50 protein-coding genes and 1 riboswitch (2 of these 51 only partly in view) are annotated in these 56,798 nt (G+C 74.0%); of the genes, 27 read left to right on the forward strand and 23 right to left on the reverse strand.

All coding sequences use genetic code 11. The features are described 5' to 3' along the window. On the reverse strand, positions 1-328 hold the 5' portion of the coding sequence (locus CLV34_RS06155) for an STAS domain-containing protein (protein WP_245859042.1). It extends 98 nt beyond the left edge of the window; the window shows 328 of its 426 coding nt (coding positions 1-328); the start codon lies at positions 326-328; its stop codon lies off the left edge, out of view. A gap of 99 nt (positions 329-427) precedes the next feature. Here CLV34_RS06155 and CLV34_RS06160 point away from each other — a divergent pair, with 99 nt between their 5' ends. Together CLV34_RS06160 and CLV34_RS06165 are read left to right on the forward strand one after the other, a co-directional pair. Continuing rightward, positions 428-2,650, forward strand: a complete 2,223-nt coding sequence (locus tag CLV34_RS06160) for an ATP-binding SpoIIE family protein phosphatase (RefSeq protein ID WP_100349411.1) — start codon at positions 428-430, stop codon at positions 2,648-2,650. Positions 2,651-2,759: 109 nt separating this feature from the next. Further along, positions 2,760-3,998: an acyl-CoA dehydrogenase family protein gene (locus CLV34_RS06165; protein WP_100349412.1), complete on the forward strand. Its 1,239-nt coding sequence runs from the start codon at positions 2,760-2,762 to the stop codon at positions 3,996-3,998. On the opposite strand, the gene CLV34_RS06170 is transcribed toward CLV34_RS06165, so the two are convergent. Together CLV34_RS06170 and CLV34_RS06175 are read right to left on the reverse strand one after the other, a co-directional pair. Next, positions 3,980-4,504, reverse strand: coding sequence for an NUDIX hydrolase (locus CLV34_RS06170; RefSeq protein ID WP_100349413.1), 525 nt, complete (start codon positions 4,502-4,504; stop codon positions 3,980-3,982). The genes CLV34_RS06165 and CLV34_RS06170 overlap by 19 nt on opposite strands. Before the next feature lie 51 nt (positions 4,505-4,555). Continuing rightward, the gene (locus CLV34_RS06175) at positions 4,556-4,906 is read right to left on the reverse strand and encodes an STAS domain-containing protein (RefSeq protein ID WP_100349414.1); all 351 of its coding nucleotides are present in this window, start codon (positions 4,904-4,906) and stop codon (positions 4,556-4,558) included. 108 nt (positions 4,907-5,014) lie between these two features. Between CLV34_RS06175 and CLV34_RS06180 the strand changes: the two genes are divergently transcribed. From CLV34_RS06180 to CLV34_RS06200, 5 genes are all read left to right on the forward strand, one after another. Continuing rightward, on the forward strand, positions 5,015-5,443 hold the full coding sequence (locus CLV34_RS06180; RefSeq protein ID WP_100349415.1) for a DUF3151 domain-containing protein: 429 nt from the start codon (positions 5,015-5,017) through the stop codon (positions 5,441-5,443). Positions 5,444-5,544: 101 nt separating this feature from the next. Then, on the forward strand, positions 5,545-6,831 hold the full coding sequence (locus tag CLV34_RS06185) for an adenylosuccinate synthase (protein ID WP_100349416.1): 1,287 nt from the start codon (positions 5,545-5,547) through the stop codon (positions 6,829-6,831). A gap of 17 nt (positions 6,832-6,848) precedes the next feature. Next, the gene (locus CLV34_RS06190) at positions 6,849-8,174 is read left to right on the forward strand and encodes a GNAT family N-acetyltransferase (protein WP_245859044.1); all 1,326 of its coding nucleotides are present in this window, start codon (positions 6,849-6,851) and stop codon (positions 8,172-8,174) included. Between the two features lie 39 nt (positions 8,175-8,213). After that, entirely contained in the window at positions 8,214-9,530 is a 1,317-nt protein-coding gene (gene purD / locus CLV34_RS06195) for a phosphoribosylamine--glycine ligase (RefSeq protein ID WP_100349417.1), read from the forward strand. A 116-nt stretch (positions 9,531-9,646) separates the two neighbouring features. Further along, on the forward strand, positions 9,647-9,943 hold the full coding sequence (locus CLV34_RS06200) for a PLDc N-terminal domain-containing protein (RefSeq protein ID WP_100349418.1): 297 nt from the start codon (positions 9,647-9,649) through the stop codon (positions 9,941-9,943). 119 nt (positions 9,944-10,062) lie between these two features. Here the strand turns inward: CLV34_RS06200 and CLV34_RS06205 are convergent, their stop codons facing one another. Further along, positions 10,063-11,184, reverse strand: coding sequence for a tyrosine-protein phosphatase (locus CLV34_RS06205; RefSeq protein ID WP_100349863.1), 1,122 nt, complete (start codon positions 11,182-11,184; stop codon positions 10,063-10,065). A 150-nt stretch (positions 11,185-11,334) separates the two neighbouring features. Between CLV34_RS06205 and CLV34_RS06210 the strand changes: the two genes are divergently transcribed. Then, positions 11,335-12,285 (forward strand): phosphoribosylaminoimidazolesuccinocarboxamide synthase, encoded by a 951-nt coding sequence (locus CLV34_RS06210; RefSeq protein ID WP_245859046.1) that lies wholly within the window; start codon positions 11,335-11,337, stop codon positions 12,283-12,285. Between the two features lie 83 nt (positions 12,286-12,368). Here CLV34_RS06210 and CLV34_RS06215 read toward each other — a convergent pair whose 3' ends face one another. Further along, positions 12,369-14,975, reverse strand: a complete 2,607-nt coding sequence (locus CLV34_RS06215) for an adenylyl cyclase (RefSeq protein ID WP_211289367.1) — start codon at positions 14,973-14,975, stop codon at positions 12,369-12,371. 331 nt (positions 14,976-15,306) lie between these two features. Here CLV34_RS06215 and purS point away from each other — a divergent pair, with 331 nt between their 5' ends. The 5 genes from purS to CLV34_RS06240 are packed head-to-tail and all read left to right on the forward strand — an operon-like array spanning position 15,307 to position 18,176. Continuing rightward, a complete protein-coding gene (purS, locus tag CLV34_RS06220; protein WP_100349420.1) occupies positions 15,307-15,597 on the forward strand; it encodes a phosphoribosylformylglycinamidine synthase subunit PurS in 291 nt (96 codons plus the stop codon). After that, positions 15,597-16,310 carry a phosphoribosylformylglycinamidine synthase subunit PurQ gene (purQ, locus tag CLV34_RS06225; RefSeq protein WP_100349421.1) on the forward strand — a complete coding sequence of 238 codons (714 nt, stop codon included), beginning with the start codon at positions 15,597-15,599 and terminating at the stop codon, positions 16,308-16,310. Before purS ends, purQ begins: the two co-directional genes overlap by 1 nt. 27 nt (positions 16,311-16,337) lie before the next feature. Beyond that, a complete protein-coding gene (locus tag CLV34_RS06230) occupies positions 16,338-17,144 on the forward strand; it encodes an aminoglycoside 3'-phosphotransferase (protein WP_100349422.1) in 807 nt (268 codons plus the stop codon). A gap of 26 nt (positions 17,145-17,170) precedes the next feature. Next, positions 17,171-17,791 (forward strand): hypothetical protein, encoded by a 621-nt coding sequence (locus CLV34_RS06235; protein ID WP_100349423.1) that lies wholly within the window; start codon positions 17,171-17,173, stop codon positions 17,789-17,791. Positions 17,792-17,807: 16 nt separating this feature from the next. Continuing rightward, positions 17,808-18,176 carry a DUF4333 domain-containing protein gene (locus CLV34_RS06240; RefSeq protein WP_100349424.1) on the forward strand — a complete coding sequence of 123 codons (369 nt, stop codon included), beginning with the start codon at positions 17,808-17,810 and terminating at the stop codon, positions 18,174-18,176. On the opposite strand, the gene CLV34_RS06245 is transcribed toward CLV34_RS06240, so the two are convergent. The 3 genes from CLV34_RS06245 to CLV34_RS06255 all read right to left on the reverse strand — a co-directional run bounded on the left by CLV34_RS06245 (position 18,154) and on the right by CLV34_RS06255 (position 20,573). After that, the gene (locus CLV34_RS06245) at positions 18,154-18,846 is read right to left on the reverse strand and encodes a DUF1345 domain-containing protein (protein WP_100349425.1); all 693 of its coding nucleotides are present in this window, start codon (positions 18,844-18,846) and stop codon (positions 18,154-18,156) included. The genes CLV34_RS06240 and CLV34_RS06245 overlap by 23 nt on opposite strands. Positions 18,847-19,141: 295 nt before the next feature. Beyond that, positions 19,142-19,972, reverse strand: coding sequence for an MBL fold metallo-hydrolase (locus tag CLV34_RS06250; RefSeq protein ID WP_245859048.1), 831 nt, complete (start codon positions 19,970-19,972; stop codon positions 19,142-19,144). 97 nt (positions 19,973-20,069) lie between these two features. Next, on the reverse strand, positions 20,070-20,573 hold the full coding sequence (locus tag CLV34_RS06255) for a hypothetical protein (RefSeq protein ID WP_100349426.1): 504 nt from the start codon (positions 20,571-20,573) through the stop codon (positions 20,070-20,072). A gap of 206 nt (positions 20,574-20,779) precedes the next feature. On the opposite strand from CLV34_RS06255, the gene CLV34_RS06260 reads away from it, so the two are divergent. Continuing rightward, positions 20,780-21,505: a response regulator gene (locus CLV34_RS06260; protein WP_245859050.1), complete on the forward strand. Its 726-nt coding sequence runs from the start codon at positions 20,780-20,782 to the stop codon at positions 21,503-21,505. Continuing rightward, positions 21,492-23,351, forward strand: coding sequence for a sensor histidine kinase (locus CLV34_RS06265; protein WP_100349427.1), 1,860 nt, complete (start codon positions 21,492-21,494; stop codon positions 23,349-23,351). The genes CLV34_RS06260 and CLV34_RS06265 overlap by 14 nt, the downstream gene beginning before the upstream one ends. 15 nt (positions 23,352-23,366) lie before the next feature. Here the strand turns inward: CLV34_RS06265 and CLV34_RS06270 are convergent, their stop codons facing one another. From CLV34_RS06270 to CLV34_RS06280, 3 genes are all read right to left on the reverse strand, one after another. Continuing rightward, complete coding sequence (locus CLV34_RS06270) at positions 23,367-24,650, reverse strand: O-succinylhomoserine sulfhydrylase (protein WP_425436188.1); 1,284 nt, start codon at positions 24,648-24,650, stop codon at positions 23,367-23,369. Further along, positions 24,647-25,132 (reverse strand): rhodanese-like domain-containing protein, encoded by a 486-nt coding sequence (locus CLV34_RS06275; protein ID WP_100349867.1) that lies wholly within the window; start codon positions 25,130-25,132, stop codon positions 24,647-24,649. Before CLV34_RS06275 ends, CLV34_RS06270 begins: the two co-directional genes overlap by 4 nt. Positions 25,133-25,387: 255 nt before the next feature. Beyond that, a complete protein-coding gene (locus CLV34_RS06280) occupies positions 25,388-27,742 on the reverse strand; it encodes a glycosyl hydrolase family 18 protein (RefSeq protein WP_100349428.1) in 2,355 nt (784 codons plus the stop codon). Between the two features lie 271 nt (positions 27,743-28,013). Beyond that, positions 28,014-28,150: riboswitch (SAM riboswitch) on the forward strand. A gap of 36 nt (positions 28,151-28,186) precedes the next feature. On the opposite strand from CLV34_RS06280, the gene CLV34_RS06285 reads away from it, so the two are divergent. Further along, positions 28,187-29,623 carry an aminotransferase class V-fold PLP-dependent enzyme gene (locus tag CLV34_RS06285; RefSeq protein WP_100349429.1) on the forward strand — a complete coding sequence of 479 codons (1,437 nt, stop codon included), beginning with the start codon at positions 28,187-28,189 and terminating at the stop codon, positions 29,621-29,623. A gap of 22 nt (positions 29,624-29,645) precedes the next feature. Here the strand turns inward: CLV34_RS06285 and CLV34_RS06290 are convergent, their stop codons facing one another. Further along, positions 29,646-32,468 (reverse strand): hypothetical protein, encoded by a 2,823-nt coding sequence (locus tag CLV34_RS06290; protein ID WP_100349430.1) that lies wholly within the window; start codon positions 32,466-32,468, stop codon positions 29,646-29,648. 174 nt (positions 32,469-32,642) lie between these two features. Here CLV34_RS06290 and CLV34_RS06295 point away from each other — a divergent pair, with 174 nt between their 5' ends. The 3 genes from CLV34_RS06295 to CLV34_RS06305 all read left to right on the forward strand — a co-directional run bounded on the left by CLV34_RS06295 (position 32,643) and on the right by CLV34_RS06305 (position 35,530). Beyond that, positions 32,643-33,242 carry a GNAT family N-acetyltransferase gene (locus CLV34_RS06295; protein ID WP_100349431.1) on the forward strand — a complete coding sequence of 200 codons (600 nt, stop codon included), beginning with the start codon at positions 32,643-32,645 and terminating at the stop codon, positions 33,240-33,242. A 121-nt stretch (positions 33,243-33,363) separates the two neighbouring features. Then, positions 33,364-34,953 (forward strand): glycosyltransferase family 39 protein, encoded by a 1,590-nt coding sequence (locus CLV34_RS06300; protein ID WP_157803732.1) that lies wholly within the window; start codon positions 33,364-33,366, stop codon positions 34,951-34,953. Between the two features lie 10 nt (positions 34,954-34,963). Continuing rightward, positions 34,964-35,530, forward strand: a complete 567-nt coding sequence (locus CLV34_RS06305; protein ID WP_100349433.1) for a DUF1990 family protein — start codon at positions 34,964-34,966, stop codon at positions 35,528-35,530. An 18-nt stretch (positions 35,531-35,548) separates the two neighbouring features. On the opposite strand, the gene CLV34_RS06310 is transcribed toward CLV34_RS06305, so the two are convergent. Beyond that, complete coding sequence (locus tag CLV34_RS06310; protein ID WP_100349434.1) at positions 35,549-36,145, reverse strand: pentapeptide repeat-containing protein; 597 nt, start codon at positions 36,143-36,145, stop codon at positions 35,549-35,551. 65 nt (positions 36,146-36,210) lie between these two features. On the opposite strand from CLV34_RS06310, the gene CLV34_RS06315 reads away from it, so the two are divergent. Continuing rightward, positions 36,211-36,693, forward strand: coding sequence for a GNAT family N-acetyltransferase (locus CLV34_RS06315; protein ID WP_245859052.1), 483 nt, complete (start codon positions 36,211-36,213; stop codon positions 36,691-36,693). A gap of 7 nt (positions 36,694-36,700) precedes the next feature. Here the strand turns inward: CLV34_RS06315 and CLV34_RS06320 are convergent, their stop codons facing one another. From CLV34_RS06320 to CLV34_RS06330, 3 genes are read right to left on the reverse strand one after another with little or no spacing between them, the layout of a single operon-like run. Continuing rightward, entirely contained in the window at positions 36,701-37,705 is a 1,005-nt protein-coding gene (locus tag CLV34_RS06320; protein WP_245859053.1) for a MaoC/PaaZ C-terminal domain-containing protein, read from the reverse strand. Further along, entirely contained in the window at positions 37,702-39,090 is a 1,389-nt protein-coding gene (locus tag CLV34_RS06325) for a 3-oxoacyl-ACP reductase (protein WP_100349436.1), read from the reverse strand. Before CLV34_RS06325 ends, CLV34_RS06320 begins: the two co-directional genes overlap by 4 nt. 7 nt (positions 39,091-39,097) lie before the next feature. After that, the gene (locus tag CLV34_RS06330) at positions 39,098-40,474 is read right to left on the reverse strand and encodes an acetyl-CoA C-acetyltransferase (RefSeq protein ID WP_100349437.1); all 1,377 of its coding nucleotides are present in this window, start codon (positions 40,472-40,474) and stop codon (positions 39,098-39,100) included. A gap of 119 nt (positions 40,475-40,593) precedes the next feature. Here CLV34_RS06330 and CLV34_RS06335 point away from each other — a divergent pair, with 119 nt between their 5' ends. Together CLV34_RS06335 and CLV34_RS06340 are read left to right on the forward strand one after the other, a co-directional pair. Further along, positions 40,594-41,406 carry a TetR/AcrR family transcriptional regulator gene (locus CLV34_RS06335; protein WP_245859054.1) on the forward strand — a complete coding sequence of 271 codons (813 nt, stop codon included), beginning with the start codon at positions 40,594-40,596 and terminating at the stop codon, positions 41,404-41,406. Position 41,407: 1 nt separating this feature from the next. After that, positions 41,408-43,543, forward strand: coding sequence for an acyl-CoA dehydrogenase family protein (locus CLV34_RS06340; RefSeq protein ID WP_100349438.1), 2,136 nt, complete (start codon positions 41,408-41,410; stop codon positions 43,541-43,543). Positions 43,544-43,611: 68 nt separating this feature from the next. Here the strand turns inward: CLV34_RS06340 and CLV34_RS06345 are convergent, their stop codons facing one another. Together CLV34_RS06345 and CLV34_RS06350 are read right to left on the reverse strand one after the other, a co-directional pair. Then, positions 43,612-43,959, reverse strand: a complete 348-nt coding sequence (locus CLV34_RS06345) for a UBP-type zinc finger domain-containing protein (RefSeq protein ID WP_100349439.1) — start codon at positions 43,957-43,959, stop codon at positions 43,612-43,614. Continuing rightward, complete coding sequence (locus CLV34_RS06350) at positions 43,956-44,918, reverse strand: EamA family transporter (protein WP_100349870.1); 963 nt, start codon at positions 44,916-44,918, stop codon at positions 43,956-43,958. Before CLV34_RS06350 ends, CLV34_RS06345 begins: the two co-directional genes overlap by 4 nt. Before the next feature lie 139 nt (positions 44,919-45,057). Here CLV34_RS06350 and CLV34_RS06355 point away from each other — a divergent pair, with 139 nt between their 5' ends. After that, entirely contained in the window at positions 45,058-45,999 is a 942-nt protein-coding gene (locus CLV34_RS06355; protein ID WP_100349440.1) for a LysR family transcriptional regulator, read from the forward strand. On the opposite strand, the gene CLV34_RS06360 is transcribed toward CLV34_RS06355, so the two are convergent. Then, positions 45,996-50,075, reverse strand: coding sequence for a S8 family serine peptidase (locus CLV34_RS06360; RefSeq protein ID WP_100349441.1), 4,080 nt, complete (start codon positions 50,073-50,075; stop codon positions 45,996-45,998). The genes CLV34_RS06355 and CLV34_RS06360 overlap by 4 nt on opposite strands. 95 nt (positions 50,076-50,170) lie before the next feature. Here CLV34_RS06360 and CLV34_RS06365 point away from each other — a divergent pair, with 95 nt between their 5' ends. After that, positions 50,171-51,193 (forward strand): helix-turn-helix domain-containing protein, encoded by a 1,023-nt coding sequence (locus CLV34_RS06365; protein ID WP_170044607.1) that lies wholly within the window; start codon positions 50,171-50,173, stop codon positions 51,191-51,193. 92 nt (positions 51,194-51,285) lie between these two features. Here the strand turns inward: CLV34_RS06365 and CLV34_RS16700 are convergent, their stop codons facing one another. Further along, entirely contained in the window at positions 51,286-52,053 is a 768-nt protein-coding gene (locus tag CLV34_RS16700; protein ID WP_245859055.1) for a DUF2599 domain-containing protein, read from the reverse strand. Between the two features lie 61 nt (positions 52,054-52,114). Between CLV34_RS16700 and CLV34_RS06375 the strand changes: the two genes are divergently transcribed. After that, positions 52,115-53,032, forward strand: coding sequence for a sigma-70 family RNA polymerase sigma factor (locus tag CLV34_RS06375; RefSeq protein WP_245859056.1), 918 nt, complete (start codon positions 52,115-52,117; stop codon positions 53,030-53,032). Between the two features lie 38 nt (positions 53,033-53,070). On the opposite strand, the gene CLV34_RS06380 is transcribed toward CLV34_RS06375, so the two are convergent. Genes CLV34_RS06380 through CLV34_RS06390 form a run of 3 tightly spaced genes read right to left on the reverse strand, consistent with a single transcriptional unit; the run spans position 53,071 to position 55,477 of the window. Further along, positions 53,071-53,430 carry a DUF2568 domain-containing protein gene (locus tag CLV34_RS06380; protein ID WP_100349444.1) on the reverse strand — a complete coding sequence of 120 codons (360 nt, stop codon included), beginning with the start codon at positions 53,428-53,430 and terminating at the stop codon, positions 53,071-53,073. Beyond that, entirely contained in the window at positions 53,427-54,185 is a 759-nt protein-coding gene (locus CLV34_RS06385; protein ID WP_100349445.1) for a helix-turn-helix domain-containing protein, read from the reverse strand. Before CLV34_RS06385 ends, CLV34_RS06380 begins: the two co-directional genes overlap by 4 nt. After that, on the reverse strand, positions 54,182-55,477 hold the full coding sequence (locus tag CLV34_RS06390; RefSeq protein ID WP_157803733.1) for a sensor histidine kinase: 1,296 nt from the start codon (positions 55,475-55,477) through the stop codon (positions 54,182-54,184). Before CLV34_RS06390 ends, CLV34_RS06385 begins: the two co-directional genes overlap by 4 nt. Positions 55,478-55,713: 236 nt before the next feature. Between CLV34_RS06390 and CLV34_RS06395 the strand changes: the two genes are divergently transcribed. Both CLV34_RS06395 and purL read left to right on the forward strand, forming a co-directional pair. Beyond that, positions 55,714-56,505, forward strand: a complete 792-nt coding sequence (locus CLV34_RS06395; RefSeq protein WP_100349447.1) for a cutinase family protein — start codon at positions 55,714-55,716, stop codon at positions 56,503-56,505. A 90-nt stretch (positions 56,506-56,595) separates the two neighbouring features. Next, positions 56,596-56,798: the beginning of a phosphoribosylformylglycinamidine synthase subunit PurL gene (gene purL / locus CLV34_RS06400; RefSeq protein ID WP_100349448.1), read on the forward strand. The gene runs 2,200 nt beyond the window's last position; only the first 203 of its 2,403 coding nucleotides appear in the window; the start codon lies at positions 56,596-56,598; its stop codon lies beyond the right edge, outside the window.

Consider the following 56,798-nt stretch of genomic DNA (forward strand, 5'->3'; position numbering starts at 1 on the left):
GGACGGGCGGGTTGGCGCGGGTGGCGAGGTCGGCGAGCAGCGACACCCCGGACGAGTCGATGAACGTCACGTGGTGGGCGTCGACCTCGATGCCCTTGCCGGTCGCCTCGACGGCGCGGAAGGCGCCACGCAGCTCGCGCTCGAGGTCGATGTCGATCTCGCCGGCCAGCACGACGCGGACGCGGGTCGCGCCCTCGATCACGCCGACGGTGCCCTCCTCGCGGGCGGAGCCGGTGACGGCGTCCGCGTGGAGGTCGGCGTGCGGCTGGTCGACGAGGGCGCCTCCGGTGTCGGCGGACGCGTCGGAACGGTGTTTCTGGTCGGGCACGTGCCCAATGTACGGCCCGCGAGGGCATCGGGACAGTACCCTCGCAGGGAGCCGTGCCGTGCTGACCTGCGCGAGCGACCCTCGGGAGGTGTGCCGTTGATGGAGCCGTCGCCTCGTCGCGGGCTGCCGGACGCAGCCTTGCGTACCGCGCTGGAGACGAGCGCCGTCCCGATGTACCTCATGGCGACGCCGGAGCACGGGCTCACGGTCGAGTGGGTGAACGACGCCTTCGTGGCGCACGCGGGGGTGGCGCGCGTCGACCTGCTGGGTCGCCGGGTGAGCGTCCTGCGCGGCCTGATCGACGACCTGCCTGACCTCGAGGCGCTCCGCACGGCGCTGCGCGGCGACCGGAGCTTCGCGGTGACGGTCCGGGACGCGCCCACCGCGGGAGCGGCGGGCTGGGTCCAGCTGAGCTTCAGCCCGATCCGCGGCGACGACGGGGCGATGACGCACTGGTTCTGCGTGCTGAACGCCCTGCCGGAGCGTCCGGAGGAGACGGAGAGCCTCTCGTCGTTGGAGATGAGCCGTCGCCGCATGGCGCGGCTGGACCTGATGACGCAGGTCAGCGGCCTGCTGACGGACCTCGACCACCCGCACGTCCTGCGGGAGATCGCGGACGTCCTGGGGCGTGCGGCGGGCTGTCGGATCTTCTTCTACATGGACGACAAGGGCCTCGCGTACACGGAGAGCGTGGACGTGAACACGCCGCCGAGCTCGCGGCTGGTGCGCGGTCCGCAGACGCGGCCGGTGCCGCTCGTCGCGGGCACCGAGCAGACCTGGGCCCCGGACGTCGTGCAGGCGGTGCTCGACGGGGAGGACGCCGGACCGGTCGACGTGTCGTTGGACGCGCGCTATCCGCCGCGCAGCGCGAGCGCCGTCCTGGTGCGGGACCTGCGGGCGCGGCTCGAGACGGACGGCGTGACGGCACGAGGCATCGTGGTGCACCCGGTGCCGGGTCGGCGTCGCGTGCTGGGGCTGCTCGTCGTGGTGCTGGAGCCGGGTCGAGAATTCACCCCCTCGTTGACGCCCGGGACGACCCTGCGGGCGGTGTCCCGGCGCGCGGGGATGCTCATCGACACGGCGCGTCTGTACGCGCGCGAGCACCGGGTGGCGGAGACGCTGCAGCGGGCGATGCTGCCCGAGCAGGCGGACGTGCACGGTCTGGACGTGTGGACGTACTACGCGCCGAACTCGGACCACGCCCAGGTGGGCGGCGACTGGTACGACGTCCTGCAGCTCACGGAGCACGACGTGGGGCTCGTGGTGGGCGACGTCGTCGGTCACGACGTCGAGGCGGCCGCGACGATGGGGCAGATGCGGTCGGTGGTGCGGTCGTACGCGTTCGAGATGACGGCGCCGGGCGCGGTCCTGGAGCGTGTCGACGAGCTCGTGGCGGGGATGCGGCTGCCGCGCGCGTCGAGCCTCGTGTACGCACGCCTGGAAGCGCGTGACGAGCCGGTCGCCGAGCCCGTCGCGGCGCGGCACGCGGCGCCGGAGGGCGTCGAGGCGCCTCCGGCGACCTCGACACGGACGTGGCGCCTGAGCTACTCGCGGGCGGGTCACCTGCCGCCCGTGCTGGTGCGCGGGGACCGGTCGGTGCTGCTGGACGGCGCGGGCGGGTCCCTCATCGGGTACGGCTCGACGCCGCGTGCGACGGACGAGCTCGAGCTGCAGAGCGGCGACGTCCTCGTGTTCTACACGGACGGCCTGATCGAGCGCCGGGACCGCGACCTGCGCGAGGGGCTCGCGGTGCTGGGCGAGGAGCTCGCGGGCATGGGTCCGTCGGACGCGGCGGGCATCGGTGAGCAGCTCCTGGCCCGGGTGGGGTCGACGCCGGAGGACGACATCGCGGTGGTCGTGGTCCGGGTGCCCGGTGTCGGGGACGACGAGCGGTTGCAGGACGGAGGTCCGCGCAGCCGACGGTGGCTGCTCCCGAACGAGCCGTCGTCGATCGCCCGGGCGCGGCACGTGGTGGTGCGCACGTGCACGGCGTGGGGCGTCCCGGGGGCCGCGGCGGTCGAGCTGGTGGCGTCGGAGCTCGTGGCGAACGCGGTGATGCACGGGTGGGGGCACGTGGCGTTGCGCCTGTTCGACACGGCGGACGGCCTGCGCATCGAGGTCGAGGACGCGAACCCGTCGCCGCCGGTCGCGACGGACGGCCACATCAACCGGGGTGGCGGGTTCGGGATGCAGATCGTGGAGCGGCTCGCAGACTGGGGGTGGCGTCCGACGCGGGTCGGAAAGGTCGTGTGGGCGAAGGTGCACCCGGCGGGTGCGGGTCGGCTGACGCCGGCGGGCGGGACGCCGCGCGCGCAGGTGTGAGGCGCGCCGCGCGGGCCCGATTTACCTGATACCCCGCGTCTTATGAAGTCATGATGGGAGCGTCGGCACCGATGCCGGCGGGCAGTCACCACAGCGACGGAGCGATCTCATGACGACGACCCAGACCCCCGCAGGCACCGTCCCCGGCGGCGTCGGGACGAGCGAGCCGCACTACGAGCTCTCGCAGCCGCTCGACCCGGACCTCGGCGGCGCGTTCGCCGGCGCGACCGCGGACGAGCGCGCGCACCAGGCGCGCATCCGCGCGTTCGTGCAGGACGAGGTGCTCCCCGTGATCGACGGGTACTGGGAGCGCGCCGAGTACCCGCTCGACCTCGTGCGCCGCATGGGAGAGCTCGACCTGCTGCGCGACGGTGTCGACGTCCCCGGGTTCCCCCGCACCAGCCTGTTCGGCGCCGGCCTCGGCGCGATGGAGATGTCGCGCGGCGACGGGTCGATCGCGACCGTCTGCGGCGTCCAGGGCGGCCTCGCGCTCCGCTCGATCATGATGCTCGGCTCCGACGAGCAGAAGGACCGGTGGGGCGAGCCGCTCGCCCGCGGCACCGCGCTCGGCGCGTTCGCCCTCACCGAGCCGACCCACGGGTCGGACTCCGTGTCGCTCGAGACCCGCGCGCGCACCGTCCCCGGCGGCTACCGCATCACGGGCGAGAAGAAGTGGATCGGCAACGGCTCGACCGGCGGCGTCACCGTCGTGTGGGCGCGCGGCGACGACGGGCAGGTGCACGGCTACCTCGTCCCGCAGGACGCCGACGGGTACCGCGCGACCACCATCGAGGGCAAGCTCTCGCTGCGCGCCATCTGGCAGGCGCACATCGTGCTCGACGACGTGTTCGTGCCCGAGGACGCTCTCCTGCCGGGCGCCGAGTCGTTCAAGGACACCTCCCGCGTGCTCGCCGCAACTCGGCTCGGGGTGGCGTGGGCCGCCGTCGGCCAGGCCACCGCGTGCTACGAGTCCGCGGTCGCCTACTCGCAGCAGCGCGTGCAGTTCGGGCGGGTGCTCGCGAAGAGCCAGATGGTCCAGGAGCGGCTCACCCAGATGCTCTCCACGCTCACCCAGATGCAGCTCACCGTCGCGGCCATGACCCGCCTCGACGAGCAGGGCGCCCTCACCGGCCCGCAGGCGTCCCTCGCCAAGTACACGTGCACCCGTGGCGCCCGGCAGATCGCCGCGATCGCACGCGACATGCTCGGCGGCAACGGGATCCTCCTGCGGAACCGCGTCGCGCGGCACTTCGCGGACCTCGAGGCGCTGCACACCTACGAGGGCACCGAGAGCGTCCAGGCGCTCATCGTGGGCCGCGCGATCACGGGCTACTCGGCGTTCGCCTGACCGGCGAGGTGGGTCTCGAGCCGGTCGAGCAGCCCGACCTGCCCCGCGACGAGCAGGTCGCGGGCCTCGCCGAGGCCCACCCAGCGGGTGCGGTCGACCTCGGGGAACTCCTGCGTGCGCCGCGACCGCGGCGGCCACTCGAGCTCGAAGGTGTTCGACGCGGGGTGCCCCGGGTCGGGCAGGTCCCAGCCGTCCGGAACCCGGCGTGCCCACGCGACGACCTCCTTGCCCGACCGCTGCCGGACCGTGCCGAGCGGCACGTCCGGGGCAGCCGTCGGCGGCTCCACGCCCAGCTCCTCCGTGGTCTCCCGGACGGCGGCGTCGTGCTCGTCCTCGGCGCTGCCGTCCGGGAGCGTCCCGAGCTCGCCCTTGGGGATCGACCACGCCCGTGCGTCCTTGCGCGCCCAGAACGGGCCGCCCATGTGCGCTACCAGCACCACGACGCGACCGGGGGCGTCCGCGTCGCCGTCCCGGTAGAGCAGCAGGCCCGCGCTGCGCGCCGTCACGACGCGGTCACGGGTGTCGCGCGCACGGGTGCCGACACGGGGGCCGACCCGTCAGGCGGACGTGCTGGTCGACGGGGCCGACAGGTCCGGGCAGCGGTGCGACGGGTCGATCCGGAACATGTCGAGCGCGCCGCACACCTCCAGGACGAACAGGTCGCGGTCGCTCGCGCCGCGCAGCACGGTCGCGCCGCCGCGCTTGCGGCCCGAGTCGGCGAGCGAGATGAGGAACGCCGCGCCCGTCGAGTCCATGAACGTCACCTTGCACATGTCGATGACGAGGAGCTGTCGGCGCAGGCCGACCACGCGGGCGGCGATCTCGGGGAACTGGTCGCGTTCGGCGAGGTCCAGGTCCCCGGCGATCACGAGGGTCGTCGTCGCCGGCGACGTCGCGATCTCGATCATGTGCCCCACGGTATCGACCCGCGCAAGGCTTCGCTCACGCGGTCACGTACCGACACGGTCACGGTCCGTGGTGCGGCACCCGGCGTGCGAGGGAACGACAATGGCCGCATGAGCACCCACGCGAACCTCCTCGGGCCCGAGCCCGTCCGCCTGCCCGACCACGACGTCGACGTCCGCGCAGCCCTCGCCGCGGGGGACGCGCCGTCCACCGTCGCGGCCGGCCACCCGTCGTCGTCGCTCGCGTGGGCGGTCCTCGCCGAGGTGGCCCTGGCGGGTGAGGGAACCGAGGATGCCGTCCGCGCCTATGCGTTCGCGCGCACCGGCTACCACCGTGGTCTCGACGCGCTGCGCCGCGCCGGCTGGCGCGGCCAGGGCCCGATCCCCGTCGACCACGTGCCCAACCAGGGCTTCCTGCGCGCGCTCGTCGCGCTCGCCGACGCCGCCGGCCGGATCGGCGAGGACGACGAGGCGCAGCGCTGCACGACCTTCGTCGCCGACTCGGACGTCGACGTCGCGGCGGTACGGGCGCTCGTCTGAGGGGGGACGGTAAACTCTCTCTTTGGCGCCCGCCGACCGGGGACGCGTGCGACGCCGAATCCTTTGACCGTTCCCGAACTCTTCCGTGGAAGTGGTGAGCCATGCCTGCCGTGGTGCTGATCGGTGCCCAGTGGGGCGACGAGGGCAAGGGCAAGGCGACGGACCTGCTCGGGTCCCGCGTCGACTACGTCGTGAAGTTCAACGGCGGGAACAACGCCGGCCACACCGTCGTCATCGGCGACGAGAAGTACGCGCTGCACCTGCTGCCGTCGGGCATCCTGTCGCCGGGCGTCGTCCCGGTCATCGCGAACGGCGTGGTCGTCGACATCGACGTGCTGTTCGAGGAGCTCGACGCGCTGGTCGCGCGCGGCGTCGACGTCTCGCGGCTGCTGGTGTCCGGCTCGGCGCACGTCATCGCGGGCTACCACCGCACGGTCGACAAGGTCACCGAGCGTTTCCTCGGCAAGCGCCGCATCGGCACGACCGGCCGCGGCATCGGCCCGGCGTACGCCGACAAGATCAACCGCGTCGGCATCCGCATGTGGGACCTCTTCGACGAGAAGATCCTCGCGGAGAAGGTCGAGGGCGCCCTCGACCAGAAGAACCACCTGCTCGTGAAGGTCTACAACCGTCGTGCGATCACGGTCGACGAGACCGTCGAGGAGCTGCTCACGCACGCCGAGCGCCTCAAGCCGATGGTCACCGACACGTCGCTCGTGCTCAACCGGGCGCTCGACGACGACAAGGTCGTGCTGTTCGAGGGCGGCCAGGCGACGATGCTCGACGTCGACCACGGCACCTACCCGTTCGTCACGTCGTCGAACGCGACCGCGGGCGGCGCGGTCACGGGTGCGGGCATCGGCCCGACGCGCGTGAGCGGCGTCATCGGGGTCGTCAAGGCGTACACGACCCGCGTCGGCGAGGGCCCGTTCCCGACCGAGCTGTTCGACCAGTGGGGCGAGTACCTGCAGAAGACGGGCGGGGAGTTCGGCGTCACCACGGGCCGCGCCCGGCGCTGCGGCTGGTACGACTCGGTCATCACGCGGTACGCCACCCGGATCAACGGCATCACCGACCTCGTGCTCACCAAGCTCGACGTCCTCACCGGCATCGAGAAGATCCCGGTGTGCGTCGCGTACGAGGTCGACGGCGTCCGGTACGACGAGATGCCGACCGACCAGACGGCGTTCCACCACGCGAAGCCCGTGTACGAGGAGCTCGACGGCTGGTGGGAGGACATCTCCGGGGCGCGGACCCTCGACGACCTGCCCGTCAACGCGCAGCGCTACGTCAAGGCGCTCGAGGAGATGTCGGGCACGCGGATCTCCACGATCGGTGTCGGCCCGCAGCGGGACGCCACGATCCAGGTGCACGACCTCATCGGCTGAGAAGGGTGGTTGCCCGGGTGACCGATCTGGCTGCGCGGCAGCACGCCGCTGCCGTCGACGCGGAGTCGGCGGCGCGCCTCGCCGCGCGCGGGCTCGACCTGCGCCTCGTCGACACGGACGCGGAGCGCGACGCCTACTCGCAGGTCGTGGCGCGCGGGTTCCTCGACACCGAGCGGTCGACCGAGCAGCTCGACGCGGTCCGCGAGCGGTCGGCGTACCGCCGGCTCGTCGGGGTGTACGACGTCGCGGCCCCTGTGCCCGACGCTCCCGTCGGGACGATCGCCGGCTGGGTCGCCGAGCTCTCCGTGCCGGGCGGAGCGACCGTCCCGTCGCTGGCCGTGAGCGCCGTGACCGTCGCGCCCACGCACCGCCGTCGTGGCATCGCGCGGGCGCTGGTCGAGGGCGAGCTGAGGACGGCCGCGTCGCTCGGCGTGCCGGTCGCCAGCCTCACCGTCAGCGAGTCGCCGCTCTACGGGCGGTACGGCTTCGCGGCGGCCGCCGCCGTCACGTCGTGGCGCATCGACCCGCAGCGGGCCGGTTGGGTGGCGCCGGACCCCGCGGGCCGCGTCGACTTCGTGCCGCGCGAGCGCTGGCGCGAGCTCGCGCCAGCGCTGCACGAACGGGTCCGCCCGGGGGTCCCGGGCGAGCTCGCCGCACCCGCCGCCCTGTGGGACACCCTCGCCGGCACCCGTCCGGACGCCAAGGACGCGGCGAAGATCCGGGCCGTGCAGCACACGGACGCCGACGGCGTGGTCCGCGGCCTGCTCGTCTACACCGTCGACGAGAACCCGGACGACTACGCGCGCTCGACCGCGACCGTGTCGTACCTGCTCGCCGAGACGCCCGACGCCTACGCGGCGCTGTGGCGGTTCGTGCTCGACCTCGACCTGATCGGCGAGGTCCGCGCGAGCGAGCTGTCCGTCGACGAGCCCCTGCTCTGGATGCTCGCCGACCAGCGTGCCGCGCACGTCGAGGTCGTCGACCACCACTACGTCCGCGTGCTCGACGTGCCGGTGGCCCTGGCCGCGCGGCGCTACGGCGCCCCGGGCGTGCTCGCGCTCGACGTCACCGACCCGCTCGGGATCGCCGCAGGGCACTGGCTCCTCACCGTCGGCGACGACGGGCGCGGAACCGTCGAGGAGCGGTCGTCCGACGACGTCCCGGCCGGGGCCGTCCGGGTCGCGCTGGGGGTCACGGAGCTGTCGGCCGCCTACCTGGGCGGGGTGTCCGTCGCGACGCTCGCCGCCGCGGGCCGGGTGCACACGTCGGGCACAGGCGGCGCGCAGCGTGCCGCGCAGATGCTCGGGTGGCACGACGCGCCGCGGCTCACGTACTGGTACTGAGGGCTCGTTCCGACGCCGACGCGACTAGGATCGGGAGACGTGAAGATCCTCGTCGTCGGGTCCGGTGCTCGCGAGCACGCCATCGTCCACAGTCTCGCGAGGGAGGGCCTGCACGGCCTGCGCCACGACCTCCATGCGGCCCCCGGCAACCCGGGCATCGGCGAGGAGGCCACGCTCCACGCCGTCGACCAGCTCGACCCCGCCGCCGTGACCGCCCTCGCCCAGCGTCTGCACGCCGACCTCGTCGTCGTCGGGCCCGAGGCGCCGCTCGTCGCGGGCGTCGCCGACGCCGTCGCCGAGGCCGGCATCCCCGTCTTCGGCCCCAGCGCGGCCGCCGCGCACCTCGAGGGCTCCAAGGCGTTCGCCAAGGAGGTCATGGCCGCCGCGGACGTCCCGACCGCCATGGCCCGCGTCTGCACCACGGCCGCCGAGGCCGAGGACGCGTTCTCCGCGTTCGGCAAGCCCTACGTCGTCAAGGACGACGGCCTCGCCGCGGGCAAGGGCGTCGTCGTGACCCTCGACCTCGCCGCCGCCCGCGCCCACGCGAAGGCCTGCCTCGCCAAGAAGGGCGGCCGGGTCGTCGTCGAGGAGTTCCTCGACGGCCCCGAGGTGTCGCTGTTCTGCATCAGCGACGGCCGCACCGTCGTCCCGCTCGCCCCCGCCCAGGACTTCAAGCGGGCGTTCGACGACGACCGCGGCCCCAACACGGGCGGCATGGGCGCGTACAGTCCGCTGCCGTGGGCGCCGAAGGGTCTGGTCCAGGAGGTCGTCGAGCGGGTCGCGCAGCCCACCGTCGACGAGATGCGCGACCGCGGCACGCCGTTCGTCGGCGTCCTGTACTGCGGGCTCGCGCTCACGAGCCGCGGCCTGCGGGTCATCGAGTTCAACGCGCGGTTCGGCGACCCCGAGACGCAGTCCGTGCTCGCCCGCCTCGAGACGCCGCTCTCGACGATCATGCTGGCCGCCGCGCAGGGCCGCCTCGCCGAGGTCGGGCGGCTGCGCTGGAGCCCGGAGGCCGCCGTGACCGTCGTCGTCGCCGCCCACGGGTACCCCGGCCAGGTCCGGCAGGGCGACCCGATCGTCGGGACGCACCACGCGCGCGAGGTCCCCGGGGTCCACGTCCTGCACGCCGGCACCGCCGTCGTCGACGGCACCCTCGTCAGCGCGGGCGGGCGCGTGCTGTCCGTCGTCGCCACGGGCGACGACCTGCACGCGGCACGACGCCGCGCCTACGACGGCGTGGACCACATCACCCTGCCCGGGTCCCACTACCGCACCGACATCGCGAAGGCCGCCGCCGGGAGCGACCACGCCACCCACGACCTGCACGACAACTACCCGGCCGAGCGGTTCTGACGCCCCTGCCCGCCGCCACGTGGATCGGTTGCTGCGCGAGGTCGCCGGACGTGTCATGATCTGCCCGTTCCGGGCCGGATGATCTCGGACGTCCGAAGAGAGCGGGGGAGAACGCCATGAGAGCCGGACTTCTGGGGCTTGTGCTGGTCGTCGTGCTGATCGGCCTCCTGGTGGCGTGGGTGATCGCGCTCGTCGAGGCGGCGACGTCGCCGCGCCTGACCAGCAACGAGCGGCTGCTGTGGCTGATCCTCATCGCGCTCGCGTCGTTCGTCGGCACGATCCTGTGGTTCGCGATCGGCCGGAACCAGGGGACTGCCGTGACGCCCGGGTGGCCTGATGCCCCGGCCGGTCGACCCGCTGGACCGCCGCCCGCCGGCACGTTCGGGCCCGCCCGGACGCCGGACGAGCACTGACCCGCCCGCAGGACCGCGGTCCACGCAGGACGCCCCGCCTCCCTGGCCTGGAGATCTGGCCGGGAGACGGGGCGTCCTGCCTGCTGGTGCTCGGGCGGCGCCGCGCCCCGGGCTGAGCGTCAGCCCTGCAGGAGCTCCGCGCGCAGGACGACGCGGTCGAACAGGTTCTGGTCGATGCCCTTGCTGAGGTAGGTGCTCCAGGACCCGTAGGCCGACTGCACCTCGTCGAAGCCGGAGGCCAGGTACTCGGGGCGCACGTCGAGCAGCGGCTTGTAGATCGCGGCGTAGGCCGCCGGCATCTGCGCGAGCGTGGCGGCGTTCGCTGCGGCGCGGTAGTCGTTGCTCAGCAGGTAGTCGGCCTGCACGGTCTCCTGCGGGACGCCGAGGGTGGTCAAGAGGGCCGCCGAACCCCATCCGGTGCGGTCCTTGCCAGCGGTGCAGTGGAACACGATCGCGCCCGGCCGGTACTCGACGAGGTCGAACAGGTCCGCGTACGCGGCCTTGCCGCTCGTCGACGACACCATCGTCTTCTCGGCGTCGACCATGAGCTGGGCGGCTGCGTCCGGGGTCGTCGGGTTGAACGACGTCGTCACCGAGCCGCCCAGGACGTCGTCGACGACGTACTTCGTGCCGGCGGGCACGCGGTCCGGGGCGCTGGCGCGCTCGTCCGCCGTGCGCAGGTCGACGTCCGTGCGGACGCCGAGGCGCTGGAGCTTCGCGAGGTCCGCGTCGGACAGGTTGTTCAGGGCGTCCGCCCGGTACACCTTGCCCATCGCGACCCAGTGGCCGTCCGTCGTCCGGTAGCCGCCGAGGTCGCGGAAGTTGACGGTGCCGTCGAGGCGGACGAGCCGGTCCGCGAGCGTGAGCGGGAGGCCGCGGTCCGGGACGAGGCGGAACCAGCGGCGGTCGGCGGCGGCCTTCACCGTCACCGTGACGCTGCCCGTGCTGCCGCCCTGCGCGACGACGGTGCGCGTGTCGATGCCGAGCTGGTTGGCGCCGGTGTAGATGCGGACCTTCTGCACGCCCGGTGCGTTCCACGTGATCGTGAAGGTGCCGTCGCCGTGGTCGGTGACCTGGGCGGCAGTGAAGGGGATGTCGAACGGGGAGACGGCGGTGCTCGGGGACACGGACGTTGCGGCGGACGTGGTCGCGGCGGTGGCGGCAGGTGCGGTCACGGAGACCGCGAGGGTGCCGGCGACGAGGGCCACGCCGGCGAGCAGGGGGGTGCGGTTGAGCGTCATGCGTCGGACGCTGACCGGTGCGCGCGAACCCGGGGTGAACGACGCATGGCGGGCGACGATTGCCCCGGTGAACATCGCGCCGGGCGCGGCGCGGCGCGTCGATCGCTGGACAGACGCCACCGGGCGGCAGGGGTCTGGAACACTGGGCGCGTGACCCAGAGCATCGACTCCACGCCCGTGCTGCCTGGATGGCGCCACCTCTACTCCGGCAAGGTCCGCGACCTCTACGAGCCCGACCTCCCGGCGCTCGGCGGCGTCCACCCGCTCGGTGACGTCGTGCTCGTCGTCGTGAGCGACCGCATCTCCGCCTACGACCACGTGCTCTCCAGCGAGATCCCCGACAAGGGCGTCGTCCTCACCCAGCTCAGCCTGTGGTGGTTCGACCAGCTCGCGCACGTCGTGCCGAACCACGTCGTGTCGACGCAGGCGTCCGCCGAGCCCGGCGACGGGCTCGTGCCCGACGTGGTCGCCGGGCGGGCCATGATCTGCCGCCGCCTCGACATGTTCCCCGTCGAGTGCATCGCCCGCGGCTATCTCACCGGCTCCGGGCTCGCGGACTACCGGGCGTCCGGGGCGGTCGCCGGGATCGCGCTGCCCGACGGCCTGGTCGACGGGTCGCGGCTGCCCGAGCCGATCTTCACGCCGTCCACCAAGGCCGAGCTCGGCGAGCACGACGAGACCGTGTCGTACGAGCAGGTCGCCGCAACGGTCGGTGACGACACCGCGGGCCGCCTGCGCGACCTGACGCTCGCTGTCTACGCCCGCGCCGAGGCGGTGGCGCGCGAGCGCGGCGTGATCCTCGCCGACACCAAGCTCGAGTTCGGCGTCGACCCCGTGACCGGCGTGACCACCCTCGGCGACGAGGTCCTCACGCCTGACTCGTCCAGGTTCTGGCCGGTCGACCTGTGGGAGCCCGGTCGCGCGCAGCCCAGCTTCGACAAGCAGTACGTCCGCGACTGGCTCACGTCCGACGCGTCCGGGTGGGACCGTCGCAGCGGCGACGCACCGCCGCCGCTGCCCGACGACGTCGTCGAGCGCACGCGCGACCGGTACCTCGAGGCGTACGAACGTCTGACGGGCTCCCCGCTCGAGCTCCGCTGACCCGCCCCCAGCGAGCCCCCGGCGCCGAGGGCACCGGGGGCTCGTGCCGGCCGTGGAGGCCGGGCCGTTCTGCAGGTCGGACGTCAGCTCACGACGACGCCGTTCGCGACGGTGATCTTCTCCGTCACGGTCGTCTTGTCGCCGTCCTTGTCGGTCGCCGTCGCGAGCAGCGTGTGGACGCCGTCGCTCAGGGTCGTGGTGTCGAGCTGGTACGTCTGGACGCCCGCGGTGGGCTGGTAGACGTACTGCAGGCCGGCCGAGTCGATCCGCAGGTTGTAGGCCTGCGGGTTGAGGCTGTCGAGCTTGACCTTCACGGCGGTCCTCCCGCTGACGGTGGCACCGTCGGCGGGCGTCTTGAAGGTGAGCTCGGGCGCGTTCTTGATCGTGAACGTCACGGTCTTCTCGACGCCCTTGCCGTTCGTGCCGATCGCGTCGACCTTGAGCCCGTACGTGCCGTCGGCGAGCGTCGTGGTGTCGACGACGAGCTTCGGGTGCGTGCCGGTGTTGGTGGACCCGGGGGCCTTGGTGTTGTCGGTCACCCAGGTGTGCCCCGCGCCCTTGTTGAGCTCGATGTACGTGTAGGACACGTCGGACGCGTCGTCGTCGAGGACGACCTTGAACGCGACCTTGCCGGACACGGTGTCGCCGTCCGCGACGGACACGGACGAGATCGTGGGCGGCAGCGGACCCGGGTAGGTCTCCAGGTAGGTGGTCGAGTCCTCGTTCGACCCGGCGACCGACGCCTTGCCCGCGTCGTTGACGACGTGGTTGATGCCGCCGACACCGTTGAGGAACCGCGACACGGCGTGCGTGAACGTGACGTCCTTGGTGACGGGGGCGGTGATGGCGGACTCCAGACGGATGTCGGAGCCGTCGTTGCGCGTCGTGTCGAAGAACGAGTAGACGCCCAGACCGGACGCGCTGTGGTGCTTCACGTCGGGCGCGACGGCGTACGCGGCGTACCCCTTGCGGTCGCCGTCCATCCACGCGGACTGCGTCGGCGGGTCGTACGGGATCTCCGACTGGAAGAACACCGTGGTGCCGGACTCACCGTTCCAGACGACCTGCTGCTTCTGGTAGTGCTCGACGAACAGGCCGGTCGCGGTGACGTGCGCGCCGTTGACGACGAGCCCGTGGTCCGCCGTGTTCTGGTCCCACCCGACTCCGGCGCCGTGGTCGGCACGCCACGACCAGATGTCGTCGAGGAGCGTGTACGGGGTGTTGACCTGGATGGCGGTCTCGACCTTGCCGGCGTGCGCGCCGCCCACGCGGACGAACACGTCGGACAGCGTGGTGGGGTCGGTCGCGTCGCCCTTGGTGGTGCCGGCGGTGCCGACCTGCACGAGGACGTCGGACTTCACGGCGCCGGCGTCGACGGTGATGCCGGCGATCTTGATGCCCTTGACGTCACCGGTGACGATCGCGGCGGTCCCGTTGGTGGGGGAGAGCGTCGCCATGCCGAGGCCGAGGACGACCTGGTTGGCCTTCGGGACGGTGAGCGCCGCCTCGAGCGAGTAGACGCCCGGCGTCAGGACGAGGTTCTTGCCCTTCTTGAGCTGCGCGTTGATCGCCGCGGCCGTGTCGCCCGGGTGGGCGATGGAGAAGGACGACAGGGGGAGCGAGGTCCCGGAGTCGTCGCCGCCGGCCCACGACACGCCCGACGAGCCCGTGCGGGCGTCGGGCACGAAGACCGCGTACCCGTGGTTCGCGTCCCAGGTGACGAACGGCGCGTCACGGCTCACGGGCACCTTGTCGACGACCGTGTACGCGGGCGTCGGGTAGGTGAGCTGGTCGGCGGTGACCTTGCCGGACGGCGTGGTGTAGGTCGCGTCGGCGTTCACGCCGGCGAGGACCTGGTTCCACACGGAGCCGTCCCACGTCTGCAGCTGGCTGTCCTGCGTGTACCACTGCTGCTGCGAGCCGGACGTGACGGTGCCGGACACGCGGGAGTCGGAGAGGTAGCCGCCCGATGCGAACCCGCCGAAGCGCGGGAACACGGACAGGCTGCCGGTGATGTCCATGCGACGCAGCGGCGCCGCCTGCGACACGGCCCAGCGGAGCTGGTGCGCGTCGGCGACGCCCTCGGGCGACAGGATGCCGTCCGGGTTGCTGTCGGACGGGTAGCAGACGCCCTTGACGCCGGTGTCGCCGGCGACGGGCTGCTGGATCGGGTTGATCTTCATGTTCGACATCGAGCGCCAGAAGACGGTGAGCGAGCTGTCGCCCCCGTCCCAGTTGTCCCACGGGCAGTGGGTCTGCGGGGGGACGCCCTCGGCGTGGACGGCACCGTTGATGGTGACGTCGTCCGGGTTCGCGCCGAGGCCGGAGACGGTCTCGTAGTAGCCGACCTGGCCGTTGACGACGCCCGTGGCCGTCGCGGGGTTGTCCTGCCCCGCCGCGGACCCGTAGGTGCCGGGCTTGAAGAAGAACGCGTGCCGGTCGGTGCCGAACTCGGAGTAGTTCTGTGCGCTCGCGAGAGCGGCGTTGATGTCGTCGACCGACATGCTCGGGTCGAAGACGGTGACGTTCGGACCGAACGGGTTGTCCCCGGTCGCGGCGGACGCCGACGGGGCCGCGATGATCGCGCCCGCGAGGCCGGTGGCGACGAGCGCGCCGGCGGCGAGCCCTGACGTGGCGCGCAGTGCGCCGTTCCGGGACCGCGTACGGGCCCGGCGGTGTGCGGATGTCACTTCTCGTGTTCTCCCTTGAACGCGAGCACCGACCCCGTCCCGCGGCTCCGCTGCCGGTGGGGGAGGCTCGATGGTTGTGCACAGCACGGGTGCGTCTCCAGGCGGAGCCACGCGCTGCGGGCGTCACGCTACGTGACGCAGGTCACCCGCGCCAAGCGGCGCCGGGCCGGTCCACCGGGTGAAACCGTGCTCGCGATCGGGCCTCGGGCTGCGGCCGAGGACGCGCGCCGACGCCCGCGCGACGCCGGTAGACTGCTCCCGGACCCCCGCCCCGCGCCGCGCCTGCCAGCACCTGCCGGCCGCGCCCGGCGCATCCTTCGAAGGAGCCCCCGTGGGACGCGTAGTCGTCGACGTCATGCCCAAGCCCGAGATCCTCGACCCGCAGGGGAAGGCCGTCGCCGGCGCCCTGCCGCGGCTCGGGTTCGACGGGTTCGTGTCCGTCCGTCAGGGCAAGCGGTTCGAGCTCGAGGTCGAGGGCGACGTGACGCCCGAGGTCCTCGCGGCCGCGCAGCGTGCCGCCGAGACGGTGCTCTCGAACCCGGTGATCGAGGACGTCGTGCGCGTCGCGGCGATCGAGGCCGACGCGATCGCCGGCACGATCGTCGACGGGACCCACGCCTGATGAGCGCGCTCGGTGCCGCCCGCGTCGGCGTCGTCACGTTCCCCGGCACGCTCGACGACCGGGACGCGGCCCGTGCGGTGCGCCTGGCGGGCGGTGAGGCCGTGTCCCTGTGGCACGGCGACGCCGACCTGCACGGTGTCGACGCCGTGGTGCTGCCCGGCGGGTTCTCCTACGGCGACTACCTGCGCGCCGGGGCGATCAGCCGGTTCGCGCCCGTCATGGAGCAGGTCGTCGACGCCGCCCACGGCGGGATGCCCGTGCTGGGCATCTGCAACGGCTTCCAGGTCCTCACCGAGGTGCACCTGCTGCCCGGTTCGATGATCAAGAACGACCACCTGCACTTCGTGTGCCGCGAGCAGACCCTCGTGGTCGAGAACGCGTCGACCGCGTGGACGAACCAGTACGCGCAGGGTCAGAAGATCGTCGTGCCGCTGAAGAACCAGGACGGCCAGTACGTCGCCGACGAGCACACGCTCGACGAGCTCGAGGGCGAGGGCCGCGTCGCGTTCCGCTACGACGGCTGGAACCCGAACGGGTCGCGTCGCGGCATCGCGGGCGTCACGAACGCACGCGGCAACGTGGTCGGCCTCATGCCGCACCCGGAGCACGCGGTCGAGGCCGGGTTCGGCCCCGAGTCGGCGGAGGGCCACAAGGCCGGCACGGACGGCCTCGGGTTCTTCACGTCGGTGCTCGCGAGCCTCGTCTCCGCCTGACGCACGACTGCCGACGGTCGGGCTGACGTGTCGCGCACACCGCTCGCCGCCGTCCCGCACGGTCCGGTCGTGGTCCCGGAGGCGGTGCGGCGCGTCGCCGGGGGCTCGGCCGGTCACGAAGGCACCGCGGCGGCCGTCGAACCGGTCCCCGTGTGGCGCAACGAGGCCGGCGGCCTGACGTTCCGGCTCGGGCCCGAGTCGGGCGCGAGCACGCGGTACGTGAAGTGGGCGCCCGTCGGCGCGGCGGACCTCGACCTGGCGGCCGAGGCCGTCCGGCTCAGGTGGGCGTCGCCGTTCACTCCCGTCCCGCCGGTGCTGGACGCGGGCGAGGACGCCGACGGCTCGTGGCTCGTGACCGCGGCCGTGCCGGGCGCCAGCGCGGTCGACCCCGTCTGGCTCGACCGTCCGCGGGACGCCGTCCGCGCGATCGGCGAGGGCCTCCGCGCCCTGCACGACGCCCTCCCGGTGGACGGCTGCCCGTTCGGCTGGGGCGTGGACGAGCGACTCGCCCGGTCGGTCGCCGACGGCGTGCACACGGACGCCGAGCGCGCGGCCGCCCTGCGCGCCCGGGCGCCGGACGTCGACCGGCTCGTCGTCTGCCACGGCGACGCTTGCGCCCCCAACACCCTGCTCACCGACGACGGGCGCTGGTCCGCGCACGTCGACCTCGGCCGCCTCGGCGTCGCGGACCGCTGGGCCGACCTCGCCGTCGCGACCTGGAGCACGCAGTGGAACTACGGTCCCGGCTGGGAGGACGAGCTCCTCGCCGCGTACGGCGTCGCGCCCGATCCGGACCGCACCGCCTTCTACCGGGAGCTGTGGGACGCGACGTGACGGGTCGAGCGGGTAGCGTCCGGGGCGTGCCCTCGTCCCGCGTCCGCCGCCTGACGTCCGTCGCCGTGCTGCTTGCCGGGGCGACGTCCGTGCTCGTCGGGTGCGGCGCGCCCGCGCCGCTCTCGTGCGCGGCGATCGACGCGCAGGCGTTCAGCAGCCCGGAGCAGCTCGCGCAGGCGTCGTCGGTGATCGTCCGGGGGCACGTGACGGCGGCGTCCACGCCCCGCAAGAACCAGGTGTCCGGGCTGGTCAACGAGACCTTCACGGTCGCCGTGGACGACACCCTCGGCGCCCCGGCGACCGCGTCCGCTGGCACCGACTCGGCGGCCGCCACCGCTGCCGGCACCGAGCCGTCGGCCGGCGCGGAGTCGTTCGTCGTCCTGACGGTGCTGAATCCGCGCTGCCCGGGCGCCGGCGGGACGCCCACGCCGGGCTACCAGGACGCGCCGCTCGCGAGCGAGGTCCCCGCCGCCGGGACGGACGGCGTCTTCTTCCTCGGTGAGCCGGCCGAGGCCGCCGGCGGTCTGCGCGGCGTGCTCGGCTACGCGGTCGTCGACGGCGACGACGCCACCTTCGCGGCCGTCGCGGGCACGCTGCGCGGCACGACGGTCCCCGTGACCGACCTCGACGACCTGAGCGTCGGCTGAGTGAGAGGTTCCCCGGATGGCCGGCCCCCGGGGAACCGATGACCTCGTCCGCGGGGCGGCCGTCGCGCTCGCCGGCTGCAGCGTGCACGTGAGCACGGGCGGCGACTCCGGCACCGAGCTGTCGGGCGACAAGGTCGCGGCCATCGCCGAGTCCTCGCTCGAGAAGTCGGTGGGCGAGCGCCCCGACGTCGAGTGCCCGGACAGCATCACCCTGAAGGTCGGCGAGACGTCGCGGTGCACCCTGACCGACCCGTCCACGGGAACGCAGTACGGCATGACCGTGTCGGTCAAGGACGACGCGTCCGACGGTTCCGGCCTGTACTCCAGGTCGACCAGACTCCGAAGCCCTAGGCCGGAGCGCCTCAGAGCCCCGCGACGAGGTTGATCAGCGCCGCGAGGATCACGGTCCCGAACAGGTACGACAGCAGCGCGTGGTTGATCGCGATGCGGCGCATCTGCGAGGACCCGAGGTCCGTGTCGGAGATCGCGTAGCTCATCCCGACGGTGAACGCGACGTACGCGAAGTCGGAGTAGCGCGGCGGCTCGTCCTGATGGAAGTCGACGCCGCCCGCGGCGTCGCCGTCAGGTCCAGGGGCACAGTACGTCCGCGCGTACGCGAGCGCGTAGAGGGTGTGGATCGTCGCCCACGACGCGACGGCACCGAGGATCGCGACCCCGGCGGCGGCCGCCTTGTCGGTGGTGCTGGTGCCGAAGAACACGAACGCGACCCCGACGACGCTCGCGAGCGCCGCGACGACGAGCACGAGGTGCGTCGTGCGCCGGGTCGGGTCCTCACGGGTGGCGTGCGTGGCCGTGTCGTCGGCGTCGAGCGGCCACAGGTGCAGCCATGTCCAGCCGACGAACAGCGCAGCCGTCACGATCCACCCGGCGAGGACGCTGAGGCCGACGTGTCCGGTCGTGAGCGCGCCGACCGTCCCGGCGACTGCTCCGCCCGCGGCACCGACGGCGAGCTTGAGCCCGGGGGAGGTGCGGGCCGGCTCAGGGGGAACGTCCGACGGATCGGGTCGGGGCGTCGTCGCGTCCTCGGAGGTCACGGCGCCAGTCAAGCACTGTCGGGCACCGGGTGGGCGTCAGTCCGCCCGGCTTTCGTGACGCCACGCACCCGAGCCGCCCCTCGACGGCTGGGGTTTCGTGACGCCACGCACCACAGTTGCCCCTCGACGGCGGTCCGGCGTGCCGTCGATCCTCGGTATGGCGCGGTTCTGGGCGGTTTCGGCGGCGGTTCCGTCGGGGCTCGGGTGCGTGGCGTCACGAACACCGCGCGGCAGCGACGCGCAGCGGGGCGGGCTCGGGTGCGTGGCGTCACGAACACCGCGCGGCAGCGACGGATCAGCGCGACGCGAGGTAGGCCAGCTGGACGCGCGCGCTCTGCTCCGCCGCCTGCCGCAGCCTGCCGCTGACGTCCGGGTACACGGCGGTGACGACCGCCTCCACGCATGCCGGGTCCGCGGGGTCGGCCACCAGCCCGGCGGTGTCGATCACGGAACGGACCTCGCCGAGCCGCGCGAGCCGGTGCTCGCGGTACGCGCGGACACGCTCGCCGAGGTCGGGGACGACCGGCCCGTGGCCGGGCAGCCCGACGACCGATACGTCCTCGCGCGCGCGCCCGGCGAGCCGTTCGAGCACGTCGAGCGACGCGAGGTAGTCGCCGAGGTCGCCGCCGTCGCGTTCCATGAGGACGGTCGACCCGGCACCGAGCACGGTGTCGCCGGTGAGGACGGCGCCGTCGTCGGGGAGCACGAGGCACACGGAGTCGGACGTGTGGCCGGGCGTCGCGACGACCACGACCTGCAGCCCGTCGACGGCGAGCACCTCACCGTCGGCCAGCGGGGTCGCACCTGGGCTGCACAGGTCGGGCAGCGCCGCCCGGACGGGCACCCCGAGCCGCTCGGCCAGGGTCGCAGCGCCTGCGGAGTGGTCCGCGTGCCGGTGGGTGAGCAGCACCGCGACGCAGCCCTCGAGGACGACGTGCGCGACGGCGTCGAGGTGCGCGGCGTCGTCCGGTCCGGGGTCCACGACGACGCACCCCGCCGCTCCGGGCGTCCGCAGGACGTACGTGTTCGTCCCGTCGAGCGTCATGGGCCCGGGGTTGTCCGCGCGCACGAGCGTGACGGCACGGGGGAGCCCCGGAGTGGGCCGCGCGGGTTCCGAGAGGGTCACGCCACCATCATGACCCGCCGACCGCGCGGTGCGGCGGCGCCGGACCTCGAGGGCGGTCGAGGTCCGGCGCCGCCGCGGGGGACGACGACGGTGCGCGTCAGGACGCGGGCAGGAGCTCGGCGCTGCGGGGGACGCGCAGCGCGAGCACGACGGCGACGGCCGTCGCGATGACGTAGACGGCGGCGGCGACGACGATCCCGGCCGGCTGGTCGGCGAAGAACGCCGGGAGCGCGGTGACGGCGTCGAGGATCGCGAGACCGCAGGCGATGCGGATCGCGAGCCGTGACCGGGTCCGGAACGCGACGACGATCGCCACGAGGATGCCGATCGCGAGGAGCCCGTCGACGACGAGGATCGCGACGGGTGGCCCGACCTGGTTGCCGGCGTCGTCCGTGTCCCCGGGGGTCGTGAAGGGCACCATGCTGAGCACGGTGATGACGACGAGGATCCACAGCCCCACCTTCTGGCTGCGTCGCAGCGGCGGGAGGGGGTGACGGCCGAGGTCGTCGAGTCCGGTCACGCCGTCACCGGACGATGCGGGGCTCTGCGGGGCGCTCCCACCGGTGACGGTGTCGCGCGGTGTGCCGGTCGGCGTGGACATGGCATCTCCTGGTGGACGGGTCCCGGGTCGGGGACGACGGGGCGCGGCGGTCGTCGCGTCGTGCCTCAAGCGTGGCGCGGGTCACGTTCCCGGCGACAGGGTGCGCGTTCCCGGCGGGAGTCCCGTCCGACGGCCGCGCAGCTTCCCGGTCGACGCGGGAGCCTGCACCCTGGGCGCGCCCGGGCGTCGCGCGGGAGGATGCTCGCGTGGACGAGCCCATCACCGTGCTCCTGGCGGACGACCACCCGGTCGTGCGGAGCGGGCTGCGCGCGCTCCTCGACTCGCTGCCGGGCATCGAGGTGGCGGGTGAGGCCGTCGACGGGGCCGACGCCGTGGAGCAGGTCGGTCGTCTGCGCCCCGACGTGGTGCTCATGGACGTCTCGATGCCAGGCATGGACGGGATCGAGGCGACGCGGCGGGTGGTCGCGGCCGTACCCAGCGCAGCGCCCGTGGCGGTGCTCATGCTGACCATGTACGACGACGAGGACACGGTGTTCGGCGCGGTCCGTGCCGGGGCGCGCGGGTATCTCCTCAAGGGCGCGGAGCAGGCCGAGATCGAGCGGGCGGTGCGCGGCGTCGTGGCGGGCGAGGCCGTGTTCGGGCCCGGGGTCGCGGAGCGCGTCCTGGCGCTCTTCGCGGCGGGTCCCGGCCCGGTGCCACGGGGGTCCGACGTCCCCTTCCCCGAGCTGACGGAGCGTGAGCGGGAGATCCTCGAGCTGGTCGCGCAGGGCAAGCGGAACGCAGCGATCGCGGCCGAGCTGTTCCTGGCCCCGAAGACGGTCGCGAACAACGTGTCGTCGATCTTCGTCAAGCTCGCGGTGACGGACCGGTCGGCGGCGATCGTCCGCGCGCGCGAGGGCGGGCTCGGGCAGGCGGATCCGGCCGGGCACGAGCGCGCCTCGCGGGACGGGGCCCGCGATGGTCGGCCCTGAGGCGCCCGCGCTCGCCCTCCTCGCGGTCACGCTGCTCGGGTGCGGCGCGGTGCTCCTGGGGCACCACGACCCCGACCGGGTGCTCGTGGCGCTCTTCCTCGCAGCGGGCGCCGTCCTCGGGGTGGGGGCCGCGGCGGCGCTGTCGGACCGGACGTCGCGGACCGTCGTGTCGGTCGCGGTCGTGGGGCTCGTCGTGCTCCTGCCGGTCGCGATCGTGCGGGCGTCCGGTGTGCCGTGGCGGCACCCGCTCGTCCGGGCCGGGATCGCGGTCTGCGTGCTGAGCGGTGCGGTGGCGCTGGTGCGCGACGACGGGTGGGTGTCGGGTGCTGCACTGGTCGCGGCCCTCGTCGTGGTGGGCTGCTGGTGGACGGCCGTCGAGCTCGCGCCGGTCCGGGAGCGACCCCGCCTGCTGTGGCCGGTCGCCGCGGCCCTCCCGGGACTCGTCCTCCTCGTCCCGGTCAGCTTCCTCGTGCCGGAGCCGTGGGCGGACGTCATGCTCGCCCTGCTCCTCGTGCCCGTCCCGGTGTCGCTGGTCGCGGTGCGGGTGCGTCCGGTGCCGTGGCAGGGGTCGCCCCGGCGTGCCGTGGTCGAGGGCGCGGCGTTCGGCGCGGCGGCGGTGCTGGTCTTCGTGGGGTTCGTCGCGGTCGCGACGATGATCGGCTCGGTCGCGGGGGAGGACCCGGCGTCCGACGTGCTCGGCCTGGTCGCGGTGGGCTGTGCGGCGGTGTTCGAGCCGGTGCGGCGCGGTCTGCGAGGCACGGCCGAGGCGATCCTGTACGGCGGGCGTCAGGACCCGCTCGCGGCGGCGGCCCGCGTCGGTGCCCACGTCGCGGAGGATCCGGTCCCGGCGCTGCGCGCGCTGGTGGAGGTGCTCGACGTCCCGTACGCGCGACTCGAGGGTCTGGGGGAGGGGGGCGGGCTCACGGAGGTCGCGCACGTGGGCGACCCCGACGCGCCGGGCGACTCGACGGCGCTCGCGCTGCGGCTCGGCGAGCAGGAGGTCGGGCGTCTCGTCCTCACGCCGCGTCGCGCCGACGGGTCGCTCTCGGCGTCCGACGCGCGCGTCGTGGCCGTGGTCGCCCCGGCTCTCGCGCAGACGCTGCGGGCACGGCGTCTCGCGCTCGACCTCGCGGAGTCGCGCGGACGCACGCTCGTCGCGGCGGAGGAGGAGCGCCGGCGGGTGCGGCGCGACCTGCACGACGGTCTCGGACCGACGCTGTCCGGGATCGCGTACACGGCCGACGCGGCGTCGAACACGCTGGGGTCAGACGCCGAGGCTGCGCGGACGCTCGTCGACCGGGTGCGGCAGGAGGCGCGGGCCGCGGTGTCGGAGGTCCGGCGGATCGTCGAGGGGATGCGTCCGCCGGCGCTCGACGAGCTGGGCCTGGTCGGCGCGCTGGACCAGCGGGTCGCGACCATGCGGTCGTCGGACGGTGCGCCGCTCGTCGTGGACCTCACGGCGTCCGCGTCGCTCGGCACCGCGTGCCTGTCGGCGGCGGTCGAGGTCGCGGCCTACCGGATCGTGCTCGAGGCCGTGACGAACGTGGCGCGGCACGCGCGCACGCACCGCGCGGAGGTGGTGCTCGTCGACACCGACGAGGCGCTCGTCGTCGAGGTCCATGAGCGTCCGGACGACGCTGCGCCGGACGACGCTGCGCCGCACGGCGGTGGACCGCCGCCCGGGGGCGCGCCCGCGACGCGCTCGGACGCGGTGCCGCGGATCGTCCCGGGCGTCGGGATCGCGTCGATGCGCGAACGCGCCGCGGAGCTGGGCGGGTCGGTCGACCTCGCGGTGCAGGACGGCGGCGTGCTCGTGCGCGCGCGGCTGCCGCACCCGGGGATCTGAGCCCCGGGGGGGCGGTCAGCGGGCGGCGAGCGCCTGCTCGACGTCCTCGATGAGGTCGAGAGGGTCCTCGAGCCCGACGGACAGCCGCACGGTCGTCTCGTTGATCCCCACGGCGGCGCGCCCCACGGGCCCGAGCTTGCGGTGCGTGGTGGTCGCGGGGTGGGTGACGAGGGACTTCGCGTCGCCGAGGTTGTTGGAGATGTCGATGACGCGCAGGGCGTCGAGGAACGCGAAGGTTCGCTTCTTGGCGTCGTCGGCGTCGGTGCCCTCGGGGACGTCGAGGTCGAACGTCACGACGGTCCCGCCGCCGGTCTGCTGGGACCGGGCGAGCTCGACCTGGGGGTGCGAGTCGAGGAACGGGTAGCGGACGACCGCGAGCCCGGGGAGCTGTTCGAGCGCGGTCGCGACCTGGAGCGCGGCCGCGGACTGGGCGCGGACGCGCAGGTCGAGCGTCTCGAGGCCCTTGAGGAGCACCCACGCGTTGAACGCGGACAGCGACGGCCCGGTGTGCCGGATGAACGTCTGGACGGGACCCTCGAGGAACTCGCGCGAGCCGAGGATCGCGCCGCCGAGGACGCGTCCCTGCCCGTCGATGTGCTTGGTCGCGGAGTACACGACGACGTCGGCGCCGAGCTCGAGCGGCTTCTGCAGCACCGGGGTGGCGAACACGTTGTCGAGGACGACGACGGCCCCGGCCCGGTGGGCGAGGTCGGCGACGGCGCGGACGTCGACGACGTCCTGCATGGGGTTGGACGGCGTCTCGAAGAACACGACGTCGGCGGGCGTGGCCAGCGCCTCCTCCCACTGGGAGAGCACGTGCCCGTCGACGTAGTCGACCTGGACGCCCCACTTCGCGAAGATGTCCTCGTAGATCGCGACGGTGGACCCGAAGAGGGCCCGCGCGGACACGATGCGGGAGCCGTTGCCGACGAGCGCCGCGAGCGTCGTGAACACGGCGGACATGCCGGTCGCGGTGGCGTAGCAGGCCTCGGCGCCCTCGATGAGGCGCAGGCGCTCCTCGAACGTGTGGACGGTCGGGTTGCCGTACCGGGAGTAGACGAACCGCTCGACGTCGCCGGTGAACGCGGCCTCGGCGTCGGACGCCGAGTCGTAGACGTACCCCTGCGTGAGGAACAGCGCCTCGGACGTCTCCTGGAAGTCGGAGCGGCGGTGGCCGCCGCGGACGGCGAGGGTGGCGGGGCGGGCGCTCGCGGGGAGCGGTCCGCGGCCGTGGCCGCCGGAGACGACGGGGTCGGCGGCGGGACCGGTGGGGATGCCGGGGGCGCGTCCGGTGCTCACTCGGCCACCCCGTCCGTGCGCTGGGCGGTGTCGGACGCGGCGGCCTCGGGGTCGTAGGCGCCCCAGGGCAGCCCGGCGACCTTCCAGCCCTCCTGGTCGCGCGCGCCGGTGATCCCGGGCGCGCCCTCGAAGCCCTCGAGGACGTTGTACGAGGGGGAGATGCCGGCCTGGGTGGCGAGGCGTGCGGCGCCGATGGAGCGCTGCCCGGAGCGGCAGAGGAACACGACGGGCCCGCCGGTGACGCCGGCGGCCGCGAGCTGGTCGAGGAACGCGGGGTTGAGCTGTCCGAGCCCGGTGACCCACTCGTCGAACACGGGCGCGGCGCCGAGGGACGACGTGTCGGGCACGCCGACGGTGCGCCACTCGCCCTCGGTGCGGACGTCGACCAGGACGGCCCCGGGCTCGTCACGCAGGAGCTCCCAGGCCTGCTGGGGGGTGATGTCGCCGGCGTAGCCCTCGGCGGGACGGGCGGTGACGGTCATGGGGACCTCCTTCGGCGCACCCGCGGTGCGCACCATCGGTCGTGGCGGTAGCACCCTCGGCCGGGCCGGTGAACCGGGCCCGCGGGTTGCTGCGGCGTCGACGTGCCACGTCACTCGGCCGCTCGGGATGGACCCTGCGATGGTACGACGCACGACCGGCCGCTGAGACGGTCGTCTCAGCAGCCGGTCGTGCCCGGTTCGTGGCGCGCGGTCGGCCCGCACGCCCGGAGGGGAACCGGTCCGGGGACCGACGGGCTACTTCAGCCCGGTGTCGATCGCCGTCAGCAGGGAGCCGTCGTCACCCGACATCTCCCAGATCATCGTGCCGAGCAGGCCGTCCTGCTTGACCAGCTTCATCTTCTGGCCGAGCGACCAGGCGTCGTCGAACGTCCACCACTGCCCGCCCGCGCCGGTGTACCCGAAGGTCGAGAGCGACTGGGCGTCGTGCACGACCGTCATGGACGGGAACGCGGCCTTGAGGTTGCTGTAGCCGCGCGTGCCGGCCTCGTCCGCGAACTGACCGGGTGCGGCACCGTTGGCGGCCTGCCACTCGCCGCTGGCCCCGCCGTCCGTGACGCCCTGCCAGCCGCGCCCGTAGAACGGGACGCCGATGGTGAGACGCCGCGGGCTCACGCCCACGTCCAGGTACTCGTCCAGGGCGCCCTGGGCGCTGAAGTGCGTCGGGTACGGGTCCTGGGCGTCGACGTACCAGTTGGCCTGGTCGCCCGTGCGGTTCGGCTCCCACGAGTTGTCCGAGCCGGACCCGTGGAAGTCGTAGCCCTGGACGTTCGCGAAGTCGAGGGAGTCGAACACGTTCGGGCTGCCCGAGATCTCCCAGCCGTCGGCGATCTTGGCCGGGTCGGCCGGCGTGAACGCCGTGAGCAGGTAGCGCTTGCCCGAGGTGGCCGCCGAGTACGCGTCGAGCTGCTTGCGGAACTCGGCGAGCAGCAGCGTGAGGTTGTGCTTGTCCTCGGGGGCGTAGTGGTTGCCCGGGTGCCCCTCGGCGCCCGGCCACTCCCAGTCGACGTCGATGCCGTCGAAGATCCCGGCGGCGACGCCGGTCCCGCCCGCGCCGCCCGCGAGCGGCAGGTTGCCCTTGATGTACAGGTCGAGGCAGGACGCGACGAACTTCTGCCGCGACGCGTCCGTGAGGGCGGCGTCGTGGAAGTACTTCGAGTACGTCCAGCCGCCGATCGACATGAGCACCTTGAGATCCGGGTACTTCGCCTTGAGCTTCTTGAGCTGGTTGAAGTTGCCGCGCAGCGGCTCCCACCCGGTGTCGGCCACGCCGTCGACGGACTGCGCCGCCGACATCGGCCGGCCGTAGTCCGCGTCGGCGTCACCGGCCCCGTCGCCCTGGCTCGGGTCCTCGGGGTCCGCCTTCGTCCCCTGCGTGACTCCCTCCATGCACGTGAGGTTCTTCGGGTCGATGTTCGTGAAGGCGTAGTTGATGTGCGTCAGCTTCTTCGCCGCGCCCGACGTGTCGAGGTTCTTTACGAAGTACTGGCGCCCGTAGATGCCCCACTGCACGAAGTAGCCGACGCGGGCGTACGCGCCCGGCCCGACGACGTCCGTGGTCTTCGCGGTCACGGCGTTGCTGGCCGCGGAGACGTTGTCGTAGCCGTCGCGGGCCTTGACCGTGAAGGTGTACGACGTCAGGGGCGTCAGGCCGGTGACCGTGGTCGCGGTCGCGGTGCCCGGGACGCTCTTGACCAGCGTCGAGCCCCGGTAGACGTCGTACCCGGCGATGCCGTGCGCGTCCGTCGACGCCGTCCAGGCGAGCCCGACCGACACGGCGTCGACGCTCGTGCTCCGGAGGGTCCCCGGTGCGGTGGGCGGGGTGGTGTCGTCGGCGGGGTTCGCGGTCTTGGCGGTGACCGCCGCGCTCGCTGCCGAGACGTTGGCGTGGGTGTCCTTCGCGGCGACCGTGAACGCGTACGACGTGTTCGGGGCGAGCCCGCTCACGACCGCGGTGGTCCCGTCGACGGCCACGGTCGAGCCCGCAGGACCACCGCTCACGACGTACCCGGCGACGGGCCAGTCGGTCGCGGTCGAGGCCGTCCACGACAGCGTGGCGCTCTTGGTGGTCGTCCCGGTGACCTTCACGCCCGACGGCGTCCCGGGCGGGGTGTCCGCCGAGCCGTCGCACTTCACGCCGTTGATGCGGCAGTTCGTGGGTGAGCCGCTGCCCGTGACGATGAACATCGGGCTGTACGGCTCGCTGGTCTTCCCGGCCGCGATCGCCTTGTTGTAGTACTCGGCGTCGATGACGACGTGGGTGGCCGTCCCCGACTTCACGCCGTACCAGACCTGCCCGACGGAGGTGCCGGACGGCACGTCGAACTCGAGGCGCCACGTGTCCGTGGCGGAGTCCCCCGCGTTGGTGATCGTGTACTTGCCCATGGTGTAGCCGTAGTTCAGCGCCTGGTAGGACGCGGTGAGCCTGGCGGCCGCGTGAGCGGGACCCGCGAGGCCGGTGATGCTCGCGACGGTCGCGAGCGCTGCCGCCGTGACGACGGCGAGGGCGCGTGCCCCGTGCCGGCGTCGTGCACGCACACGCGTGCCCTCCTGCGCCCGGACGCCGTCGTCCGGGCCGTGGTGTGCTGTCATGCCTTACTCCTGCCGTCGAGATGGGTGTGGAGCCAGACACGACGCGTCGCCCTCCGTCGGCACGTCGCTCGTCCAAACTAAGGAGCGGCTGTGCGTCGGCCCATTGCGGAGACCACGCAACGCGACCCGTATTTCCTTCGGGCGGCCCCTGCCCGCGCTCCCGGGGGCGTGGTGGCGTCAGCGGCTCCCTGAGGCGACGAGACGTCCACATGGTGGGACACGGTGCCCGCCTGTTGACACCCGCCCGCGCCGTCGCGGACCATGGACGCCAGGTCATGAGCGCCAGCGACCTCCCGTGCCGAACGGGCGGCAAAGCCCCGGCTCGCTGGCCGGCAACCCTCCACTCGCGGCGGGGTGCCCCGGGTGACGACCAGGCGGGCACCGCAGGGGTGCCGGCAAGCGCGGGGAGCACCGATCCTCCCCGAAGACCGAGGAGGACGACCCATGACCATCGACACCGCCACCTGTCCCGGCACCGTGGCCGGCGACGTCTCGCACGTCGCCCCCGTGCTCACGGTCGTCGGCTCCGACACGCTCGTCCCTCTCGTCGACGGCCGACGCGTCACCTATGCCAACCTCGACGTCGCGGCCTCGGCGCCCGCTCTGCGCACCGTCGCGGACCGCGTCGCCGAGGTGCTGCCGCTCTACGCGAGCGTGCACCGCGGCGCGGGCTACCTGTCCCAGGTGTCGACCGCGCTCTACGAGGCGTCGCGTCGCACGATCGGCGACTTCGTAGGAGCCCGCCCCGACGACGTCACCGTGGTCACCCGCAACACCACCGACTCGACGAACCTGCTCGCGGGCTGCGTCCCGGCGGCGGCCGACGGACGGCCCGGACGCGTCCTCGTCCTCGACGCCGAGCACCACGCGAACCTCCTGCCCTGGCAGCGCACCACGCGGGCGACCGTCGTCGAGGCGCAGCCCACGACGACCGCGACGCTCGCGCTCCTGGCCGACGCGCTGCGCACCGCGGCCGACGCCGACGACCCGTTCGCACTGCTCACCGTGACGGGCGCGTCGAACGTGACCGGCGAGTCGCTGCCGCTGGACGCCGTCGTCGCGCTCGCGCACGACCACGGCGCCCGCGTGCTCGTGGACGGCGCGCAGCTCGTCCCGCACCGCCGCTTCTCGCTCGCCGGCAGCGGCGTCGACTACGTCGCGTTCTCGGGCCACAAGACGTACGCGCCCTACGGTGCGGGCGCGCTCGTGGGCCGGCGCGACTGGCTCGACGCCGGCACCCCGTACCTCGCGGGCGGCGGCGCCGTCCGCAACGTCGCGCTCGACGCCACGACGTGGCAGACCGCGCCCGCGCGGCACGAGGCCGGTTCCCCGAACGTCCTCGGCGCCGTCGCGCTGGCCTCCGCGTGCGACGCCCTCGCGGCCGTCGACCCCGCGGCGCTCCACGCCCACGAGGACGCCCTGCGCCGCCGACTCGTCGACGGCCTGTCCGCGGTCCCCGGCGTCCGCGTCGTCCAGGTGTGGGAGGACGCCGTCGACCCGGTCGGCGTCGTGACGTTCTCCGTCGACGACCACGACCCCGGGCTCGTCGCCGCGTACCTCGCCGCCGAGCACGGCATCGGGGTGCGCGACGGCCGGTTCTGCGCCCACCCGCTCCTGCGCCGGCTCGGGTACTCCGCGGGCGCGGTCCGGGCGAGCGTCGGCGTCGGGACGAGCGGCGAGGAGGTCGAGCGCCTGCTCACCGCCCTCGAGCAGTTCGTGACCGACGGCCCGGCCGTGCGCTACGCGGTCGTCGACGGCTGCTGGGCGGTGCAGGACGACCCGCGACCGCTGCCCGAGGCGTCCGGTCTGTCGGGTCTGATCGCGACGGCCGCGGCGGGGTTCGTCGCCGAGTCCGCCGGCTGCGGGCCGGCGCCCGAGTAGGCGCCGGGCGCGTCCCGCGTGCTCAGCCCTCCGGGGCAGGGGTCTTCTCGCGTCCGGAGTAGGCGTCGTACTCGACCACCACCGGCACCACCTGGTCGGTCGGCACGACCTCCTTCCACTCGGACATGATCTGGAAGTTGGTGCTCGTGCCGTCGGAAGGCAGCTCGGCCGGGTCAGCCCGGAACGAGCGCTCCAAGGGGTAGTAGCCGTACTCGTACACCTTGTCGACCGGCGTGGCCCACACCTTGTCGCCGTCGTCGACCCCGTCCCGCTCCGGGAACAGGCGCTCGCGGGTGGACTCGTCGTGCTTGTCCTTGATGCGCAGGCACAGGTAGCGGATCGCGTCGCCGACCGTGGGCGGGTCGCTGACCTCGAGGCCTGCATCCTTCAGGCCCTGCGTGATCTCCTCGGCCTCGTCCGTGCCGGCGTACGGGTCGTCGAGCCCGTCGGACCCCTCGACGCCCGCCCGCTGCAGCCAGGCGAGGGCGGCGGCCTCCTTGCCGGGACGGATCGGGATCACGGCACGCACCCAGGGCGCGTTGAGGAACCTGTTGCGCAGGTCGTCGCCGTCGAGCTGGAGCAGCCAGCCCAGCGAGCTGCCCAGCGCCGCAGGCTGGGAGTCACCCGTGATGTAGTAGTTGTCCGGGCGTGCCTGGCCCCCGGACCACGAGACCACCTTGTCCGGACCGAACGGGTGCGTGGACCGCCCGACGTCGAGGCGCGACACCGCGCGCGGCTTCCACCACTCGGGTGCGACGAAGTACAGCATCCGGTCGATGTCGAAGATCGCCTCCAGGACCGTGGCATAGACGTGCCGGGTGCTGTCGTCGAGGCCCGAGACGTAGTTCTGCCGGCCGGTGAGGTCGTCCTTCGCCATCAGGTCGGTCAGGAGGTTCCGGTAGACGACCGCGCGCTCCTCCTCCCGGAGGTCCTCGAACCGCCGCTTCGTGATGGAGGCCGCGAGCTCGATGCGCTCCTTGGCCGCGGCGTAGAACGCCGCCCGGGTCGCCGCGTGCTGCGCGGCGGCATTCTTCCGCTGCACCTCGGCGAGCTGCGCGGTGTTGCGGTCTTTGACCTCCTGGATCTTCGCGGCCGTGGGCACCAGCGCGACCGTCCCGCGCAGGTCCAGCTGGACGGTCTCGTCCCAGGACAGCCCGTTCGTCCCCCACGCGAGCACGACGTCGATGTCACGCCCGCCCCGGTAGACGGCCAGGTACTGGTAGGAGTCGAAGCTCCCTTCGCCGCGGGCCGCCACGCAGTCGAGCTGGAACACCTGGTCCACCGTGAGCTCGAGCTCGTAGCCGTCGGGGATCTCGACGGTGATCTGCCGGCGGCCGAGAGGGATCCCGCCGAGCGCGGGGTCGGTCGGACGGGTGTCGTCCGTCTTGGCCCACGCGACCTTCACGTCGAAGGAGATGCCGGACTTGCGCTCCGGCGTCGGCGTCTCCTCCGGGTCGGGGATCGGTGTGACGTCCGGCGGCTTGGCGATGTGGACGAGGTCGGCAAGGCCGAGGGTGGCGCCGGGGTCGTCGACGAACGTCTCCCAGCACAGGTACGTCCCCACGTCCTGGACCTGGACGGCGACCTGCCGCATCTTGCGCCGCAGCTCGTAGTTCTGCAGGACGGTCTCGCTGGGGTTGCTCAGCACGTAGCGCTTGCTGGACACGTCCGTGGTGTCGGTGACGGTCTTGAAGGTGGTGCTGAACGTCGACCGGAGCTGGGTGCTGACGTTCGCCGTCTGCTCGCGCATCCTCTGGTAGGTCGCCTCCCGGGCCTGGGCCTGGGTGGTGTCGAGGTTCATGCTGCCGGTCGCCGTCATGTCCCCAGACGGCCAGGCTTCGTTGACCGTGGCGGAGAACCCGAGCCTGGTGTCGGACCGGTTCTCCTGCTTGACCGCGCCGCTCAGGTCGTCCTGGGTGCTCTCCCCACGCGTGTCCGTCGTGGACGAGTCGCGGGAGCTCGCGGACGTCTGCTCGACGTGGGTCAGCCGGGTGCTGGACTCGACGAGCTCCACGGTCGAGCCGGGCGTCAGCCAGACGTGCCCCACGGACGGGCCGAGGAACGAGTCCAGCTCGAAGAAGTACTGCCGGAAGTAGTGCACGATCCCGAGCGGCGACACGCTGACGCCGGCGAGACCGTGCGTCGGGTCCATCTGGGTGAACGGGTCGGCGAGGCCGCGCTGCGCCGCCTCCGCGCGTCGGTCGAGCTCCTCGGTGCCTCGCGACCGGTCGAGCAGGAGCGCCCCCAGGACGTCGCCGTGACCGTTGCGCGCGAGGTCCAGCGCCGCGCCCGCGAGCCGGGACTCCTGGTCGAGGGCCGCGTACGTGCGGTCGAGCAGCCGTCGGCTCCGTGCGGCGGCGGTCTCCCCGGGCGCGGCGACGTCGGCTGCCCGGACGGCGGTGCTCCAGGCCCGCCACGCACGGACCGTCCCCTGCTGCTCGCTGCCGTAGGCGGCGCGGATCATCTCCTCGCTCAGCAGCTCGCCCCACCCCGCGGCGTCCGTCGGCGCCGCTGCGCCCGCCAGCTTCTCGACGACGAGGTCGCGGAGCTCGGGCAGGAAGAAGCTGCCGCCGTCGAACGGCGCGACGGACGACGGCCGGGACGTGAGGACGGTCCCGATGTCCTCTCGGGCGAGCGACCTGTCCTCCGGCGGACCCGCGTACGTGTTCCCGCTGGCGTACTGGGCCATCCGTTCCTCGAGGAACGCGGCCGTGCCGCGCCTCGCCCCGTCGGACGCCCGGTCCCTCTTGCGCCGGGACGTCCAGCCGATCATCGGCCGGTAGGTCCCGAAGACCTCGCTGGCGAACGGCAGGCGTCCGATCGCGCGCGTCACGTCCTGTGTCATGTCTCCCCCTACGACTCGTCCGACCGCCCAGGTGCCGGTCGGCATGACGCGATCGACGCTAGGCGGCGGGCTTCGCGCCCCACCAGGGTGGGTGGTCCCGACCGCGCGGGAGCCGCCCAGGACGGCGTTCCCGGGGCGTCCCGGGTGATGACCGGGCGATGGCACACTGTGCCGGTGATCCACGACACCGTCCTGGTCGGCCCCGACGTGCGTCTCGAGCCGCTCGGTCCGGAGCACGCGGCCGACCTGCTGCCGCTGATCGACGCCGCCGCCTGGTTCGGCTTCACGACGCCCACCCCGACGTCCACGGCAGCGCTCGCGGAGTGGATCGACGCCGCGGTCGCGACGCCGGGACGGCTCGCCTTCGTCGTCCGCAGCACCCCGCCGGGGGCCCCGCCGGACAGCTCCCCGGGCGAGGTCCGGGGCACCACGTCGTTCTACGACCTCGACCGCGCCCTGGGCCGCGTCGAGATCGGTCACACCCTCTACGGGCGGCCGTGGTGGGGCGGGCGGACCAACCCGGCGACCAAGCTGCTGCTGCTGACCCACGCGTTCGACACCTGGGGGCTGCGCCGGGTCGCGCTGCGCGCCGACGCCCGCAACATGCGCTCGCTCGCCGCGATCGCCCGGTTGGGCGCGACCCGCGAGGGCGTGCTGCGGCAGCACCGCGTCGCGGCCGACGGGACGGTCGGCGACACCGTCTACTTCTCCGTGCTGGCCGACGAGTGGCCGCGCGTGCGCGACGGGTTGCACCGGCGGCTCGCGCGCCCCTGACCGCGACGAGGACGTCCCCCGATGTCCGACGTCCGGAATGTCCTCGTCCCTGTCGGGCGGGCTGGCTACGCTCGAAGACGGCGCGCGGGGGGACGCGTGCCGCGCAGCGGAGCGGGGGACCATGCGGGCGAGCAGTACGACCAGGCAGAGCGACGTCGACGGTGGGGCAGGCGACGGCGCGCCACCGCGCACCGGGCCCGAGAGGGCGCCCGACGGGGTGCTCGCCGCGCGGTCCCGCGGCAGGACGACGACCGACCGGACGGGCGGGGCCGCCGCGGTCGCCTGGTCGGCCGTCCTCACCGTCGCGGCCGCCCTGCTCACGGTGCTCCTCGCTCTGGCTGGCCGCTACGGGCCGCACCGCGACGAGTTGTACTTCGTCGAGGCGGGCCGGCACCTCGCCTGGGGGTACCCGGACCAGCCACCGCTCACGCCCCTGCTCGCCCGGGCTGCCGACCTCGTCGCGCCGGGCTCGCTGTTCGCCCTGCACACGGTCGCGGCGCTCGCCGTCGCCGGCACCGTGGTGCTGTCCGGCGTGCTCGCGGCCGAGCTCGGGGGCCGCTCGTCCGCGCAGGTGCTGACGGCCGTGGGAGTCGGCACCGGAGCCGTCGTCGTGGCGCTCGGCCACATCCTGTCGACGGCCACGCTCGACCTCCTGCTCTGGACCGCGATCACGTACGCCGTCCTGCGGGTGCTGCGACGCGACGACGCACGCGGATGGCTCGTCGTCGGGCTCCTCGGCGGGCTCGGCGTCGAGAACAAGCTCACGACGGCCCTCCTGCTCGTCGCGGTGGCGCTGGGCGTCCTCCTGACGCCGCCCGTGCGGCACCACCTGCGCACCGCGTGGTTCTGGGGCGCTGCCGGGGTGGTCGCGCTGATCGGGCTGCCGGCCGTGCTGTGGCAGGCGAGCCACGGCTGGCCTGAGGTGACGCTGGCCCGCGAGATCCGCCTCGAGAACGTCACCGTCGGCGGCCGGGTCGGGTACGTCGCCCTCGTGCTCGTCCTGCTCGGGCCCCTCGTCACGGCGATCTGGGTGTACGGGCTGGTCCGGCTGTGGCGCGTCCCGGCGCTCGGGGCGGCCCGGCCGTTCGCGTGGGCGTTCGCGGCGCTGTTCGTGCTGTTCCTCGGGACGGGCGGCAAGGGCTACTACCTCGTCGGGCTGCTGCCCGTGCTCGTCGCCGCGGGCACGTGCGGGCTCGTCGAGCGCTGGTCCGTCCCGGAGGCGCGGCGTGCCGTGGTGATCCTCGCCGTCGTCGGGGCGATCGCGTGGCCGGCGAGCCTGCCCCTCCTGCCGGCACGGGGGTACGACGGCTCGTTCTACGCCGCGATGAACGCGGACCAGGCCGAGACGATCGGCTGGACGCCGCTCGTCCGGGCCGTCGACGGTGCGGCGACCGTCGGCCACGCGACCGCGATCGTCACCGCGAACTACGGCGAGGCCGGGGCGCTCGACTGGTACGGCGCGCCCGTGCCCGTGTACTCGGGGCACAACGGGTACGGCGGCTGGGGGCCGCCGCCCGGGGCGACCGGCCCGATCGTCCTCGTCGGGTACGACACCGCTCCCGACTGGGCGAGCGGGTGCCGGACCGTCGCCCGCGTCGACACGGGCAAGGGGATCGACAACCAGGAGCAGGGTGCGTCGGTCATGCTGTGTGCGGGGCCGGCGGGAACCTGGTCCGACGTGTGGCCGCGGGTGCGGCACCTCGACGCGTGACGGAGCACCGATGACCCACGACACCCCCGACACCACATCTCCGGCGGGAGCCGACCCGCAGTCCGCGGAGCAGCTCGACGCGCTGCCGCCGCTGGAGAGCCTGCGCGCGCTCGACCGTGGGGTGCTGGTCCGCACGCAGCGGGAGATCGGGCGTGGCGGGCGAGCCTTCGGCCGTGCTGCGGACGCCCTGCTGGGCTGGCGGGCGCACCGGGGTGCGTGGGTCCGGGCCGACGACCCCGCGGGCGGGCCGGCGCCCGACGCGCACCCCGGCCAGCGTGTCCGGGTCGGGATCGGCCCGCAGGTGCTGCGGCTCGGCGGGATCTGCCGGGTGCTCGACGTCGGCCGGACCGACGACCGCGCCGGGTTCACCTACGCGACCGAGCCGGCCCACGTCGAGGACGGGGTCGAACGGTTCGTCGTCGCGCTCGGTCCTGACGACGTCGTCCGTGGGGTGGTGGAGGCGTGGTCGCAGCCGCGATCCGCCCTCGCGCGGCACGTCGGACCGTTGCCGTGGGTGGCGCCGCAGGTGATCACCCTGCGCTACCTCTCGGCGCTGCGCCGCGCGGCGCGCGGCTGAGGTCTCGGACGCACGTCGTCAGACGACCGTCAGGCCGACGTGCTCCGCGAGGACGGGGGCGAGGTCGACGAGCTGCGCCGCGGTGATGCTGGCGCCCGCGAGCCCGCCCACGCCGCGCACCGCGCGCAGGCCGCCGGTGTCGAGGCCGGTGAGGTCGCACGCGGCGAGCCGAGCGCGGTCGAGGACGAGCTCGCGCACCCGCACGTCACGCAGCACCAGCCGGGTCGCGCGGACGCCCGCCAGGTCGAGCGCGTCGACCGTGCACCCGTCGAGGACGACGTCGTCGAGCGTCGCGTCCCGCAGGTTGAGGTAGTCGATCTTTCCGCCGCGCAGGGTGACCCGCCGCCAGCGCGACTCGTACGCGCTCACCCCGCCGAACCGCGCGCCCGCGACGGTCACGTCGGTCCAGTCGCCCCGGACCGCGTCGAGGACGGTCGCGCGCGCGTCGACGAGGTCGCAGCCGCGCAGCGTGGCGCGCGTGAGGCGCGCGTCGTCGAGCACGACGCCCCGCAGCGTGCAGTCGACGAGTGTCGAACCGGTCGCGTCGACGCCCGAGAGGTCGGTGCCGTCGAACGTCTCGTCGTCGTACAGGTCGTCACGCCGCAGGGTGGTCACGGACCGATCGAACCATGCCAGCGGGGCCTGCCCGTCCGAGCGCGCAGCCCGGGTACCGTGGCCGGGTGCAGATCACGGAGGGCGGGCTCGACGACCCGCGGGTCGTCCGGTTCCTCGGCGAGCACCTCGACCAGATGCGCGAGATCTCGCCGCCGGAGAGCGTGCACGCGCTCGACCTCGACGGCCTGCGCGCGCCGGGCATGCGGTTCTGGAGCGTGTGGGCCGACGCGTCGGACGACGCCCCCGGCGGCCCCGGGACGCTCCTCGCGACCGCGGCGCTCAAGACCCACGACGCCGCGCACGGCGAGCTCAAGTCCATGCGGACGGCCGCCGCGGCCCGGGGACGCGGGGTAGCGTCGACCCTCCTGCTGCACGTCCTCGACGCCGCCGCGGACGCCGGGATGCGCCGGGTGTCGTTGGAGACCGGCGCCGAGCCGTTCTTCGAGGCCGCCCGCCGGATGTACCGGCGGCACGGGTTCGTCGAGTGCGGGCCGTTCGCGTCCTACGTCCTCGACCCGAACAGCGTGTTCATGACCCGCGAGGTCTGACCGGGCGTCAGCGGCGGACGATCGCGCCCGACAGGTTCCGCCGGCCCGAGCGTCCGTGCCACGCGTCGTACGACCAGCCGTCGTCCGTGGGCGTCACGGCGACGTCGACCGTCCCGGGCAGCAGGACGGGCTTGGCGAACCGGGCCGTCCACTCGTACGCGTCGGGGCGGCGCGCCGCGACGGACGCGAGCGCACGGGCGGCGGTGTCCATGCCGTGCGCGATGGCGCGCGGGAACCCGAACGCCTTGGCGGACAGCGCGGAAAGGTGGATGGGGTTCCGGTCGCCCGAGATCGCCGCGTACCGGCGCCCGGTCCCCGCGTCGAGCGTCCAGCGCGCGGTCGGCAGCGGCCGGGCCCAGGTGGTCGCCTCGTGGTCGCCGTCACCGCTCCCGCCATCGGCCGGACGCGCGTCCGCCGGTGAGCCGTCTCCGAGGACGACGTCCTTCGCGAGGTAGGTCGACCTGCCCCGCCACGCGAGCTCGCCGCCCGTGCGGATCTCGGTGACGAGGTCGACCTGCGTGCCGCGCCGGTGCGGGCGGAGGTCGTCGGCGGACGCGAGCACCTCGAGCGTGTCGCCGAGGCGCACCGGTCGCCGCACCTCGACCGCGTTCTCGAGGTGCACCAGCCCGAGCAGGGGGAGCGGGAAGTCGGCGCGGGTCATGACCGCAGTCGCGACGGGGAACGCGAGGACGTGCACGAACCCGGCCGGCAGCACGTCGGACGGAGGCTCGCCGACGTGTGCGGCGTACGCGGCGAGGCGGCCCGCGACCGCGCTCCCGCGGGTCTCGAGCGCCCCGACGCGGTACGTCACCGGGGGGAGGTCGGCCGGGGTGCCGCCCGCCGGTCCGCGACCGGGCAGCCGGTCGACGAGCGGCCGGGTGACGCCCTTCGCGTACAGGGCCGCGAGCGACGGAACGCCGTCGAGCTCGAGGATCTCGCGGGCCAGCCCGTCGTGTGCCGCGCCCGGACGACGCTGGTCGTCCGGGCCGCCCGCGCTGCCGGGGGCGCTCACCGGCCCACCAGGTTCTGCCCGCACACGCGGACGACCTCGCCGTTGATGCCGCCCGCGGCGGGCGACGCGAGGAACGCGATCGTCTCGGCGACGTCGACGGGCAGGCCGCCCTGCTGCAGCGCGTTGAGCCTCCGCGCGACCTGCCGGGTCACGGCGGGGATCTTCGCGGTCATCTCGGTCTCGATGAACCCGGGCGCGACGGCGTTGACGGTCCCGCCCAGGGGGGCCATCAGGGGCGCGGTCGCCCGCGCCATGCCGATGACGCCCGCCTTGGACGCTGCGTAGTTCGTCTGGCCCCGGTTCCCGGCGATCCCGGACGTCGACGCGAGCGACACGATGCGCGGCGCGTCAGCGAGCCGCCCGGACGCGAGGAGCTGCTCGTTCATGCGGAGCTGCGCGGTGATGTTGACGGCGAGCACGGGGTCCCACGTGTCCGACGTCATGTTGGCGAGCAGCTTGTCGCGGGTGATCCCGGCGTTGTGGACGACGATGTCGAGCCGCCCGTGCCGGCCCACGGCGTGGTCGAGGATCCGGGTGCCGGCGTCGTCGGCCGTGATGTCGAGCTGCAGCGCGGTCCCGCGGACCGCGTTGGCGACCTTCGCGAGCGCGTCCCCGGCAGGGGGCACGTCCACGCAGACGACGGTCGCGCCGTCGCGGGCGAGCACGCGGGCGATCTGCGCGCCGATGCCCCGGGCGGCCCCGGTGACCACGGCGACCTTGCCGGCGAGTGGCGCGCCCCATCCGGCGTCGTCGGACGGCACGGTGCCGGCGGACGAGCCGACCGTCACGAGCTGCCCGTCGACGAACGCGCTCTTCGCGGAGAGGAAGAAGCGCAGGGCGGCGGCCACGGACGGCACGCCGAGCCCGTCCGTCCCCGCCAGGTCGGGGCCGAGCACAATCCCGTTGCCGGTCGCGCCGCCGCGCAGCTCCTTGGCGAGCGAGCGCAGGGCGCCGTCGACGCCGTGGCGGGCCGCGGCGACGGCGGGCACGTCGGACTCGGTGGCCGCGCGCGACAGCGTGACGACGCGGCCGGACGGCGCGAGCGTGCGCAAGGTGCTGCCGAGCGCGAGCAGCGCGGACGAGAGGTCCGTGGGCGTCTCGACCTCGGTCAGCACCACGACGACGGCACCCCAGCGGGCGCCGTCCTCGAGCTGTGCGGGGTCGCGTCGGACGTCGAGCCCCCACGCGACGAGGAGGCGCGCGACGGCGTCGGTGGCGTCCCGGGGGGCGCCGTGGTCGGCCGACCCGAGCACCAGGGTCGGGCCGACGACGAGCGGCTGCCCGGGCACGAACCGGCGCAGGACGGCGGGGCGCGGCAGGCCGAGCTTCTTCGCGAGGGTCTTGGTGCTGCCCGCGTTCACGAGCTTCAGGTAGGTGTCGGTCATGGCCGCCTCACGCGCTCTCGAGGATCGCTGCGACGCCGAGCCCGCCGGCGGCGCACACGGAGATCAGGGCCCGGGCGGGGCGGCCGGTCTCGGCGGCCCGCTGCGCGACGAGCTTGGCGGCCGTCGCGACGATGCGTCCGCCGGTCGCGGCGAACGGGTGACCGGCGGCGACGGACGAGCCGACGACGTTGAGCCGGGCGCGGTCCACCGTGCCGAACGCACCGTCGAGGCCGAGGCGCTCACGGCCGAAGGTGTCGTCCTCCCAGGCGGCGAGGGTCGTGAGCACGGTCGACGCGAACGCCTCGTGGATCTCGAAGAAGTCGATGTCGTCGAGCGTGAGCCCGTTGCGGGCGAGCAGGCGCGGGACGGCGTAGGCGGGGGCCATGAGCAGGCCTTCGTCGCCGTGCACGAAGTCGACGGCGGCGGTGTCGGCGTCGACGACCTTCGCGAGCACGGGCAGCGATCGTTCGGCGGCCCACTCGCGCGAGGCGAGCAGCACGGTCGAGGCGCCGTCGGTCAGGGGCGTGGAGTTCCCGGCGGTCATGCTCGGGGTGGTCCCGGCGAGCGTCTTGCCGTAGACGGGGCGCAGGGCGGCGAGCTTCTCGAGCGACGTGTCGCTGCGCAGGTTGTTGTCGCGCGCGAGCCCGCGGAACGGGGTGACCAGGTCGTCGAAGAAGCCGGCCTCGTACGCGGCCGCGAGGTGCTGGTGGGAGGCGAGCGCGAGCTCGTCCTGGGCCTCGCGGGTGACGCCCCAGCGGGCGGTGGTGACCGCCTGGTGCTCACCCATGGACAGGCCCGTGCGGGGCTCGTCGACGCGCGGGGCGTCGGGCTTGAGGTCCGAGGTGCGCACCGAGGCGAAGGCCTTGAGGCGCTGCTGGAACGTCTTCGCGTTCCCGGCAGCGAGGAGCGCGCGGCGCAGGCCGGGGGAGACGGCGATCGGCGCGTCGGAGATCGTGTCGACGCCGCCCGCGACGCCCGACTCGACCTGGCCGAGCCGGATCTTGTTGGCGACGGCGATCGTGGCCTCGAGGCCGGTGGCGCACGCCTGCTGGAGGTCGTACGCAGGGGTGCGGGGGTCGAGCGCCGAGCCGAGGACGCTCTCGCGCACGAGGTTGAAGTCCTTGGAGTGCTTCATGACGGCGCCGGCGGCGACCTCGCCGAGCACCTCGCCCTGCAGCCCGAAGCGGGCGACGAGCCCGTCGAGCGCGGCGGTGAGCATCTCCTGGTTGGACACGCCGGCGTACGCGCCGCCGGCGCGGGCGAACGGGATCCGGTTGCCTCCGACGACGACGGCGTCGCGTGCTCCGGGGCCCGGCCCGGGGGCGCTCCGGTCGGGGGGCGGGTTGTCTCCGGCGTCCTGTCGGGTGGTCCTGCGCGGTGTCATCCTGGTCCTCTCGCGACGTTGCTTCTCACCAGTGGTGGCGTGGTGCCGGCTGCCCGCTCGGAGGAGCGCGCCCTCGCCGTTGATGTCCGAGACCGACAGTACCTGATACTCTCGGTTTCGTGAGTGCGACGACGCGTTCCTCCCTGCCTTCCTCGCGTGCCGGGTCCAGCATCCCCGCCCCGCGCAGCACCGCGCGACCTGCGCGCCCGACCCGGCCGCTCGACCCGCCGGACGACGACACCGGCGCGCCCGACGGCCGCTCCACGCGCTGGGACGACCACCGCGCGGCCCGCCGCACCTCCCTCGTCCACGCCGCGCGCAAGGCCGTCCACCGGCACGGCGCGGACGTGTCGATGGAGGAGATCGCGGCCTTCGCCGGCACCTCGAAGTCGATCATCTACCGCTACTTCGAGGACAAGAACGGCCTCCAGATCGCCGTCGGCGAGGCCGTCGTCCACGAGATCCGCGACGCGCTCGAAGCCGCCCTCGCCGCGGCCGACTCGCCCCGCCAGGGCCTCGAGGCCATGGTCGACACGTACCTCGCGATGATCGAGCACTCCCCGAACGTCTACTACTTCGTGACGCGCACGGGATCGATCATCGGCAACGACGCCGGTCCCCGCGTCACCGGCGACGGTCGTCCGCCGCTCATGACCTTCGCCGACACCATCACGTCCCTCATGGCCCGGGCGCTGCTCGGCGGCGGGATCCTCGACGACGTCTCGGCCGTCGCCTGGGCGTCCGGGGCCGCGTCGTTCGTCCGGGGGACCGGCGAGTGGTGGCTCGCGCAGCGCGACGCCCCCGGCACCCCCGCGCGCGAACAGCTCTCCGCGCAGCTCGGCGGCTGGCTCTGGGAGGGCCCGACCGCCGCCAGCGCCTCCACCCGCAGCACCGCCTCCGTCCGCACCACGAGCACGAGCCAGGAGTCCTGAGATGAGCGCCCCCACCGACCTCTCCGCAGCCCACGGCGCGATCGCGACCCCCGAGGTCACCACGCCGGCCGCCCCCACGGACGACCACGCGAGCGCGCCGGAGCGCGGTGCCCCGCGCGTCGACGTCCCGGCCCTCGAGTCCCTCCTGCTCGGCCGGTGGGCGCCCGAGCGCCGCAAGGCCCGCGGGGCGGCGTGCGACGACCGGTACGTCCGCGTCGACGGCCTGACCATGGACGAGCACCGCGAGCGCGTCTTCGGGCAGCTCGGCCTGCTCGTCGAGGAGGGGCACGTGCTGCGCGCGTTCCCCACGCGCCTCGGCGGCGCCGACATGCCCGGCGGCAACATCGCGGCGTTCGAGGAGCTCGCAGCCGCCGACCTGTCGCTCCAGATCAAGTCGGGCGTGCAGTGGGGCCTGTTCGGCGCCGCGATCCTGCACCTCGGGACGCCCGAGCAGCAGGACCGCCTGCTGCCCGGGGCGATGTCGCTCGCCGTGCCCGGTGCGTTCGCGATGACGGAGACCGGCCACGGGTCGGACGTCGCGTCGATCGCGACGACCGCGACCTACGACCCCGAGACGGGCGAGTTCGACCTGCACACCCCGTTCCGTGGCGCCTGGAAGGACTACCTCGGCAACGCGGGCAAGGACGGCGTCGCGGCGACCGTGTTCGCGCAGCTCGTCACCGCCGGCGTGAACCACGGCGTGCACTGCTTCTACGTGCCGATCCGCGAGGTCGGCGACGACGGTCGCGCGGGCGCGTTCCTGCCGGGCGTGGGCGGCGAGGACGACGGCCTCAAGGGCGGCCTCAACGGCATCGACAACGGACGCCTGCACTTCACGCACGTGCGCGTCCCGCGCGAGAACCTGCTCGCCCGCTACGGCACGGTCGCCGCGGACGGCACCTACGCGTCGTCCATCGAGAGCCCGGGACGCCGCTTCTTCACGATGCTCGGGTCGCTCGTCCAGGGGCGCGTGTCGCTCGACGGCGCGTCGTCCGTGGTGTCCAAGATGGCCCTCGCCATCGCGGTGCGGTACGGCAACGAGCGCCGCCAGTTCGCCGGCGCCGGTCTCGACGAGGTCGTGCTGCTCGACTACGGCCGGCACCAGCGGCGGCTGATCCCGCGCATCGCCGAGACGTACGCGATGTCGTTCGCGCACGACCGCCTCCTCGACCTCTTCGACGCCGTGTTCTCGGGCGAGCACGACGACGCCGAGACGCGCGAGGAGCTCGAGACCATGGCGGCGGCGCTCAAGTCGACGTCCACGTGGTTCACGATGGACACGCTCCAGGAGGTGCGCGAGGCGTGCGGCGGCGCCGGGTTCCTCGCGCAGAACCGGGTCACGCAGCTCCGCCACGACTTCGACATCTACACGACGTTCGAGGGCGACAACAACGTCCTGCTGCAGCTCGTCGGCAAGCGCCTGCTCACCGAGTACGGCAAGCAGTTCAAGGGCATCTCGGCGGGCGGCATGGCCCGCTACGTGGTGGACCGCGCCGCCGACCTGGCGCTGCACGGCACCCCGCTGCACCGCGCCGTGCAGACCGTCGTCGACGGCGGCTCGGCACGCCGTGCGGCGGGGCACCTGCGCGACGAGGCGACGCAGCGCGAGCTGCTGACGTACCGCGTCGAGGCGGCCGTCGCCGAGCTCGCCGGTGCTCTGCGCTCCGCGTCCAAGCTCAGCCCCCAGGAGGCGTTCGACCTGTTCAACGCCCACCAGAACGAGCTCATCACCGTCGCGCGCGCGCACGGCCAGCTCCTCAAGTGGGAGGCGTTCACGCAGACCCTCGCCGGCGTCGAGGACGAGGGGACGCGCCAGGTCCTCACGTGGGCGCGCGACCTGTTCGGGCTCTCGCTCGTGGAGCGCGAGCTGGGCTGGTACCTGGTCAACGGGCGCCTGTCCGCGCAGCGCGCCCGCACCGTGACGTCGTACATCGACCGCCTCGTCGGGCGCCTGCGGCCGCACGCGCAGGACCTCGTCGACGCGTTCGGGTACGGCCCCGAGCACCTGCGTGCCGAGGTCGCGACGGGCAACGAGAAGGCCCGCCAGGACGAGGCCCGGGCCTACCTTGCCGACCTGGTCGCGAGCGGTGACGCTCCCGTGAGCGAGAAGTCGCTGCAGCGCTCGAAGCGCGGCTGACCTGGCGGCAGCACGACAGCAGCCCGAGAGCCCCGGTGCGGACCTGGTCCGCACCGGGGCTCTCGTCGTCACGGGTGGAGCAGCGACACCCAGTCGGCGGGCACGCGGCCCTCGGGGCCGGGCGCGGGCTGGTCGTCCGGGTGCGCCTGCGGGTCGGCCAGGGCCGGCCCGGTCGCCGGCGTCCCGGTCCGGTAGTCCCAGAACCAGTCCTCACCGGGCTCGTAGCTGCGCATGACGGGGTGCCCGGTCTCCGTGAAGTGCCGCGTCGCGTGCTGCGAGGGCGACGAGTCGCAGCAGCCGACGTGACCGCACGTGGCGCACCGACGCAGGTGGAACCACCAGCCGTCGGTCTCGGTGCACTCGGCGCAGCCGGGCCCGCTCGGCGGGACGGACGGGTCGAGCTCGAAGTCGGTCACGGTGCCTCCAGACGTCCGGGACCACCAGCATGTGCCGGGGCGGTGGCGGGCGCACCCGGGGCGCGCGGACGCACCCGGACCAGCCCCGTCGTGACCACCGCGACGCCGAGGAGGAGGAGCGCGCCCCCGACGAGCTGTCCGGCGTCGGGCGCCTCCCCGAGGACGAGCCACGCGGCGAGCATCCCGGTCGGCGGCACGAGCATCGTGAAGGGCACCACGGCTGACGCGGGGTACCGGGCGAGGAGCGTGTTCCACGCGCCGTAGCCGAGGAGGCTCGCGAGGTAGGTGGTGTACGCGGTCGACAGGACGGCGGCGACGGTCGGGTGCGTGAGCGCCTGCCCGACCGCGGCGGGGCCGTCGAGGACGAGCGACAGCGCGAGCAGGGGGAGGGGCACCACGGTGGCGGACCACACCGTCATGGAGAGTCCCGCGAGCGGACCGCTCGGGCCGCCTGCGGGAGCGTGGCGTCCCGCGCGCCGCGCCGCGACGTTGCCCACGGCCCACGACGACCCGGCGGCGAGGGTCAGGACGAGTCCGGTGAGCGGGACGTCCGCGCTGCGCCCGGCGCCGACGACGACGAGGCCTGCCGCGCCGACGACCACTCCCGCGACCTGGGCGCGCGTGGGTCGCTCGCGCAGCGCGAGGGCGGCGAACACCACGGTCAGGACCACCTGCGCCTGGAGCACGAGGGACGCGAGGCCGGGCGGCATCCCGACCGCGATCGCCGTGTACAGGAGGCCGAACTGCCCGAGGCTCATGAAGACCCCGACGGCGACGACGTCGCGCCACCGCGCCGCCGGGCGCGGCACGAAGAAGATCGCGGGGACGACGACGAGCGTGAACCGGACGGCTGCGAACAACGTGGGCGGGACGTCGCCGAGCCCGAGGTCGATCACCACGAAGTTGACGCCCCAGACGACAGCGACGAGCGAGGCGAGGAGCGCGGCGCGGGTCGGCAGGCGGGCCGGCAGGCGGGTGGGCAGACGGGCGGGCAGGGCAGGAGGCACGCGTCGAGTCTCGGGCACCAGATCGTGCACGTCCATCACGCAGTTCTTGGCCTCACTGTGTAGCGATGCTGCATGACCATAGTCTGGTCGCATGATCGATCTCGGAGGGGTGGAAGCGCTCGTCGCCGTCGCACGGGCGGGGACGGTCCACGGCGCGGCCGCCGACCTCGGGTACACGGCGTCGGCCGTCTCGCAGCAGGTCAAGCGGCTGGAACGACAGCTCGGCACGCCGCTGCTCGAACGCGTGGGGCGTGGGGTGGTCCTCACCGCGGCCGGACGCCTCCTCGTCGAGGACGGCGAAGACCTCCTGCGGCGGGTCGAGCGGACCAGCTCCCGGGTCCGGGCAGCCGAGCCGCGTGGGGGAGCACCCACCGGCCAGGTGCGGCTCGCCGCGTTCTCGACCGCCGTCCGGGGCCTCGTCGCGCCGCTCGTCGGCACCCTCCGGCACGACGCCCCCGGCCTCGACGTGGTCGTCGACGAGTACGACCCCTGGGAGGCGGTCGCGCGCATCGGCGCGGGCCAGGCGGACCTCGCCGTCGTCCACGCCTGGGCGGGCATCACGCTCCAGGTGCCGTTGCACGCCGCGCACGAGGACCTGGGCCACGACACCGCCGACCTGATCGTCCCGTCCGGCCACCGCCTCGCCGGCCAGGAGCGCGTCGCGCCCGGCGACCTGCTCGACGAGACGTGGGCCTCCACCCTCCCTGACTCCATCTGCTACGCCTGGTTCGTCCACATGTTCGGGACGCAGCCGCGCCAGCCCCGGATCGCCTACTGGGCCCCCGAGTTCGCGTCGCACGTCGCGCTCGTCCGGGCCGGCGCCGCGGTCTCGCTGCTGCCGCGGCTCGGCCGGGGCGCGCTGCCCGACGGGGTCGTCGCCGTCCCCGTCGTCGACCCCGTCCCGGTGCGGACCGTCGGGCTCGTGTGGCGGAGCTCGATGGGCGAGTCGCCGGCCGTGACATACCTGCGGGCCCGCCTGCGTGCGACGTGGCGCACGCGGACGGGCCCGCAGGGTCCTGCAGCGGACGGCTAGCGGCAGCTCACCGCGTCGTAGCCCGCGGTGTACGGGGTGCGCACGTCGAGCGAGCCGACGTGCCCGGCGCCGACCACGTCAGCGTCCCCGCCCTTCTTCAGCCGCACCGCACCCGTGTCGAACAGGTGGTAGGCCGCCTTGCCTGGCTCGACGCCGGCCACGGTCGTCGTGCCGAACGGCGTCGACAGCGTGACGTCCGCGGTCACGGCGCTGCGGTTCGCCGCGTACACCGCGACCATCGCGTCCCCGTTCACGCACTGCGAGCGGGCCGAGACGCCGAGGTCGACCCGGCCGCCCGCCTGGTAGGCGCGCACCATGGTCTGCTCGACGTGCGAGCCGTTCACGTCGGTGAGCGCCACCCGCAGGTGCACGAAGCTGCCCGCGGGGACGTCCGTCGGGACGTCCGCGGTCCAGCGACCCAGGGCGTCCTTCGTGGCGGGGACCGCCGTCCACCCGGTGACCTGCGCGACGGTCGACGCGGTGTCACCCGTCGCGTACTCGAGCGTGGCCGACTTCACGTCGGCCGCGGTGTTCGGTCCGTCGTCCGTGGCGGTGAGCACCACGTGCGCCGCCGTGCCGGAGGTCACACGGTCCGTGAGGTCCGTGTCCAGGTCCACGTGCGGGACCAGCAGGTGCTGGGCGCCCTGCTGGGAACGGTCCGTCGTGAACGTCCAGTCGGTCGTGTACCCGAGGCCGAGGACCGCGGCTGTGCTCGCCCGCCGGACGAACGTCCGGACCACGTGCACGCTCGCGCTGCCCGACGGCAGCGCGTAGACGCCTGCCGCCGGGACCACCGCGGCGCCGCCCACGGCCACGGAGGTCGACCAGCTGTCCTGGTTGATGAGACCGGTCGAGTCGTGACCTGCCGCGTCGCCCCACGCGGGGAGCGCGAGCGACATGCCGTTCAGCGTGCGGTAGGCCAGCGGGACGTCGTTCGTGGTGCCCGTCGCGCCGGTGGGGGCGGCGAACCAGGACGTGGGCTGCGAGGAGCCCGGCTCGTACGTCACCGGACCGCCGAACGAGGCAGCGTTGGAGACGTTGTACGTCATGCGGGCGATCGTCGTCCATGCGACGTCGGACGACGCCGTGTAGTACTCGGTGCGGTGCAGCGGGGCGTTCACGGGGAGCATGGAGCCCGACGCGTAGACGGCGGAGACGCCGGGCAGCTCGAGGCCCAGGTCGAGCCACCACGTCCGGGAGTCCGTGCCCTGGGTGTGGTAGTCCGTGGGCACGGTCGCCAGGTCGGCGTCGCTGACCCGCTGGACCCCCGTCGGGATCTCCCCGTGCGTCACCGTGGCGAGGTTGTACAGGTAGGGGCTGGTCGCGACCGGCTGCCCGGTCCAGCTCATCGTCACCGGGCCGGCCGCCAGCTCAGCCCGGAGCGCGGTGGCGTCGTCCGTCGTGATGGAGATCATCGGGATGGTGGTCCCGCTGCCCGACGTCACCGTGCGCCCCAGCGCTGTCGACGAGTAGGCCAGCACGCCCACCGCGCCACGGCCCTTGAGTGCACGGTCCCAGCTGAGAGCGTTGCCGCCGGTGACCGCGGTGCTGGCGTCGATCAGGACGAGCTTGCCCGTGACGTCGGCGGCGGCGATGTTCGCGTCGGTGCCCGGCCCGACGTCGACCAGCGGTGCCGACGCGGTGCCGGCGAACTCGGGCGCGAACGTGACCGGCAGGTCGTCGACCTGGCGACCACCCGACGACGTCATGGTCAGGCGCGGTGCGGCCAGCCGTGCCGTCGCCTCGAACGTGAGGCGCGAGTCCGTCTTCGTCGGGGTCGTGTACAGGTGGTTCACGTACGAGGGCACCGTGGTCAGGAGACCGGTCTTGAAGGTGCCGTTCGACGCCATGCCCTGCGTGTAGCCGATCGAGAAGCCCTCCGGCTGTGTCGCCTTGTCCGTCTTCCAGCGCAGCTCACGAGCGTCCTGGGCATCGAGGACGACCGTGGTGTCGCCCGTCACCTTCACCCCGTGCCGGAAGACCTCGGTCACCGAGTCCACCTGACCGTGGTTGTCCGGGGTGTCGCGCGTCAGCACCGTGCTCGAGAACTCGTACGTGCCCACCGGCATGGTCAGGGTGACCGTGCCCGAGCCGACGCCGTAGTTCGCGCCGCTGCCGCCGGCCAGGTCGAGGACCTGGAACGACGAGTAGGAGTCGGCCGGCATCCCGTAGCGGTTCTTCACGACGACCGTGACCTGCGCGGTCGGCGCGGCCAGCACGTACGAGAAGGGGACCGTGACGCGCATGCCGTCCTCGGCGCGGCCGACGAGACGGCCCGTCACCGTGCCGTAGTCGTCGACGTGAGCCCGGGCCGACGGGTCGATCGTCAGCGGGACGTCGGCCGAGCCGCCGGCGGGGACGACGACCTGGTCGGCACCCTTGCGGGCACCCGGTGCCCCGAGCTTCACCGCACGCGCCGGGAGGTCGGCGATGCCGCTGTCCCCGTACGTCTGCAACGACAGGTCGAGGGTCACGTCCGCGCCGGACGTGTTGTGCAGTGTGACCGTCTTCGTGACGGGGGTGACGTCCTGCCCGGCGGTGAACGTCGCGAGGCTCTCGTTCGGCTCCCCGTACACGGGCTCCGTCACCGCGCGGCCCACGTCCATCGGCCCGGCGCCCTGCTCGAGCACCGGCGTGGTCGTGCCGTCCGCGGACGACGTGAGGAGGTCCTTGACCTGCTCGGGCGTCCAGTCCGGGTGCTCCTGGAAGACGATCGCCGCTCCGCCCGCGACGTGCGGGGTCGCCATGGACGTCCCGGACTCCGCGACGTACGGCATGTCCGTCCCGCCCCCTGCGCGGGCCGCGACGACGTCGACGCCCTGGGAGGCGATGTCGGGCTTGGCCGCCGTGCCGCCGACCGACGGACCGCGGCTCGAGAAGTACGCGGTCGCGTCGTCACGGTCGAGAGCGCCGACGGTCAGGGCGTCCGGCGCGCAGCCGGGGGTCGAGACCTGGCCGTGCAGGCCCTCGTTGCCGGCGGCGATGACGAACAGCGCCTTGTCCGACAGCGCCTGGACGAGGTCGACGTCCGCGCCCGAGCACGAGGTCGTCGAGTCGCTGCCCAGCGACATCGAGACGACCTTCGCGCCGTTGTCGACGGCCCACTGCATGCCCGCGAGGATCCACGACTCCTGGCCCGAGCCGTCGTCGCCGAGGACCTTGCCGACGAGCAGCTTCGCGCCCGGGGCCATGCCCGCGTAGCGGCCGTCGCTGGCCGCGCCGGTGCCGGCGATGGTCGAGGCGGTGTGCGTGCCGTGACCGTTGCCGTCCTGGATCGTGACGCCCTTGGTCGTGACGAACGACGCACTGAGCGCGACCTGGCCCGTGAGGTCCGGGTGCTGCTGGTCGTAGCCCGTGTCGAGCACGGCGACCTTCACCCCCGTGCCGTCGTAGCCGAGGTCGTGCGCGGTGCCCGCGCCCGTCAGGGGGACGGTCGGCGTGAGGTCGGTGACGGCGTCGCCGTGGACCTTGGCGTCGAGCCAGACCTTCGTGACACCCGAGGAGGAGCGCGCCTGGCTCGGGGCGATCCCGGCCCACGCGGCCTTCGCGCGGTCCTTGTCGACCGACATGGCCGCCGCGTCGATCGCGGGGATCGACGCCGTGGTCGTCGCGCCGCGCACGACGGAGCGTGCGGCTGCGGCACCCGAGTACTGGACGATCACGGGCAGCGTGTCCGTGGACGCATCGTCGTAGTCGTCACGGGCGAGCAGGGAGATGTCGAACAGACGCTCGTCGAGGGTCCCGGCGTCGATGAGCGGCTGGGCCTCGGCCGGGATGACGTACGTGTCGTCGTGCGAGATCCAGGTCGTGACGACCCGGTCGGGGTCGTCGGTGACGACCTGCGCCTCGCTGACCGTGCCGTCCGCGGCGACCCGCGCCTGCACCTGGTCGCCCGTCACGAGCGTGAAGGTCTCGAGGGACCCGCCGGTGCTGCCGGTGGTCCCGGTGGTGGCCGTGCCGGTCGTGGTGGCGTCCGGTGCGGGGGCGTCGTCGGTGGCGGCGCTCGCGGCGGTGGCGGTGCCTGCGGTCGCGAGCAGCGCGGCGGCCGCGAGGGCAGCGGCTGCGCTCCGTCTCATGCGGTGGGTTTGCATGGTTGTGCTCCTTTCAGCACGCCCACTCTCGCCGGGCACAGGGCCCGCGCGGCAGACGCACAGGCTGGCGGGATACCGACATGGCGGATAATCGCCACATGCTGGGTGGCTTCAGGTCAGACGAGGACGCGCACGACGAAGCCGTGTATCGGCTCGCCATGTCGGGCGTCGGGACGACCGCCGGGCACGCCGGGCTGCTGCTCGGCTGCACGGTCGTCGAGGCGCGCGCCGCGCTCGGGCGGCTGGCCGAGCGGGGGCTCGTGGTCCGCAACGCGGACGACGAGGGACGCTGGCTGGCGGCGCCGCCGGAGCTCGTCCTGGCGCCCGAGCTCGCCCGGGGGCGCGAGCGCCTGCGGCGTGACGAGGAGCTTCTCGCGGACCTCGTCGAGACGTTCCACCGGGAGCGGTCACCGCGCAGCGCCCAAGAGCTCGTCGAGGTCGTCGAGGGCGCGACGCAGGCCGTGCGCCTCGCGCAGATCGAGGCCGCGGCGCGCCACGTCGTGTGCGCCTTCCAGACGGGCGCGAACACCGTCGTGCCGGTCGCGGAGACCCTCCACCCGGAGTGGCAGGCACCCGGCCCGACGCAGCCCGAAGAGACCCTCGACACGTCGTCGGCGGACGAGGGTCGGCAGAGCCCGCTGCGGGAGGGGCTGGCCTACCGTCTCGTGGTCGACCCCGCGTACCTCGGCGAGCCGGGTGCCCTGCAGAAGCTCGACGAGTGGACGCTCTTCGGCCAGCAGGTGCGCGTCGTGAACCACCAGCTGCCGAAGGTCATGGTCGCGGACTCCGACATCGGTCTCGTCCAGGTCGGTCCCACGACCACCCTCGTGCTGCACGGCCCGCTGGCCGGCGTCGCGCAGTCCCTGTTCGACGCGACCTGGCGCTATGCGCGCCCGTACCTGCCGCGCGACGCGGAGCTCGAGACGAACGACGTGCAGCTCCTCCAGCTCATGCTGGCGGGGCTGACGGACGCGGCGATGGCGAACCAGCTCGGCGCGTCACCGCGGACCGTGCAGCGCCGCCTGAGGGCCCTGATGGACCTCGCCGGTGCGCGGACCCGCATCCAGCTCGGCGGCTACGCGGTCCGCAACGGCTGGGTGTGACCTCGCTCGTCCTGCCGAACACGTGACCGTGGCCCGTCAGACGGGCCGGGAGGGCCAGGGATCACGTGTTCGTCGGGATGGGAGGGCCGGCGTCAGGGGTTGCACCGCGCCGCGACCGTCTCCACGAGGCCGACGTCCGGCCGCCACGGCTCCAGGTTCCACGTCGCCTTGTCGGGGGCGCCGATCGCGTGGCAGAGCAGCTGGTCGTGCATGCCGGGGGTGTCGGCGTCGGGGTGCGCGGTCGTCACCGCTGTCCACGTCGCGGCAGCGCCCGCCTGACCCGCCGCACGCGCCCACGCGTTCGGGTCGACAGCGAGGGACCGCCCGCCCTCGGCGACCCCCCACGTCGCGGAGCGCGGGGTCCCGTCGCCGAACCGCAGCACGAGCGTCCCGCCCTCGGGCGTGACGCGGACGCGCGTCCGGGTGCCGCGGGCGCGGGCGTCCTCGGGTGCGGCGAGCCCGCCGACCGCGCGCCCTGACGCGTCCTCGACGGCGACGGACCCGTCGAGCTCGACCGTCAGCGCGGCGCCCGCGGGCCGGTCGACGGTGACGACGACCGGTGCGCCGTCCAGGTGCCGGACGGCGACCCGGGTCGTGCCGGACGACATGGCGAGGGTGGCGCCGACGGGAGCCGTCACGCGCAGGCGGACCGGACCGACGTCGACCGTCGCCGACGGCTGCGCCGGTGTCGCCGCCGCGGTCTGTGCCGGGCCTGCGGTCGCCGCCGTGCCGGACGCCGACGGCTCGCGCCCGGGACCGTCTGGCGTCGCGTGGCAGCCGGCCAGCGCCAGGACCGCTGCGAGGACCCCCGTCAGGGTGGCCGCCAGGACGGCTCCCGAGGCCCGTCGCGTCGTCCGCATGGCGCCCACCCTCCCACGCGGCGGCCAGACGACGAGAGGACGGAGACGAGAGGATGGACCCGTGGACGACCAGGTGACGGCACGGTTCGAGCAGGAGCGCGGGCGGCTGCGGGGCGTCGCGTACCGCGTCCTCGGCAGCACGCACGAGGCCGACGACGCGGTGCAGGAGGCCTGGTTCCGCCTCGAGCGCACCGATGCCGACAGCATCGACAACCTCTCGGCGTGGCTGACCACGGTCGTCTCGCGGGTCTGCCTCGACATGCTGCGGGCGCGCGCCGCGCGGCGCGAGGACCCGTGGGAGCACGACGACGGGACGGCTCGCGCCGAGGACGAGACCACGTCGCCGACCTTCTCCGCGCCCGTGCCGGCGCTGCCCGAGGACCTCGCCGTCGAGTCCGACGCGGTCGGGTCGGCGCTGCTGCTGGTCCTCGACGCGCTCGGCCCCGTCGAGCGCCTGACGTTCGTCCTGCACGACGTGTTCGGCGTGCCGTTCGAGGAGATCGCGCCGGTCGTCGGGCGCACGCCGGCGGCGACGCGCCAGATCGCGTCGCGCGCGCGGCGCCGTGTCCGGGGAGGGGGAGAGCCGGTCCCGGACCGGGCACGGCAGCGCGCGGTCGTGGAGGCATTCCTGTCGGCGTCGCGCGAGGGGCGGTTCGACGACCTGCTGGACCTCCTGGACCCCGACGCCGTGCTGCGTGTCGACGCCGTCGGCGTGGAGACGGCGGCAGCGAACGCCGCGAAGGGTGCGCCCGTCCTCAGCGCGGAGATGCACGGGGCGCTCGCCGTCGCGACGACCTTCAACGGTCGGGCACGCGTGGCACGGCTCGCGCTCGTCGACGGGGAGCCCGCGGGCGTCTGGGCGCCGGGCGGGACCGCCCGCTCGGTGTTCGGGATCGTGGTGCGGGACGGCAAGGTCGTGGAGGTGTCCATCCACATGGACCCGGACGACGTGGCGGCGATGGACGTCGTCCTGCTGTGAGCTCGGTCCCCGAGGTCGGTCCCCGCGGTCGGGCGACGTCAGTCCCGGGCCCACACGAGCGACACGACCGCCACCACGAGGAACGCCGCCGCCCAGAGCCCGTACCCGGCGAGCGTCGCGACCGCGGCCGTCACCAGGTAGAGGAAAGCCTTGACGGCGAGCCGCTCCGGACGCCGCAGCCGCCGCTCGGCGGTCGGAGCCAGGAGGACGCCCCACACGACGACCGCCGCACCGACGAGCGCCACGGCCAGGACGAGCGACAGCACGACCGAGCCGCCGATCGCCCAGCCCGACTGCCCGAGCAGGACGAGCATCGCGATCTCGACGACGAACGCGAGCGCGCCGGACGCCCGCACGTCGGGGCGGGGGTCCCCGCGACGGGGCTCCGGTGAGGTCATGGTCCGATCATCGTCGAACGGTCCGCCGGACGCGCTGCGCCGGCGGTGGGCCAGTGGTCCAGCAGGTCGCCGGGCCCGAGGCCGAGGGCGTGCTCGATGTCACCGGGGGACGACTCCTGCAGGTGCTGCGACACGACCGTCGACAGGTCGCGCCAGTACCCCCGAAGCGTCGACTCGGAGAGGAACAGGGAGCGGGACAGCTCGGCGTACGTGAGTCCGCGGGCGCGGCCGGCGAGCACCTCGCGCTGCCGCCGGTTCAGCACGGTGACACGGCCGCGTCGCACGAGCACCTCGATGAGACCTGTCACCGGGGGCGGCGCGACGAGCTCGCCCCGCGCCACGGCGAGGAACGCGGCGCGCGTCTCGTCGAGCGACGAGGACTTCGACACGACTCCCGTCGCTCCGGCCGCGAGACACGCGGCGAGCACGAAGCGGCGCTCCTCCTGGGTGTACACGCACACTCGGTACCCGGCGGCGACCGCGTCCCGGATCGCCGCGACGCCCTGGCTCGCGTCGGGCTGCCGCAGGTTCACGAGGTGCAGGTCGAGGACGACGACGTCTGCGACCGGGCGGTCCAGGAGGAAGTCCTCGAGGCTCGCGTGCGCCGAGACGAACGTCAGGCCGTGCAGCAGCACGGCCAACGACTCGCGCACCGCGGTGGCGTCGTCGACGAGGCTGAACCGGACGTCGGACGCGTCGTCGGCAGCGTCCGGCCCGACATCCCGGGGCGTGCCCGGACCCGCCTCCCCGCTCACGGCCGGCCTTCGCGCGCGGGCGCGACGACAGCGTGCTCCGGCGTGGGCGTCCGGGACCGGGTCACCGAGCGGAGGGTCGCGGTCGTGCCCAGGCCGGGGACGGAGTCGACGGTCGCCGTGATGGCGTGCGCGGCGAGGGACTCCACGACGAGCCCGCGGACGCCGACCCCGAGCCGCGTCGTCGACGGGTCGAAACCCCGTCCGTCGTCGTGCAGGGTGACGGCCCATCCGTCCTCGTCCTCGAGCTGCTCGGCGTGCAGGACGACCCGGGCGGCACCGGCGTGCTGCCGGACGTTGATGAGCAGGCTGCGCAGGGCGGCGGCGACGTCGTCGGCCTCGTCGTCGAGCAGCACCCCGCGCGCCAGGTCGGGGACGACGTCGAGGGGGAGGTCCGCGAACTCGGCGGCCACGGTCTCGACGAGGGTGGCGAGGTCCTGCGGCTCGTCGGCGCGTCCAGCCGCCCGACGCCCCTGCCCGGCGAGGTAGGCGCGCATGCGGTTCAGCTCGCTCGCGGCCTGAACCCACACCTGGGACGGCGTCCTGCTGTCGGTGGGGTCGTCGTGGGCTTGCTCGACCAGGAGCTTGAGCAGCGCGGTGCCGTTGTGGATGGCGGTCCGAGCACGTCGCTCCTCCTCCTCGCGGGCGAGGTGGGCGGCGTACTCCCGGGCCCGGTCGGCGTCCTGTGCGATCCGGTACATCGCCCCGGTCCCCGCCCAGGCGAGCGGTGCGAGGCACAGCAGGGTCAGCAGCTCGCCGGCCATGGTCGCGAACCCCACCCCGGAGCCGAGCGCGGGAAGCAGGTAGACCGCGCGCGCGGCGACGAGGACTGCGAGGAGCGTGAGCCACGCCCCGCGACGACGCACGCCGATGAGCGCGCACGCGACGGACAGCGAGTAGGCGCCCTGGAAGCCGATCCAGCTCCCGGTGCGGTAGCCGGCGGACACCGTGAGGAGACCCAGCACCAGGAGCGCGGCCGCGACGGTCACGTCGACCGTCGCCCACCGCCGACCGGGGGGTCGACGCCGCACGACGGACAGCACGATCGTGCCGGCGGACGTGGCGGTGGCGACCGCCCACGTCACGGCGCACAGCCCCGGACGGGTCGACGCATCGAACGCCGCGACCACGGACGGCGCCATCTGCGCCAGCGTCGCGACGCGTGACCCGGCGACCGCGAGGCCGGCCGCGCGCTCGACCTGCGGGGCGCTGCGGGCCGGCTCGGCGGCCGGCGCCGTCCTCCCGTCCGGTCGGGCGGCCACGTCGCGTGCCCGAGGTCCTGCCGGTCCCTCCATCGGGGGCTCCTCTCGTGACGCCGGTCGCGCGCGACGGTGCACCGTCGTCCCCGGCATCCTGCCGTACGCGTCGCCCGTGCAGGAAGGACCGGGCGTCCTCACAGGGGCCACGCCGGCAAGTCCGCGGATTCGTTGGATGCCGTCCCGCGGGCGCGCAGGGCACGCTCGTCGTGCGGCAGCCGCCGCAGACGACGACGTCCGAGGACGGCCGGCACCACCCCGTAGGAGGAACCACCATGAGGCTCACCACCAGGCTCCGCACCATCTCGACCCGCGCCGCCGCGGCGGGGACCGTGCTCGCGGCCGCGCTCGCCGGGCAGGCCGTGCTCGCGACGAGCGCGTCCGCGACGGTGTCGAGCGCGTCGTGCGCGAACGTCGTCCAGATCGTGGTCCGCGGGTCCGGCGAGGGGGCGGGGTCGTCGCCGAGCGGAAACGTGTACAAGTCAGGCGGCTTCGGGAAGATGTACGTCGTCTCGTCGCGCGTGTCGTCCGGCACGAAGAAGTCGGTGCGGACGGTCGGGCTGAACTACCCGGCAGCGATCCTCCCGACCACGGAGGCGCCGCTCGGCTACGGCCAGAGCGAGGGGATCGGCCGCTCGCGGCTCGCCGCGGAGCTGAACCGGCTCGCCGGCGCGTGCCCCGGCTCGCGGACCGTGCTGATCGGCTACTCGCAGGGCGCCCACGTCATCGGTGACGTGCTCTCCAAGGACAACCCCGTGAAGCTCAGCGCGGCCGCGAAGGCCAAGGTGGCGGCCGTGTTCCTCACGGGAGACCCGGTCCGCCGCTACGGCGAGTCGTTCAACCGGGGAAGCGGCGTCGGTGGCGGCAAGCTGCCGAACCGGGCAGCCGGACAGCTCAGCGGCGTGGCGAGCCGACTGAACTCGTTCTGCTACAAGGGAGACATGTTCTGCGACCCGAACCACCCGGTGGCAGGCACGAGCGGCTCGGACATCCACGGGAGCTACGGGAGCACGGCCATCGGCAAGTACGGAGCCGCGTTCATCCTCAACATCCTCGACAGGCCCTGAGGTCGGGCAGCCTGCACGAGGCGCGGCCACGCGTCGGTAGACTCGTGGCCGCGCCGTCGCGCACCCCCCACCACGAACCCGAGGGACTCGATGACCGCCGCCAGCCCTGTTCCTGCCCCGGCCACCCCCACGTCCGCCGACGCACGTCCGACCCTGGACACCGTCGAGAACGCGACCGCGACCCCGGACGAGGTCCAGCCGTTCGCGGAGCTCGGGCTCAAGCCGGACGAGTACCAGCGCATCCGCGACATCCTCGGCCGCCGGCCCACGGCCGCCGAGCTCGCGATGTACTC

Origin of the sequence: Luteimicrobium subarcticum (assembly GCF_002798015.1) — a bacterium.
GTDB lineage: Bacteria > Actinomycetota > Actinomycetes > Actinomycetales > Cellulomonadaceae > Luteimicrobium > Luteimicrobium subarcticum.

What these genes read in the sequence shown, in the direction of transcription:
- CLV34_RS06285 (WP_100349429.1), top strand. Translation starts at nt 28,187, where the DNA reads ATGACCATCGACACCGCCACCTGTCCCGGCACCGTGGCCGGCGACGTC.
- CLV34_RS06165 (WP_100349412.1), top strand. Translation starts at nt 2,760, where the DNA reads ATGACGACGACCCAGACCCCCGCAGGCACCGTCCCCGGCGGCGTCGGG.
- CLV34_RS06255 (WP_100349426.1), bottom strand. Translation starts at nt 20,573, where the DNA reads ATGTCCACGCCGACCGGCACACCGCGCGACACCGTCACCGGTGGGAGC.
- purQ (WP_100349421.1), top strand. Translation starts at nt 15,597, where the DNA reads ATGAGCGCGCTCGGTGCCGCCCGCGTCGGCGTCGTCACGTTCCCCGGC.
- CLV34_RS06280 (WP_100349428.1), bottom strand. Translation starts at nt 27,742, where the DNA reads ATGACAGCACACCACGGCCCGGACGACGGCGTCCGGGCGCAGGAGGGC.
- CLV34_RS06390 (WP_157803733.1), bottom strand. Translation starts at nt 55,477, where the DNA reads ATGGAGGGACCGGCAGGACCTCGGGCACGCGACGTGGCCGCCCGACCG.
- CLV34_RS06240 (WP_100349424.1), top strand. Translation starts at nt 17,808, where the DNA reads ATGGCCGGCCCCCGGGGAACCGATGACCTCGTCCGCGGGGCGGCCGTC.
- CLV34_RS06200 (WP_100349418.1), top strand. Translation starts at nt 9,647, where the DNA reads ATGAGAGCCGGACTTCTGGGGCTTGTGCTGGTCGTCGTGCTGATCGGC.
- CLV34_RS06180 (WP_100349415.1), top strand. Translation starts at nt 5,015, where the DNA reads ATGAGCACCCACGCGAACCTCCTCGGGCCCGAGCCCGTCCGCCTGCCC.
- CLV34_RS06365 (WP_170044607.1), top strand. Translation starts at nt 50,171, where the DNA reads ATGGCGGATAATCGCCACATGCTGGGTGGCTTCAGGTCAGACGAGGAC.
- CLV34_RS06395 (WP_100349447.1), top strand. Translation starts at nt 55,714, where the DNA reads ATGAGGCTCACCACCAGGCTCCGCACCATCTCGACCCGCGCCGCCGCG.
- CLV34_RS06290 (WP_100349430.1), bottom strand. Translation starts at nt 32,468, where the DNA reads ATGACACAGGACGTGACGCGCGCGATCGGACGCCTGCCGTTCGCCAGC.
- CLV34_RS06330 (WP_100349437.1), bottom strand. Translation starts at nt 40,474, where the DNA reads ATGACACCGCGCAGGACCACCCGACAGGACGCCGGAGACAACCCGCCC.
- CLV34_RS06265 (WP_100349427.1), top strand. Translation starts at nt 21,492, where the DNA reads ATGGTCGGCCCTGAGGCGCCCGCGCTCGCCCTCCTCGCGGTCACGCTG.
- CLV34_RS06160 (WP_100349411.1), top strand. Translation starts at nt 428, where the DNA reads ATGGAGCCGTCGCCTCGTCGCGGGCTGCCGGACGCAGCCTTGCGTACC.
- CLV34_RS16700 (WP_245859055.1), bottom strand. Translation starts at nt 52,053, where the DNA reads ATGCGGACGACGCGACGGGCCTCGGGAGCCGTCCTGGCGGCCACCCTG.
- CLV34_RS06205 (WP_100349863.1), bottom strand. Translation starts at nt 11,184, where the DNA reads ATGACGCTCAACCGCACCCCCCTGCTCGCCGGCGTGGCCCTCGTCGCC.
- CLV34_RS06175 (WP_100349414.1), bottom strand. Translation starts at nt 4,906, where the DNA reads ATGATCGAGATCGCGACGTCGCCGGCGACGACGACCCTCGTGATCGCC.
- CLV34_RS06325 (WP_100349436.1), bottom strand. Translation starts at nt 39,090, where the DNA reads ATGACCGACACCTACCTGAAGCTCGTGAACGCGGGCAGCACCAAGACC.
- CLV34_RS06305 (WP_100349433.1), top strand. Translation starts at nt 34,964, where the DNA reads ATGACCCACGACACCCCCGACACCACATCTCCGGCGGGAGCCGACCCG.
- CLV34_RS06360 (WP_100349441.1), bottom strand. Translation starts at nt 50,075, where the DNA reads ATGAGACGGAGCGCAGCCGCTGCCCTCGCGGCCGCCGCGCTGCTCGCG.
- CLV34_RS06300 (WP_157803732.1), top strand. Translation starts at nt 33,364, where the DNA reads ATGCGGGCGAGCAGTACGACCAGGCAGAGCGACGTCGACGGTGGGGCA.
- CLV34_RS06380 (WP_100349444.1), bottom strand. Translation starts at nt 53,430, where the DNA reads ATGACCTCACCGGAGCCCCGTCGCGGGGACCCCCGCCCCGACGTGCGG.
- CLV34_RS06185 (WP_100349416.1), top strand. Translation starts at nt 5,545, where the DNA reads ATGCCTGCCGTGGTGCTGATCGGTGCCCAGTGGGGCGACGAGGGCAAG.
- CLV34_RS06340 (WP_100349438.1), top strand. Translation starts at nt 41,408, where the DNA reads ATGAGCGCCCCCACCGACCTCTCCGCAGCCCACGGCGCGATCGCGACC.
- CLV34_RS06275 (WP_100349867.1), bottom strand. Translation starts at nt 25,132, where the DNA reads ATGACCGTCACCGCCCGTCCCGCCGAGGGCTACGCCGGCGACATCACC.
- CLV34_RS06355 (WP_100349440.1), top strand. Translation starts at nt 45,058, where the DNA reads ATGATCGATCTCGGAGGGGTGGAAGCGCTCGTCGCCGTCGCACGGGCG.